Origin of the sequence: Pseudomonas neuropathica (assembly GCF_015461835.1) — a bacterium.
Lineage (GTDB): Bacteria > Pseudomonadota > Gammaproteobacteria > Pseudomonadales > Pseudomonadaceae > Aquipseudomonas > Aquipseudomonas neuropathica.
The window spans coordinates 56,744-114,414 of record NZ_JACOPX010000004.1; the positions used below are offsets into that span (position 1 = coordinate 56,744).

The window sequence follows — 57,671 nt, forward strand, 5'->3', positions numbered from 1 at the left end:
TTACCTTCACCTCCGAACAGCAGATCATCCGCCCCGCCCCCCAAAAGTGTGTCGTCTCCCGCACCACCGTCCAGCAGGTCATTTCCAAAAAAGTGGGCGGCGTCACCGGCAACGCCGTTCAGTACATCGTCATCCCCGTGGAGAGTGTCATTGCCAGAGCCACCATAAATCGCATCGGCTCCACCGTTACCAGCGAGCCAATCATCGCCACTGCCACCGTCCAATACATCGTTGCCATGGTGTTTGCTTTGCAGTCCACCTCCCCAGTCGAGGTTGTCTCCCAATAGTGTGTCGTTACCGCTTCCTCCCGCCAGCGTGTCATCCCCCCCATCCCCTCCAAGAAGATCATCTTCAGTTCCGCCATCAAGCAGATCCTCACCCCATCCGCCATTGAGAACATCGCGACCGCCCTGACCGTAGAGAACATCGTTATCGCCCTGCGTCGAACTGTTAAAGGAGGCCTTTGAAAAGACAGTTCGGTGGCTGGTGACACCACCGTCTATAAGTACGTCGACGCGTTTGAATCCCCATTTCTGCTCCAGCGCGCCGGTCGTTTCATCCCCTGATAAAACGTCATCTCCCGCACCTCCAATCAGCGTATCCCGATCGTTACCGCCCAGAAGCACGTCCTGGGATGCCGTACCGATGAGCAAATCGTGGCCTGCCCCTCCATCAAGCCAATCACCTCGAGCTGTTTTCCCTTTAACGTCGCCAGCGGCCATGGCCTTCTCGAGCGTTGTCTGTTTATCCCCAAACAGCTGATCGTTTCCGGCCTTGCCGAATAATCGATCAGAACCGCCAAGTCCGAGAATGACGTCGTCCTTGGCAGAGCCGTACAGCACATCGGCCTTGTTTCTCTGTTTTACGTTGGCCAATAGCAAGGCGTTGCCCAGCTCATCGTATGAGAACTGATCCCCGGGAACATTGGGGTCGATATCTTTCGCTTTCCAGTCGCCCTGGAGAACCAGGTCGGGAGCAGAGACCGTAGGGTCTTGGTGTTCAGGAAGTCGGATACCCAGCATCCCGGGGCGGAAGTTCTTGATAACGACGAGATCGTTCAGGCCATATTTGATGTTGAGCGTGGGTTCGCTGAGTTCTTCGATGAGAGTCAGGGTAATGGCCTGATCCTCGGTCGACCAGACATCGCTCAAAGGGGCGCGGCGTTTGAGTGAAGGAATCGGCGCGCCGTTGATCCATAGCTGCCCATTGGCGTTGGCGTCGAAGATCTCATCGATGCCATCACCGCTGGAAAACTCATAGCGGTCGCTGCCTTCGCCACCGATCAAAGAGTCGTTACCCTTTCCTCCGACCAGAACATCATCACCGGCCATTCCGTACAGCGCATCATTGCCGTCGCCTCCGAAAAGCAAGTCATTGCCGCCTCCACCCTCGATGACATCCTGACCTGCCAGCCCGTTGATCGTGTCATTGCCCGCGCCGCCAAACAGATGATCCGTGTTCGCACCGCCCGCGAAAGACCGCGCGCCGTCATCACCGAACATGACCAGCGGGTTCAACACACCGGTGGTCATCGGCACCTGTTTGGCTGAGGCGAGATCGGAGTAGGAAAACTTCTGCAGCGATTGTTCTCCAAACGAGCCCTGGGTTCGGGCAATCAACCGGGCCAACATTTGCGCACGATCGGCGAGCCATTGCGCGGTGATGAAACCTTCGCCGGTCAGCGGATCGTAGAGCTCCAGTCCGCGTCCGGAGTAACCGTCATCGCGTTCTATGACGATTTCACTGAGTTGCTTAAGCGAGTTGCGCAGTGCCAGGCCGATGGGTGTCGACTCACCCGCCAGTTTTGCCCATGAGTTCGCGTTTCCGTATTCGCCTATTGATCGGGTGACGATGCTTTGGGACTGCTCTGGTGAAAATGCCGAGAAGAATGCGTAGGCGTTGGTGGCGAAGGTTTCATCGGTGGTAGGTGGCGCTGCTGAATCGCCGTCGTAGGTGCGCTTGAACATGTCCAGGAATTCGTTCTGGCCATAGCGCAGTATCAGGTCGACCACAACGGAAACCGGCGTGCCTTGAACGACATGCTGAATCAGCGGATTGAGGCTGCCACTGGCGAGCGCGATATTGATTTGCTCTGGCACGACGGAAAGCAGACTTTGCAATGGGTTGACGCCGAAATTGCTGATCGCCGCTCGCAGGCCGACACTGTATGAATCGATGGCGAACAGAATATTTTTATAGTCATCGAGCCTGTTGGCTTTTGCTTGAGTCGGCGGGCCGCCATCTTCCCCTTGCGAATCACCAGCGGAGATCAATCTCCAGGTTTCATAGGGCGGCGCTCCACCCAACAGGCTGAATCCGACTGTCCCGGACCAGCCGGCGTTATGGCTCACGGCTGTATCCTTCTCTCCGCAAGCCTCACTAAACAGTGCCTTGCCGATCGCACTGGCATCAATCTCTGCAATCTGGCTGATGGATGGAACCGTCCAGGGTGCCAGTCGACCAGCGAGGGATCCGTCGATCAAGGTATTGATGAAATTGGCGGCGACCTGATTCGATGACAGCTGCATCAGGTCTTCACTGAAGATTTTATTCAGTCTCAATTCGCCTTGGCGCGAGGTGTAGCCGCGAATCAGGGCGGAGTAGGCACCGTTTCCCCCGTTGGCATCAATGGCCACGGCAAGCCAGAGCCTGGCGCTTTTCAGAATTTTCCCCGCTTCATTATCGACAACGGTAACCTCAGAAACTCTAAGGCCAATAATATCGAATAGCTTTTGATACAGGGGAGCGCAGCTAGCCCCTGTTAATTTCAGCGCAAGATATTCGACATCTTCAGAGTCGAACATCAGCCCCTTGCAAATATTTGCTGCATTTAAAATTTCTGATTTTTCCAGATCATTAAAAACATAACTCATCGTTACTTCCTTGTAATAACAGAGCGTGAAAGATAGCTACTGAGAAACTTAAGCATTTCAGGCGATTCGCGTAATGACGATAGACCGAGACTTACCCGACCGTGCCCGCCGGAAAAGTCAAAGCTGTGTAACTCCACGGTGCAAAAAAAATTCAAACTTCCAAAATCCAGGTTTTCCAATTCGGCCCTGCTGAGCTTTGCCAATTTCTCGTCAGTCAGTTCTTCCTCAGCAGCCGGGCGAATCAAGCCGTTACAGCTTATCAATCGAGGGGTGCCATCACGCCGCGGCCAGTCCGCAATGACAAACTTGCGAACGGAAGCCTCATTCTTGAAATGCGGCGGAGGTGCATTAAGCCAAAGCTCCAGTCCCGGATAATTTTTTAGCTTTACAATCAACTCATCCGGCCAGTTGACGTGTCGATAGCCCCGCTCATGGGGCTCGGTAGTCTCTTTTTTTGTATAAAGCCCGGCGTTCACTTTATAAAGACGCCAATTTTCAGGAGTCGGCTTTACACTCTGATCGTGGTACGACCGTATATCCGTCCCGGTCCACCAGAAATGCCCCTTGAGTGTATTGGCCAGGCACGCTTTCTTATTCGACAATTCAGGCATGCCCACATAAAACTCCGGGACCAGAGTCTTATCCACATAGCTGCCGCCCAGTATGGGCACCTGCTTCATGCTCGCCAGCTTCTTTTGGCAGGCCTCCTGATCCGCGTAATAGATTACCATCGCCGCGGCGACTTCTTCTTCACGGATATAAAAATCCACCACGCAATAACAGGCATAAATAAACAAGCCGTATTTCAACAACTTCTTAAACCATTTAATCAATTGCTTATACGACATCCGGAGCATTTCAAACCTCCCTGCCAAACTGAGGAGCAGGCTGTTTCTTGAGATACCCGGATGTCGCGTTCTCAAACACCTCAAAGTATTGTTTCGTGCCGTACTCCACATTAAATCTGCTCGCCGTCAACTTCGCAGCGCTGCGAAGGCGGTCGTACTCACCAGCGGATTCAAGAACCCTGGCAATACGTTTGGCAATAGCGTGATGATCGAAGAAGTCCACCAGCAACCCATTGTGACCATCAACGATCACCTCCCTTACCGGAGCCGTATCCGACGCTACTACCACACACTCAGACGCCATCGCCTCCAGTAACGACCACGACAAAACAAACGGATACGTCAAATAAACATGGACTTTCGAACATTCCAGAACTGCCCGGTAAGTCTGGTAAGGAAGCTTCCCTGTGAAATGCACCCTGGAGTCATCGAAACATACCTCTGCCTCCATCCTGCTGCGCCAATTTGCATAGCCAATCGGCTTACACCCATAACTGACGTCATCACCGCCCACTATGATTATCTGCGCATCGGGGCACTCAGCCTGAATATGCGGGATCGCTCGCATAAAACTGTGAAACCCGCGATAAGGCTCAAGATTCCTCGCGACATAAGTAACGATCGGCTGCCCGGTTCTCAGTTCGACGCCATTGGGCAACCTGACGGCCCCCGCTTTCGCCAAGCAAGAACTTTGAATGACGCCCTCGTGAATAACCCGAATGGCCGACTGATAAGCTGCAGGAAACAGACTGCGCTGCCACCGCGTGGGCGCAATGGCAATGTCACATTGCTCAAGATTCAAAAGATGCAGCGAATTGAGCACTCGCAGCCTTGATGACTCTCTTGTTGCTCGCGGGAATTCAGGATCGAACCCGGAATCTGCGCCCTGCGCCCGATAGTAATATTCGCAATAGTGAATAAGCGGCGCGTCAGGATAGACATCCTTGACGAAGAGCGTTTCCCCCCATCCGGGATGAGCGAGAATTACGTCCGGCCGATAACCCGAATGTTTCAGCGGGCTCAGAATTTCAAAAACCTTCTGTCCATCAGTCACCGCTTGTTCGTAACGGGTCAGGTAGGGGTGAATACCGCCCGGTGCTCGGCTGGCAGCGCGGTATCGATATATTTTCACCCCTGCGATACCCGGCGCCGTATCCCGACCTATCGCTAAAACCTCATAACGCCTGTCAATCGCCGCCAGCACCACATGACGGAACTGGCCCGGAAAGTTTTGGTGAATCACAAGAAGCTTCATAGCGGCATCGTCCTTTTATTCGCCGCTGTTGAACTGAGTTTTGCTCACCTCGATCGGCACGAACAGACGCTAACAAATGCAAGGAAATGAAACTGTAGGAAGCGTCTGGGAATGCCCTAGGAGATGGCTATGGGACGACTTTTCGACGGGCACAAAAAAGCGGCGCTAATTGCGCCGCTTTCATTTGCGTGGATCTACCAGCGGTTGCCACGTCCGTTGTGGTCGCCGCGTCCACTGTGTCGGTCGTAGTTGCCGCGACCGCGGTGATCGTTATCCCAGCCGCCACGACGGTGGCCATCCCAACGCCCACGATCATTGTCGTGCCAGCGGCGGCTTTCGTAATAACGTGGAGCCGGTTGGTAGTAACGCGGCGCCGATTGGTAATAGCGCGGTTGCTGGTAATACCGCGGGGCTGGTTGATAGTAGCGAGGCTGCGCGTAATACGTGCTGCCACCGTTGTAATACGTGCCGCCCGTGTTGTAGTAGGCCGGTGCGGGTGATGTGTAGACCTCTGAACTGTAATACGAGTCCGCGTAGGAGTACGGGACGCAACCGGCAACGGAAAACATCATCGCAGCAAGTAGAAGAATTCGTCTATACATGGCGGCCTCCTGGACCGCGGGTTGGCCACACCAGCGACGCTGGCAGGCGACAGTCATTTAATCGGTGACTGTCGAAAAATCAGACAGCGTTTTCGGCATCTGGTGCGTTCCTGCAACAAGTTGAAACAAGTGATTGATGAAATCCTGTTCATTTGGAAAACGCTGTCATTCAGCCGCTGATCAATGGTGACCACCGTGATATCCGCCGCCGTGATAACCCCGTCCGTAACCGCCTCGATAGCCGTAGCCACCGTGGTAATAACGCGCGCCGCCGTAGTAGCGCGGGCCGTAATAACCACCGTAGTAATAAGGCGAGTAGTAACCGGGATAGTAGTAGGTAGACGGATACGCATCGTAGGGACCGGCGTAGTAGTAACAACCGGACAGACCCAAACCGAGCACCGCTCCCAGCAGCGCCCTTCGCAACGTTTTCTGAATAAGCATGGCGGCCTCCTGAAAGACCCGCGACAGCAGTCGGCACAGACCGGCTGACACCTGTTTTGACTGGCAAAGCCATGCCGAGTGCCGACACCTAAAAATCATCGGATCAGCGGCAAACACGCTGCATCACGGTGCAGCCGCGCACCAACAAAAAGCGCCGAACCAGACCTGTAATCCTCCCGCGCCTATCCGCCCCCCGTGCCAGAGCGCCTGACGCAACTTGGCACGCGTCTCGCTTTAGCAAATCCGTGCAGGAGTCATCACAGGTTCGCGGCACCACAATTTGCAATGGCTGACTAGGGTTCCGGCTCGCAATCGCGAGTGGCTGGTCCGAGAGTTGGCGACCTCCAGTTGAGGTTACACGGCGGGACAAAAGCCCGGGAGACAAGCCACCGTTCGCGGTGCCGCGTTGCCTTCCTGTCCGCCCTTGATCAACTGGAGAATCCACCATGACCCGACTACGTTTGCCCGCCCTGCTCGCCGCTGCGTTCGCCGCGCTCATCAGCACGCAATCCCCCGCCGCCCAGAAAGACCATTTCAGCGTCTGCTGGACGATTTACGCCGGCTGGATGCCCTGGGAATACGCCGGCAGCCAAGGCATCGTCGACAAATGGGCGAAGAAGTACGGGATCAAGATCGACGTCGTACAGCTCAACGATTACGTCGAATCGATCAACCAGTACACCGCCGGCCAGTTCGACGGCTGCACCATGACCAACATGGACGCACTGACCATTCCAGCGGCGGGCGGCGTCGACAGTACTGCGCTGATCGTCAGCGACTTCTCCAACGGCAACGACGGCATTGTCCTCAAGGGCGAGGGCAAGACAGTCGCCGACCTCAAGGGCATGGACGTCAATCTGGTCGAACTGTCGGTCTCGCACTACCTGCTGGCTCGCGCGCTGGACTCGGTCGATCTGACCGAAAAAGACCTGAAAGTGGTCAACACTTCCGACGCCGATATCTCCGCCGCTTTCAACACCGAACAGGTCAACGCCGTCACTACCTGGAACCCGATGCTCTCGGACATCAAGGCCAAACCGGGGGTGACCGAAGTGTTCAATTCCAGTCAGATTCCCGGCGAGATCATGGACATGATGGTGGTCAACAGCGCCACCCTCAAAGACAACCCGGCGCTGGGCAAAGCACTGACCGGCGCGTGGTTCGAAGTGGTCGAGCTGATGAACGCCAAGAACGCCGCGAGCAAGACTGCGCTGGAGCACATGGCCAAGGCCTCGGGCACCGATCTGGCCGGATTCCAGGCGCAACTCGACACCACCAGACTGTTCGCCTCACCAAGCGAAGCACTGAACTTCGCCACCAGCAAGCAACTGCCGGAAACCATGCGCAAGGTCGCCGAGTTCTCCTTCCAGCACGGCTTGCTCGGCGAAGGCGCGAAAGACACCAGCGCGGTCGGCATGGCTTTCGCCAACGGCGTGACCAGTGGCGACACCGGCAACCTCAAGCTGCGTTTCGATCCGACCTACGTGCAGATGGCCGCCGACGCCAAGCTGTAAGCCACGGAGGATTTGGCCATGCGCCTGATCAATCGCCACCCGGATCGCCCGAGTCGCCTGTTGCTGGTGATCCTGCCTTTCGCCCTGCTGCTGTTCGCCTACTTCATGGGCTCGGCCGAGCGCCTGGCGGACAACCCCAACGACAAACTGCTGCCGAGCGCCGTACAGATGACCGACGCGGTCAAACGCCTGGCCTTCAATGCCGACAGTCGCACCGGTGATTACCTGTTGTGGCAGGACACGGCTTCCAGCCTGCGGCGTCTGGCCATCGGCCTCGGCATCGCCGCGCTGGCCGGGCTGTGCCTGGGCATCGCCGCCGGCACGCTGCCGCTGTTCGGTGCGCCGTTGTCGCCGCTGCTGACGGTGCTGTCGATGGTGCCACCGCTGGCGATCCTGCCAATTCTGTTCATCGTGTTCGGTCTGGGCGAGTTGTCGAAGGTCATGCTGATCGTAATCGGCATCACCCCGGCGCTCGCTCGCGACCTTGAACAGCGTGCGCGGGAAATCCCCGTCGAACTGCTGATCAAGGCGCAGACCCTCGGTGCCTCGACCTGGACACTGATGCTGCGCGTAGTGCTGCCGCAACTGCTGCCACGCTTGCTGATCTCGTTGCGATTGATGCTCGGTTCGGCGTGGCTGTTCCTGATTGCCGCCGAAGCGATCGCTTCCACCGACGGCCTCGGCTACCGGATTTTTCTGGTCCGGCGTTATCTGGCGATGGACGTGATCCTGCCGTACGTGGTGTGGATCACCCTCCTCGCCTGGCTGATGGATTGGGGCCTGAAATACCTGACCCGTCGCGCCTTCCCTTGGTATGAGGGGGCGGCCAAATGAGCTTCATCACCGTGAAAAACGTCTGGCAGCAATACGCCGACCAGGTGGTGCTGAAAGGCCTGAGCCTGAGCGTCAACGAAGGTGAATTCTGCACCTTGGTCGGCGCGTCCGGTTGCGGCAAATCGACCTTCCTGCGTCTGCTGCTCGGCCAGGAAACGGCGAGTCGCGGCGAGATTCTGCTCGACGGCCAAGCGCTCGCCAGCGAGCCGGATGCCAGCCGTGGCGTGGTGTTCCAGCGCTACTCGGTGTTCCCGCATTTGAGCGTGCTCGACAACGTCGCCCTCGGCCTCGAACTGCCGCGTGCGCCGCTGATCGGCCGGCTGTTCGGCAGCGCCAAACGTGAAGCTCGCGAACAAGCGGCAGCATTGCTGAATAAAGTTGGCCTCGGCCATGCGCTGGACAAGTACCCGGCGCAGCTGTCCGGCGGCATGCAGCAACGGCTGGCGATTGCCCAGGCACTGATCATGAAACCGCGCGTGTTGCTGCTCGACGAACCGTTCGGCGCGCTCGATCCGGGCATCCGCAAAGACATGCACGCCTTGCTGCTGGAGCTGTGGCGCGAAACCAGACTGACGGTGTTCATGGTCACCCATGACCTGTCCGAAGGCTTCAGTCTCGGCACGCGTCTGCTGGTGTTCGACAAGGTTCGCCTCGACCCGCACGCCCCCGGCGCCTATGGCGCGCGCATCACCTACGACATCCCTTTGAACAGCGACCGCCGCGCCCAACGCGCCGCCGTCGACGCCCTGCCGTTGCCACTGGCAGGCGCCCTTCGCACCGCTTGAGAGGACTGCTCCGATGAATAAGCCGATGACTGATTCGACCCAACTGTTCCCACCCTTCGCCGAAGAAATGCTTCCCGGCGGCGGCCATCGCTCTTTCGTGTTGAAGCGCGGTCAATTGCTGCGCCTGACCGACCTGCGCGGCGGCGCCAACGTCAGCCTGACCCTGCTCAACGCCAATGAAAAAACCGAACGGCTGAACCTGCCCGACAGCCTCAAATGCCAACACACCGCCAAGCTCACCAGCGGCCATTGCCTGTACTCGGACATGGGCCGTGTCCTCGCCGCGATCACCGCCGACACCTGCGGCTGGAGTGACAGCCTCGGTGGCGTGCTCTGCGCCGAAGAAGTCGCGCAGAAGTACGGTCAGGGCCGCTATCAGGAACTGCGCAACGGCTTCTTCCGCAACGGCACCGACAACCTGCTGGTGGAACTCGGCAAGTGGGGCCTGGGCCTCTCCGACCTGTTGATGACGCTCAATCTGTTCAGTCGCGTCAACGTCGACGAGGCCGGGCGTTTCCACTTCGTCGAAGGCAATTCCAAGGTCGGCGATTACATCGAACTGTACGCGCCGATGGACACGGTGGTGGTGCTCACTGCGCTGCAGCACCCGATGGATCCGACGCCGGAATACGCACCGAAACCACTGAAGCTGAGCTGGATGAACGCCGACGCCAGCGTCGCCGAACACTGCCGCACCTCGCGCCCGGAAAATGAGCGCGGCTTTATCAACACCGACCGTTTGTTCGCCTGAGGATCGCTGCCATGTCAGTTGCTATCGCCACTTCGCAAAACCAACCCGATGCAGCGGTGTACCGCGCCACGATCCCGGCCGGTGAACCCTGGCTGATGGAGGTCAAGGCCGGCCAGACCCTGCGCATCCTCGATCTGGAGGGAAATCAGGCAATCGATACCTTGTTCTACAGCCTTGCCAATCCCAAGGAGCGCTACGACGTGCAGCGCACCTTGCGTCGGCAGAACAGCGTCTACCTGAGCACCGGCAGCGTGCTGTATTCCAACCTCGGCCAACCGATGCTGACCATTGTCGCCGACACTTGCGGACGCCACGACACCCTCGGCGGCGCGTGCGCGCAGGAGAGCAACACCGTGCGCTACGCCCTGGAAAAACGCTACATGCACAGCTGCCGCGACAACTACCTGCGCGCCTGCGCCCATGACGGGCGACTGGGCAAAAGCGACATCGGGCCGAACATCAATTTCTTCATGAATGTGCCGGTGACGGCGGATGGCGGGCTGACCTTCGAGGACGGGATTTCGGCGCCGGGCAAGTACGTCGATTTGCGTGCGGAGATGGACGTGATCGTGCTGATTTCCAACTGCCCGCAGTTGAACAACCCGTGCAACGCCTATAACCCGACACCTGCGGAGCTGCTGGTATGGAACTGACTATCCGCCGTTTACGCCGTTGGCTTTTCGCACTGTGCCAGGCGCGTTCCGGGCAGTGCCTGAAAAAGTGAAACCACCACTAATCCCATTGCAGGAGTGAGCCTGCTCGCGATCGCGGTGTGTCAGACACATCAGGTTTGACTGATCCGACGCTATCGCGAGCAGGCTCACTCCTACAGGGGCTCGGTGGTGATCTGAAGTGTTTTTTTTCATCCGGGACGGCCCGGATGTCTGTCGAAAAACGGCGGGACGGCCCGCTTCCCCTTCAGGGGTTATGCCATGTTCGAAAAAGTCCTCATCGCCAACCGTGGCGCCATCGCCTGCCGCATCCTGCGCACCCTTGCTTCACTGCAGATCAAAGGCGTGGCGGTGTATTCCGAAGCCGACGCCGCCAGCCTGCACATTCTGCACGCCGATGAAGCGCACAGCCTCGGTGAAGGCGCCGCTGCCGGCACGTATCTGGCGGTCGACAAAATTCTCGCCATCGCCAAGCAAAGCGGCGCCACGGCGATCCATCCCGGTTACGGGTTTCTCTCGGAGAACGCCGCGTTCGCCGAAGCCTGCGCAGCGCACAACATCGCTTTCATCGGCCCGACGCCGGAACAACTGCGCGTATTCGGCCTCAAGCACACCGCCCGCGCGCTGGCCAAACAGCACGGCGTGCCCATGCTCGAAGGCACCGAACTGCTCGACAGCCTCGACGCCGCGCTGATTGCCGGCGAACAGGTCGGCTACCCGGTGATGCTGAAGAGCACCGCCGGCGGTGGCGGCATCGGCATGCGCGTGTGCCGCAGCGCCAGCGAATTGAGCGAATCCTTCGAAGCGGTAAAACGTCTCGGCCAGAACAACTTTAGCGACGCTGGCGTGTTCATCGAGAAGTACATCCAGCGCGCCCGCCATCTGGAGGTTCAGGTGTTCGGTGACGGTCGCGGTGAAGTCATCGCCCTGGGCGTGCGCGACTGCTCGGTGCAGCGGCGCAATCAGAAAGTCCTCGAAGAAACCCCGGCGCCGAACCTGCCGGAGGGCATGGCCGAAGCGTTGTGCGCAGCGGCGATCAAGCTGGCGAAAGCAGTGAACTATCGCAGCGCCGGAACCGTGGAATTCGTCTTCGACAGCGAGGCGCAGCGCTTTTACTTTCTCGAAGTGAACACGCGTTTGCAGGTCGAGCATGGGGTCACCGAACAGGTCTGGGGTGTCGATCTGGTGCGCTGGATGGTTGAGCTGGCGGCGGGTGAGCTGCCGCCGCTGAGCGAGTTGTATCGCCATTTGAAACCTGAAGGCCATGCGATTCAGGCGCGCTTGTATGCGGAAGATCCGGGGCGCGATTTCCAGCCGAGCCCGGGCTTGCTGACGGCAGTGGAATTCCCGCCGGCCAACGGCATTCAACTGCGCATCGATACCTGGGTCGAGGCCGGTTGCGAGATCCCGCCGTACTTCGATCCGATGGTCGCCAAGGTCATCACCTGGGCGCCGACCCGCGAACAGGCGCGCGCCGAGCTGCATAAAGCGCTGGGCGAAAGTCTGTTGTACGGTGTGGAAACCAACCGTGATTACCTGCGGCAGATTTTGCTCGACACGCCATTCGCCAGCGGTGAGCCGTGGACCCGTTGTCTGGAAGGTCTGGTGTATCGCGCCAACACTTTCGAAGTGCTCAGCGCCGGCACGCAAACCAGCGTGCAGGACTATCCCGGCCGCCTCGGTTACTGGGCGGTCGGTGTGCCGCCATCGGGGCCGATGGACAGCCGTGCATTGCGTCTGGGTAATCGTCTGCTCGGCAATCCTGAAGGCGCGGCGGCGCTGGAAATCACCATGAGCGGACCTTTGCTGCGCTTCAATTGTGTGGCGGTGGTCGCGGTGACGGGGGCGCCGATTGGCCTGACGCTTGAGGGGGAAAGCGTGCCGATGAACACCACGTTGCTGATCCCCGCTGGCGCGACGTTGCATCTGGGCAGCATCAGCGGCGCCGGGGCACGCAGTTATCTGTGTCTGCGCGGTGGCTTGCAGGTGCCGGATTACCTGGGCAGCAAAAGTACTTTCACTCTGGGTCAGTTTGGTGGGCACGGTGGTCGGGCGTTGCGTGCCGGGGATGTGTTGCATATCGCTGCGCTGAAGGACCGCAGTGCTGGTCAGCAACTGACCGAACAGCACATCACCGCGTTGCCGGCGGTGCGGCAGATCCGCGTGATCTACGGCCCGCACGCGGCACCGGAATACTTCACCGAAAACTACATCAGCAGTTTTTTTCAAACTCAGTGGGAAGTGCATTTCAACTCCAGCCGCACCGGTGTCCGGCTGATCGGGCCGAAGCCGGAATGGGTGCGGGCCGACGGTGGCGAGGCGGGGTTGCATCCGTCGAACATTCACGACAATCCGTATGCCATCGGCGCGGTGGATTTCACCGGTGACATGCCGGTGATCCTTGGCCCGGATGGTCCGAGCCTTGGCGGTTTTGTCTGCCCGGTGACGGTGATCGAAGCGGATCTGTGGCAACTGGGGCAGCTCAAGGCGGGCGATAAAATCCAGTTCATCCCCGTCGACCTCAAGACCGCCCGCGATCTCGCCCTGAAATGGGATCAATGTAGGAGTGAGCCTGCTCGCGATGAAGTTGATGCGGTGCCTGAATTGGCCTCATCGCGAGCAGGCTCACTCCTACACGGGCTTTTGTCGCCTGTGGTGTTGGCATTGGGTCAGGGCGATGTGCAGCTTGTTGCGCGAGTTTCCGGCGACACTCATTTACTCCTGGAAATCGGCGAGCCTGAACTCAATCTTGTTCTGCGCTTCCGCGCCCACGCTCTGATGCAAGCACTGGAAAGCAAAACCCTGCACGGCGTGATCGACCTCACCCCCGGCATTCGCTCGCTGCAAATCCACTACCAGCCCGAGCAACTGCCGCTGGCCGATCTGCTCGGCATCATCGCTGGCGAGTGGGACGCGGTGTGTGCCGCCAGCGACCTGCAAGTACCGTCACGCATCGTGCATTTGCCGCTGTCCTGGGACGACCCGGCTTGCCAGTTGGCCATCGAGAAATACATGACCACCGTGCGCAAGGACGCGCCGTGGTGCCCGAGCAATCTGGAGTTCATCCGCCGCATCAACGACCTGCCGAATCTCGATGAAGTACAACGCACGGTGTTCGATGCCAGCTATCTGGTGATGGGTCTTGGCGATGTTTACCTCGGTGCTCCGGTAGCCACGCCGCTGGATCCGCGCCATCGTTTGGTGACGACCAAATACAACCCGGCACGCACCTGGACCGCTGAAAACTCGGTGGGCATCGGCGGCGCCTACATGTGCGTGTACGGCATGGAAGGCCCCGGCGGTTATCAGTTTGTCGGGCGCACTCTGCAGATGTGGAATCGCTACCGCGAAGTCGCTGCGTTCGACGGCAAACCGTGGCTGCTGCGCTTCTTCGATCAGATTCGTTTCTACCCGGTCAGCGCCGAAGAACTGCTGCGCCTCCGCCGCGATTTTCCGCTGGGGCGCTTCGATCTCAACATCGAACACAGCCAGCTCAACCTCGCCGATTATCAGGCATTTCTCAGCCGCGAAGCCGAAGGCATCAGCGCCTTTCGTGCCCAACAACAGGGTGCCTTCAATGCCGAGCGCGAACGCTGGATCGCCAGCGGTCAGGCGCATTTCGACAGCGAAGAAGCCGTGCCGGAATCGACCGAGGATGCGCCACTGGCCGACGGTGAACACAGCGTCGACAGCCACATTGCCGGCAACCTCTGGCAAGTGCAGGTCGAGGCCGGCAGCCGTGTCGCGGCGGGCGATGTGCTGGTGATACTCGAGTCGATGAAGATGGAGATCCCGGTACTCGCGCCGCTGGCCGGGGTGGTGCGCGAGATTCGCGTGCAACCCGGTTCGGCGGTGCGCGCCGGACAACGCGTCGTGGTGCTGGCACTCGACTGAAGCCAATTGGATAAGGATCAACTGATGAATCTGCAACTCGATGTTCTGCGCCAGGCCTATCGCAATGGCGACACCACTCCGCGTCAACTGCTGCTGAAATTGCGCGAAAAGGCCGCCGCGCTGAACCCGGATTATCACCTGTTCATTCATCTGCTCAGCGCCGCCGAACTGGAGCCGTATCTCGCCGCCCTCGACGGTCGTGACCTCGACAACCTGCCGCTGTACGGCGTGCCGTTTGCGATCAAGGACAACATTGATCTGGCGGGTATTCCCACCACCGCTGCCTGCCCGGATTTTGCTTATGTGCCGGAACACTCGGCGACCATCGTCGAGCAGTTGATCGCCTTGGGGGCGATTCCGCTGGGCAAGACCAATCTTGATCAATTTGCCACGGGCCTCAACGGCAGCCGCTCGCCTTATGGCGCATGCCCGAACAGTGTGCTGACGGAATATCCGTCCGGCGGTTCCAGCGCCGGTTCGTCGCTGGCGGTGGCATTGGGCGTGGCGAGTTTTGCCTTGGGCACCGACACCGCTGGCTCCGGTCGGGTGCCGGCGGCGCTGAACAATCTGGTCGGGTTGAAGGCGAGCAAAGGGTTGATCTCCACGGCCGGCGTGCTGCCGGCTTGCCGCACGCTGGATTGCGTGACCACGTTCACCGCCACAGCGCGTGAGGCCAGTCAGTTGCTGGCGCTGACTGCCAAACTAGATCCGCGCGACGAATACAGCCGCCGCAATCCATCGTGGAATGACAGTTCGGCGTTTGGTGCGCCACGGGCGTTTCGTTTCGGTGTGCCGCGCGCGCAGGACCTTGAGTTTTTCGGCTGCGTCGAAGGCCCGTTGTTGTTCGGCGATGCCATCGACCGGCTCAAAGCCTTGGGTGGCGAAGCGGTCGAACTGGACCTGTCGCCATTCCTTGAAGCCGCGCGTTTGCTTTACGAAGGGCCGTGGGTCGCCGAGCGCTACAGCGTGGCGGGCGAGTTGATGGAGCAAAATCCCGAGGCCGTTTTGCCGGTGATCCGCGCCGTGCTGGCCAAGGCGCCGGCGGTGACCGGCGTGCAGACCTTCCGTGCGCAGTATCGGCTGCAAGTCCTGAAAGCCCTGTGCGATCAGGCCCTCGAAGGCCTCGACTGCGTGCTCACACCGACTATCGGCCGCCCGGTGACACTGGCCGAACTGCACGCTGAACCGGTGCTGCGCAATTCCGAACTGGGTTACTACACCAACTTCATGAACCTGCTCGACTACGCCGCCGTCGCCGTGCCGAGCGCATTCATGGCCAACGGTTTGCCGTGGGGCGTGACGCTGTTTGGCCGGGCGTTCACCGATCAATACCTGCTGAGCGTGGCCGATGCGCTGCAACGTCAGCTGGATTCCGACCTGCCGACACCGGCGAACGCAGCTCGCCATGATCGCGCACGCATCGTGGTGTGTGGCGCGCATCTGCAAGGGTTGGCGTTGAACTGGCAACTGACCCAGCGGGGTGGGCGCTTGCTGGAAACGACGTTGAGTTCGCCGGACTATCAACTGTATGCGTTGGCCGGCGGCCCACCATTGCGGCCGGGGATGGTGCGAGTCAAGGATGGCGGCGTGGCGATTGCGGTGGAAGTGTGGGAATTGCCGAGCAGTGAATTGGGCTCGTTCCTGACCGGGATTCCGGCGCCGCTGGGATTGGGCAAAGTGCAACTGGCGGACGGACGTTGGGAGAGCGGGTTTATCTGCGAGCCGTATGGTCTGGAGGGTGCGCTGGACATCAGCCATTTGGGGGGATGGCGGGCGTATCTTGAAACTCGGAGCTGATCCAGAAACCAGCCCTCACCCTGGCCCTCTCCCGCAGGGAGAGGGGACTGACCGAGGTGTATTTGAGAGAGTTGCCATTCGGTAATACCGAGCCGAACACAATATTTGAATTCACCACAATTTAGCCCCCTCTCCCTCCGGGAGAGGGTTGGGGTGAGGGAGCGATCCTCCTGACACCCCCTCTGCGTCATATCCCCCGCCATTTCAGGCATAAATCCCGCAGGCTTTTCCCGGCCATCCCACTAGAATGCATGCCATCGGGCCACTGCCAACGGAACCGCCATGCCGCTTCGTTCTCCCCTGTACTCGCAACGCTCGCTGGTCCTGACGCTGATCGCCCTGCTCGGCGCCGGTTTCCTTGCCACGTCGTTGCTCAGCTACTACGCCTCCCGCGAGTCGATCCGCGACAACATCGTCAACACTGAACTGCCGCTGACGTCCGATACGGTGTACTCGGAAATCCAGAAAGATCTGGTCCGGCCGATCCTGATTTCCTCGATGATGTCTCGCGACACCTTCATGCGCGACTGGGTGGTCAACGGCGAGCAGAATCCCGAGCAGATGACCCGCTACCTCGACGAGGTCATGACCCACTACGGCGCCTACACCGCGTTCTTCGTCTCCAACAGCACCCACACCTACTACCACGCCAAAGGCGTGCTCAAGCAGGTCAAGGTCGATGAACCGCGCGACGCCTGGTACTTCCGCGTGCGCGACATGAAGGATCCGTACGAGATCAACGTCGACCCGGATCTGGCCAACAAGGACAACCTGACCTTCTTCATCAACTACAAGGTTTACGACTACCACAACCGCTTTATCGGCGCGGCCGGGGTCGGTCTGACCGTGGACGCGGTGATCAAGCTGATCGACAAGTATCAACAGCGCTATCAACGCAGTGTGTACTTCGTCGATACCTTTGGCCGGTTGGTCCTGACCGGCGCCGAAGGCGGGCCTGAAGGCGCGCACATCGGTCAGAGCCTGAGTGAGCTGGAGAGCATGAAAAGCCTGGTCAGCCAGTTGCCCAAACCGCACAGCGGCAGCTACGAATACTCAGCCCAGGGCCAGGGGCACTTCCTCAACGTACGGTTTATCCCGGAGCTGAACTGGTACCTGTTCGTCGATAAACGCGAAGACGGCGCGCTGAGCGAAATCCGCCAGTCGCTGTATCTGAATCTGCTGATCTGCCTGCTGGTGACGCTGATTGTGTTGGCGCTGCTCAACCGCGTGATCAAACGTTATCAAAGCAAAATCCAGGCGCAGGCCATTCTCGACAGCCTCACCGAACTGCCCAACCGCCGAGGCTTCGATATTCTCGCCGCGCAGGCCCTGCACGAAGCCCGACGCGAAACCAAACCGTTAACCGCGTTGCTGCTCGACCTCGATCACTTCAAGGTGTTGAACGACACCTACGGGCACATGGCCGGCGATCAGGTGCTGATCGGTTTTGCCCGCGATCTGCAAAGTTGCCTGCGCCATGCCGACATTGTCTGCCGCTGGGGCGGTGAGGAATTTATCGTTTTACTGAAGGACACCGACGGCGATACCGGTCAGAAAATTGCCGAAAAGATCCGCCAACACGTCGAACAACAGGAATATGCCTACGACGGCCACAGCCTCAATCTGACGGTAAGCATCGGCGCCACCACCCTGCAACGCGATGACACCTTGCACAGCCTGCTGTCGCGGGCCGATCATGCGATGTACCGAGCCAAACAAACCGGCCGCAACCGCACCTGCGTGGAAATGCCTCACTCGACTTATGCCTGATTCCAACGTTAAACCCGACCACTGCCCGGCCTGCGGCGCCCGCAACGATTGCAGCCTTGCCGACCCGCGCACCGCCGACCGCGAATGCTGGTGCTATGGCGTCAGCATCGACCCGGCCGTGCTTGAAGCGTTGCCGCCAGAGTTGCGTAACCAGTCCTGCCTGTGCCCGCGTTGCGCGCAAGTCGAGGCGCAACTGCAAGCGGCCAAGCGGCCGATCCCGTAAGATGCGCGCCCCTTCATTTACTGAACTCTGAACATGCGTGTCGACCGTTTCCTCAGCAACCTGCCCCGCTACAACCGTCAGCAGGTTCGTCTGTTGCTGGTGGAAAAGCGCGTGCGGGTTGACGGAAAAGTCGTCAGCGATCCGCACAGCGAAGTGCTGGAATTCAGCCGTGTCGAAGTCGATGACGAAGTCCTGCAAAGCGGCAAACCGGCACGCTATTTCATGCTGCACAAACCGCCGGGCTGCGTCAGCGCCACCCGCGATCCGCAACATCCCACCGTGCTCGACCTGATCGATGAGCCGGACAAGGACGACCTGCACATCGCCGGACGTCTGGATTTCAACACCACCGGCCTGATGCTGATCACCAACGACGGCGCGTGGTCGCGACGCCTGACCCAGCCGCAGACCAAACTGCCGAAGGTCTATTACGTCGAGACCGAACAGGAGATTGGCGCGCACTATGCGAGCACCTTTGCCGAAGGGATCTACTTCGCTTTCGAAGACCTGACCACGCAGCCGGCGCAATTGGAGCTCCTTGGGCCACGCTCGGCGCGGCTGAGCATCGTCGAAGGTCGCTACCATCAGGTGAAGCGCATGTTTGGGTTCTTCAACAACAAAGTCCTGCGCCTGCACCGCGAATCCATGGGTCTTCTGCACCTCGATAACGCGCTAAAACCGGGCGAGTACCGCGCTTTGCGCACCGAAGAGATCCATTTGTTCTAAGCCCGCGACCGCTCAGCAGAAGTTGTCGAACAATTTACCAACGGCACTTGCGCGATCCCGACTCCCCTGCTTGAATCAGGACGTCGGCCAGATTGTGACCGATGAGTCACACCATACCTCTAAGAAACTTTTTGCCGGTCGTAAGCCCCAAGGGCTTCGCCTCAGCCGGCAGACTGCCCGCCAATAACAACACCCGTCGACCGCAGTCATGGATCGACATGGGCCAAGCAAATTCCAGGCGTATGCCTACCTGTCACAAAGCTCGTGCAATCTCTATTTGCGCGCATACCCGCTTGCTTGCCAGGAGTCTTATGACATGAGGCCAGAAATCGCTGTGCTGGATATACAGGGTCAGTATCGGGTTTACACGGAGTTCTATCGCGCAGACGCCGCAGAAAAGACCATCATCCTGGTCAACGGCTCGATGGCCACGACTGCGTCGTTTGCACAGACTGTGAAAAACCTGCACCCGCAATTCAACGTGGTCTGCTACGACCAGCCCTACGCGGGCCGGTCAAAAGCCCACAACCGCCACGAGAAACATCTGACGAAGGACGTCGAAGGGCAGATTCTGCTCGAGCTGATTGACCACTTCGCCGCCGAACACGTGCTGTCGTTCTCCTGGGGCGGCGCCGCGACCCTGGTCGCCCTCGCCCACCAGCCACGGCGCATCGAACGGGCGGTGATCAGCTCGTTTTCGCCAGTGATCAACGCGCACATGCTCGACTACCTCGAACGCGGCGTCGACTACCTCGGCCAGCGCGACGGCGACCGCGTCGGCCATCTGGTCAACAACACCATCGGCAAACACCTGCCGTCGTTGTTCAAACGCTTCAACTATCGCCACGTCAGCAGCCTGGCCGAGCACGAATACGGGCAGATGCACTTCCACATCAGCGACGTGCTGCACAGCGATCGGCAGTGCTATCTGAATGCGGCGAAAAAGATCAACGTGCCGGTGCTGTTTTTAAACGGCGAATGGGACGAATACACCGCTGCAGAAGATGCGCGCCTGTTCGGCAACCACGTGGCGCAGAGCACGTTCACCACGCTGCAAGCGACTGGGCATTTTCTCGACATGGAACACAAGGCCGCGTGCCGCGATAGCCAGAATGCCCTGCTCGGCTTTCTGAAACCGGCACAGCAGACCAGCCGAACGCGTTACTCGTTTGTTCAGGATCAACATGCACTGGCTATTTGAAAGAGTGTCGTCGCGAGCGAGGCTGTGGGGTCGGGATTTGGCTTTTCTCACCGCAGCGCTCGCCCGCGATTGACCGTTTGCAGTGATTTAAAGCGTTCATGAGTAAAAGAAAAACTTCAAATCCGTGGCCGAGTCTGGTACAAAGTCAGCCGCTCTGAGCGGGTATAGTTTAATGGTAGAACAGTAGCTTCCCAAGCTTCCGACGAGGGTTCTTATTGGACAGCCCGTTTTGGTGAGTAAAGACTGACGCAAAAAGCGGGTATAGTTTAGTGGTAAAACGAAAGCTTCCCAAGCTTTAGTTGAGGGTTCGATTCCCTCTACCCGCTCCATCTCCCTCCAGTCAAAGCCCCATATTCTTTGTCTTTCAGAGCACTTAAGCCGACGAAAGCGAATTCCTCCCCATGCTGGCTTCACAGCATCCCGTCAAACCGTTTCGGTTAGAAATCTGCCTGCAGTCACTGACCAAAGTGGTGAGTAAAGGGCTGCGACACTGGCACGCAACAAGATCGCACCTTCGTACCCACGCTCCACAAAATCCCTTCCCCATTTTCAATATTTAGCCACATATTGATCGCCTTCCAGCTAGTCTCTTCCTGTGAAGAATTCCAACCTCAAAGCCCAGCAGTAACCCACATGAGGCATCAGCCTCCAGGAATTCCAGTAATGCCCTAACAATCCGGTAGCAAGATCAGAGAGCCAGAACAGTCGAGGGCAGATCCGCCCCATCCCAATGCGGCGATTCAAAATCTGGAGTTCCACAAGGAAGTGAAAGGATAGCGATGAACACCCGCGCGAGTAGAGAACCCAGACCGCACGCTGCCCCTATAGCGGACAACGACTGTTTTGAGCAGCTCATGCACCTCGTAAGCATGAACGGTTATGCATTCACCAGAACCTTTCTTCCTAAATCATCGACCCAAGAAATCGCAATTCGCCTCGGCTCCATTCTTGATCCACAGAAAATTGCACCAGGCCATGGGATCGCAACCGTTCAGACGTTAAAGCCAAGAGAGTCAAGTGACCTCGACCTTCAAACCTACGGCGGAGTTTATGGCCGAAACGAGTTTCCTCTTCATTCCGACTACGCCCACTGGGGATCACCACCCCACTTCCTGATGCTGCGCTGCCTTGAGGGCACCCCCTCGGTGAGCACCTATCTACTGCCAGCCTCTGACATTCTTGAGCATGCAGATGGACTCGCAGAAAGAGCCGTCGTAGTGCCGCGCAGAGCCCAGCCTGGAAGGATGTTATGCCCCATGCCAGTTTGCTTCCGAGACGGGGGATATGCGGGACTGCGCTGGGACTATCTGTTTCTCAAACCACTGAATCAGGCTGCAATCAGAGTCGGCGAAAGCATCAAATCGATCCAAGACATCCGGCGTATCGATGTCTGTCTGGCCGATCCCGGAGATACGCTAATTATTGATAACTGGCGAATGCTACATGGACGATCTTCGGTTCCAAGCGCGACACACCGACGATTGGAGCGGATCTACGTTTCAAAACTTTGGGAGCAGTAATGAATACAAGCGTGGATAGCTCACCTTGGGCCAAAGACACTCTACTAAGCAAGGCTCAGCTGTACGCGGATCAGATGAGCACCTACTCACCTGATGACTGGCAGTTTGGGTTGTTTTCATCATTGGGATTGGAGTTTCTCGCTCGTGCAGCCCTCTCAAACATTTCACCGGTTCTCCTCGCGGATCAACAGAACTGGCGCAATTTGATGTACGCGATGGGGAAAGAGGCAACGAGCAAACAGTTCTCTGCCGTCTCGATCAGCACGAAAGAGGTCTTAGCCAGACTGACAGAGCTGCTTCCAACCTTCACTGCTGAGATTGCAGGCTTTTGCGCCAAGCATGTCGAGCGTAGAAACATCGAGCTGCACACTGGAGAAGCGGTATTTCTAACTGCCTCCAATTCTGAGTGGCTTCCTCGTTACTACCGAGCTTGCTCCGTGCTACTAGAGTCGATGGATAGACCGCTGAGCAGCCTCATGCCTGACGCCCAGAAAGCCAAGGAGATGATTGAGTCGCTGGAGGATGCATCCGCCAAAGCAGTGGATCAGGACATCAAAGCCCATGCGAAGGTTTGGGGCAACAAAAGTGACAAGGAGAGGCGGGTCTCTGAAGCCCAGGCAGACGCTTGGGCTACAAGGCAAGCCGGTCACCGCTGCCAATGTCCAGCTTGCAAGTCCGCAGCATTGCTACATGGCACCCCGATAGGGACGGTAGCAACAACAATTGGAGATGACGAGGTGACGCAGCGCCAAGGCATGCTTCCCTCCTCCTTCGAATGTGTTGCCTGCCTGCTCAAGATCTCCGGCTATTCGAAACTCTCCGCGTGCGGTCTCGGAAACGTCTTTACGGAGACGTCCAGATACTCAGCTGCAGAGTTCTTTGATCTCTATACCGAGGATGATCTTGAGGATGCGAAGCGCGAAGGCCACGATTACGAAAGGGACAACAACGAGTAGACCTGGTCGGCTGAAGTACTCAGCCCCAACAATGGACCACGGTCGGCGGTAATAACAGCCGACCGATCAGAATCCCTATCTCGCTAACCTTCGAAACTACGTCACTTCCCCGCACCAACACCCACGACAACGCACGAGGAAGCCCTAGCTAGACTTGCCAACTTCTAAAATGAATGTAAAATCGGGCTATATCTTATACACGAACCAGATAAGCCTGTCAATATATGCTTAAATCGTTTTTCCAAAATTCTTTCGCCACCGCCCAGAATCCCAGTTTAGCTGCCCGGAAGTCTCACTCACCCACTGCCGGCACCCTTTCACACCTTCGACTTGAGGCAGCGACCACTGCTGCCTACGCACGAAAGCCCTCACTGCTCACCAACTTGGAGACGGAGGCGCTGTCGACTGCGAAAACCCCATCCTTCAATGCGACCTTTGGTGGGACAGGTCAATGAAGAATGTACGCCTCATAAATCGGGGAATTCCACGCCTCTATGAGACCGACACCGGCAAACCTATAGACGCATTCAACGCCTATTCGGATCTACTGTTCAACAATCTGTATCACTCAAGCGGCGCGAGCACTCCCACGATCTACTGTCCCGATGTGGCCGAGTTCTTTGACTACGGGTACGAAACCGGAATCTTAGGTGCTAGGTGTCTCACCCCAGAGGCGGCACACGCGACTATGTGTCAGTACCGTAACTATCTGACTGAAGGTGCGCAGAGCAAAGACCTCGTCATCAGAAGAGCAGCCATCGCACTGAATCACCGACCTGTAAGTCCCGCGTTTGCGGCGCGCAAGATAGCAGCCGTCAACCATTTTCTACATAACAGTACGAGAGTGGCTCAAGACACTGCGGCACACCGGAGCATTCTTGCCGGAGAGAAACCTCTTCCATCCGTGATGCCGTCGGTGATCGAACCCAGGCGAAGGAACCGGGCAGAAAGAGAGCGCATCTTTGAGGAAACGCTTCAATTCGGCACACCCAGAACCGATTTCGCTTTTGCCCGAGGCGGCATCCCCGGCCCCAAGGTAAAGCGCATCAATGCGAAGCGGGACTTTCCGACCGGCCATATCTTGAACCTGCTACGCCACGCCCCCTCCGCATACTATCGCTGCCTCTGGGCACTACAAGCCGGGGGAGGCTTGCGGATTTCGGAAGCATTCTTGGTTCGCCGGGGCGACATTAACTCCGAGAATAAAACTATTAGAATTGAAGATCCGAATAATCGTCGCGACCCTTCAAAGAAAAAGGAAAAGAAAAAAGACGGCTCCAATATCGCCTACAAAGGGCGCGAGACAGCATCAGTCATTATGTTTGAGCCCTATAAAAGTATATTTTTCGAGGCGCTGTACGAATACGAAAAAGAGCGACCAACTTCGTCTAGCGATTTCCTGTTCGTGTCAGAAAAACGAGAATCGCATGGCGAATCAGTTATTCAATCAGCTCAATTTAATACCACAACCAAAACCTATAACACAGAACTCAGAAAAGCCCAAATAGCAGCGGGTATTGCAGGAGAAGGTGGAAAGTTTTTTACCTCTCATAGCCTTCGCCACTTCTATGGTAACTGGGCACGAAACTGCGTCTACATCCCTGGACGCAACCGCGTGGGCCTTGAACTTTCCGAGATTCAACTTCTAATGGGTCACAAAGACATCAAGTCAACTGAACGCTATGCCAAGCTGGACGAACTAAACGTGGCGGCTGAGATAGCGTCAGCTAATCAGCTTGTTCACGGCTGGAGCACATCCTATAGCGCTGATCTGGTTAGAGCACAAACCTACGCGCGACTTGCAGATGAACTCCTGGCGAGGGCAGCCTAATGATCAATACATCCGATTCGATCATCTGGACAAAAAAAGGGACTATCTGTCGAGCAATCGAGATTCTGAAAGACCTAGAATGCACCAGTGCTACAAATGCAAAATACAATGGGAAGCCCATAGAAGAAATCTTTAACCTTCAGACTCGCTCCCGAATAGCTCTGTGTATCTTAATTCGGAAGACAGATATCGAGCGATTCAGCAATGAGACATTTGACACTCTTTATAATATCACAACAACCCCAAAGACAGACAGGCGTCATCTGAAAGAACTCTACGAAAACGTGGTAGGAACCCCTCCTGCTTACCTAGAGGATGTTGAGGGCCTTCGCTCTCCGCTTCGGGCAATGTTTGCAATTTTGTGGTCGGAAGGCGCCCTCACCTTACCCTATACATTCAACCTAGACGGAGCCTGGCAAAAATTCCCGGAACTCAAAGAAATCAGCCACGGGTTCATTCATAATTTCACAAAGAACTCACCAACGCTATTCAAATACGCGCGCGCATTCCAGTATAGAACCACTTGGCATACGCTAGCAGACGTTTCATTTTCTGAACTATGGGAAGCCGCACCCAAAGTTATTGACATTCAAAAAGTGATAAGAGACTCTGGGCAACTTAAAAATCTGGATTTCGGCTACCTGTCTTTTATAAAGCTGATTTCAGAACACCATCCTGGAATTGTCTCTCCAGACCAGTATTTTCATTTGGAAAAATACCACCAACATCTTCAACAAAAGCCAAGGGCTTCAACCGCTCTGGAAAACCGCCAAAGCTTTGAAGCATTCAGGGATATGTGGGGAGTAGATTTGGAGTCATGGAAAAATATGACTCCCAAGCAGCGCGAGCACCTGCGCTATGAAAAGCGAACCCACCACTTACATGTCGCTTATCAGTTAGCGAATCAACAAGAGGCTACCGAAAAGCGGAAGGCCGTCATCATCGAGGCTCAGGAAAACTCTACGCCCGAGGAATTAGCTAAGGTTATAAAAAAAGCGGTTACTCGCACTTCAAAAGACTTCTCATGGTTGGCTAATGGCGCTTATATTGGACTAGAAAATGTCAACATAGACTATCTATCATCCCACTGGAAAGCTGCTATTGGCCTTCTGAGCGATCATCTTGACAAGAAGGGTATACATGGGCGAGCCAGAAACAATTATTACATCGAAGTGACATTACTGCTAGATTACATTTTTTGCTATCTGCCTCTCTGGAAGCAAAAGAACCAAAACAGCATAGTTGACTTACCTCGCTTACTCACCGATTTCCATCGTACAGTATTCTGGAGCGATGACTACGTAGATACTGAAAACACATACCCAGATTCCGAAGAATACGCCGCCAGCAACGACGAACTAAGCATCCTCAGAAAAAAGAACCTGCCACTCACGGCAATTCAATTTTATCTGCAATGCTATAGCCGGAAGACAGCCGCATCATTTGTATCAACCATCCATCTTCTATTTGACCTAGCGTGCGCAAAAGGCGTAGATCGCTATATCGATGATGAGGCGCTTAACGACGGAACTCTTGTCAACCCGGTATTTCCCAAGCTCGACTCGCCAGGGAGCGGCGGGCGGACGAAGACTGACAAAGTTATCCTTCCGCTAGCTTCAGTTCCAGTTGCAAAAGAGTACATGCTTGCAATCGACGACATAGGGACTACGATACGAGCGAAGATTCTGGCTGGCGAAGTGTCTGCCGAAATTCAAAATAAGATCAGATCAGGAGATTGGATTGATTTGGAAGAAGTTGGAATAGCTTATACTATCAAGCTAATCAACCCCAACACTCAAGCCATTGCTAAGGAGATACCGCTCCAAAGAATCGCAAATGCATACCACTGGCACCATGGTCATTACAACGGCAAATTGGCCTGGATACCATGGCTATCAGCAAACAGGATGCTCACTGTTGCGATGTATGGCGGCCTGCGTATGCAAAACTGCCAATGGCTCGATATAATATCATTCGATAAATATTATTCACCTGAAAAAACCGTACTCGGATATACCACTCTATTCGTCAATACAGATAAAAATGGGGACAGCAGGCCCGTCTCGTTACCAACAGAAGTTTTTGAGCGTTTACTGGAAGAGCGCCAATTTCAAAGTTCTTGGCGCCCTGTAACCCCGATTCACTACGAAAACAACCCTAAGGATCAAAAATATGGGGAAATTCATCCATTATTCAGAAGCCCATTTAATAAGAATGACTTGCCCTTTTCGGACAACGCATACTCTAGCAAGTGGATCAGAGTACTGAATGGAGTTGAGTCCGTATACAATTCGATTGTACCACACCATAAAAAACATAGCTTTACAACTGTCAACTCTAAAGGGTTAACGCTAGCAGTTCATACGCCGCACGCACTGCGTGCCACATGGATTACTTACATGGGGATTTATGGGCACCTTCCTCCGGCGATAATGGGAGAACAAGTGGCGCATGCCAATCCGAAATCGAGCATCTATTATACAGCCCCCACTCTTCAGCAAACGGAAGAGCATATTCGCGCAGCTGAAATCAAGGCTAGTCAAGCGAGTTGGGACTCGCTGTGGCATGAACAATCTGCACAAACACCGCAAAATGGTTTGAAAGCGGCATGGCAAGCCGATGCCGCGAGGGCCGCACAAAGCCATGGCTTAGTCAGCCTGAGCTCGCCTGTCGTTGAACTAGAGAATGCAGGACTAAAACTTATCAAGCTTCAAAATGTAACGGATATTGGATGGTACCAATTATGCGCTTGCATGGCCAATGGTAAATGCCCAAAAGAATTGTTGGCATTTACTACCTGCGCTAAGACCTGTGGAATGTGTCCACACGCCGTATTTGGTGTAAGCCACCTCCCTGCTATTAACGCGAAGATGCGCTTTCTCATCGATGAGTGCGAATCACTTCAAGAGCAGTTAACTGCAACTTCAACAGCTCAGCCTGCCTCACAGACCACACATGATCTTCACCATTTATTGACCGTATCGAAACTAGAGCTAGCAGGCCTTGAGCAGGTTCGGCAAATCCTAAATAAGCACATGGAAAGTGAAGAATATAGAACAAAGTACATTTCTCGACACGGGGATCTCCGTGACCGTTGTTTAGAATATGACAACCAGGATCCTGTTCAACGCTTTCTTGCGAACATCATTGATGGTCGCGAGTTCCCTGCTTTTACCGCTAAAAACTATCTTATTCGCCTGAAAAAAATTGCATCTCAGCCACACCTGTTGTCCATTGCTCTGGCAAAACCTGAAGAAAGGGAGATCATTGCAAATCAAATAATTTACATGCTCGACAACACAGGCATTACAATACCTGAGCTTGCTCAGCGCATGGAAGACCAAACACTTTTCAGAATTGGACACGCAGCATGAGCAAAGCAAATGCTCACCTCGAAAAACATCAAACCGACCAGCTTGATGCCACTCTAAGGCGGTTAGATGAGACTCTTTCCGAGTGGGTTTCGACCAAAAAAAAATTCAAGTCTCTTTCTAAGTTAGCTACAGAGCTAGCTAAAACTCTTGGATACGATAGGACGCTTTTCCTTGCTAAGCCCAACCCTAAAAAATCTCAGAACCATGGGATACATCGCGTATTAGTCGACAAATACGTAGGACGGCTAGTTCCCGGCAAACCTATAGTCCCCTATGAAGTACTGGAAGCTAACCTTAAGAAGACTCAGCGTCAGCTTGCCATGATTGAAGATGCCTATAAGGCTGGCTTGAGAAGGAAAAATACACTTCAGCCAGAAGCGGATTCAAACACCACTCAGTTCAATTTTTTCTATGAGTTCGAACAGACTTGTTTGGTTTTACAAAAGCTTTTGCGACACCCGAATACTGGCTTGGAGATAATTGACGGAGAACTATATGACACAGCACCTATCGTTGGTGACATCGTCCTCATCTGCAAAGCCGAGCGCTGCAAACCCTACCTCGACTGGCAGTCAGGTAAAGGGAACCTTGCTCGCAAACTTCTCAGCGCTGACAACCCAGAGTGACGACGCAGTCAAACTAAAAAAATGGGCGATTTCAGTGCTCTCTGAAGGCCATCCGCTAGTAATGCGCGCGGGCAACTTGCAATTGTCTTGGGTGGCGAGCGAAAGCGGCATCGACCGCCAGAAGTTTTACCCTGGTCGAGGGCCGAAAGACCTTCATGATCTGATAGCGGCGCTGTCGGAATACGCAAAGTCCTGCCCGCCCTCATCGACTTGCTCAAGTCGAAAACCAGGTAACGACGTATCTGCGCTTCGGGCGGCCTTGAAGGCACAACACCTAAAATCACGCGAGCTCAGAGCAGAGGTCAACCGGTTGAAGCTCATGCATGACCTGATTCACTCTGGAAAGCCCATGGTCTATTGATGAAGCAATACCTAGTGATAAGCGTCCTCCACCGACTTGATCGACGTACCGTCTTCTCCACAATCGACATCAGCAGAAATCGGCCAGAACGCATCGTCATAGACACGAATGAGATCGCCTCTCCGATCCTACCCGGTCTCGTCTTCGAAATTAAGCTCAGCTACCGATCTGGACGCCCCCAGCTTGCTTACTCCCGCCCTGTAGGTCATACGCCTGAGAGCATTCGTATGGCATTTGATCGGGGAATAATTGGGGCCCAGCTCCATCTACCACGAGCGATCAAAAAGCTCATCCATCAACGGGCCAATGCTATATCCGACTGGCTCAATCTCGCAGATATCTCCCACCTCACGGCTCCAATCAATGAGCCATACGCCACCCAAATATGGCTTGAGATTTCAAGCCAACGACAAGATCAGCAGATTCTGATGGAGCTGATTTCAGCTGGATTGAATCAACTGCAAGCTGAACGGTATCTGCAGTGCTATGGCGTTAACGCGTCCTCGCATTTGGCAGCCGTCCCCCAGACTGCATGGCCATTTGTGAACAACGGGATAGTTGCGGTGAAGGGGCAACAGGGGGATGTTGCTGAAAGCACCAATACCTCATTTGAGCTGCTGCTTTGGCTTCAAGACCAGGCGAATCGGGGTCACACTCTGTGTGCACGTAGTGAAATCCCGCCAGAGCTACGCCCTGCGTTGGACATCTGCGTGGAGAACCACTGGGTAAGGGCCGATGAAAAGAAGATTCAGTTGAGCTCGCACGCCGTACTGCAATCAAAGCTCAGGGAAAAGCTTGAAGGATTAACTGCCAATTTTTTTCCGACCTACAGCGACCCAGAGATAGAGTTTGCGTCTTCACGGCTTGCAGGGCTTTCAGGAAGGGTCACTATGGATTTTTATGCCCTCCTCCCCCTGCTGGTGAATCAACAAGTTGTGATGGTGAACTACGGCTCACTGACCGAGCTTGCACAGCTCATTGAAGAATACTCAGCTTTAGTCCAGACCCTTCACTGGAACCCTCCCCAAATTGCAACCTATTCAGAGCAGAGAACTCACGAATTGGCCAAATGGCTTCCTTATGAAGAGATCGTCCCTTTTTACCAGACAGCCCCTCATCGAGCCCGCCCTGGACAAAGCCGGATCGTGATCGACTTCGACCGATTTACACTTAGCGATCTAGTCGTTCTGCTTGAACAGGTGGGGAATGAAGATCAACTGATTCTCATCAGCCATCATGCGGCAGAACCCTGCGCCCTACGCCGTAGATTCCATTTGAGACAGCTACGAAGTTATTTCCATACCGTGGCTCTCGACTGCAGTGTACGAGCCCCAGAATTTCCTCCGGCAGCCAGTGATGCTGAAATCGATGAAGCGATTGGCCATGGGCATACGATCATCTCGGATGATATCGACGTTATTCAGCAGATCAACTCATGTCGCAAAGCTGCTGGCACTCTAAAATTGGTGACCACTGATGGCGGCTATTTCAAGCATCAACCAGTGCTGTTCCAGCCCAGAGGCGCTCGTCGCTTTGACTCTTTTATAGGTGTAATCATCTCAACGACAGACAAAGGCTTAATGGTCAACGTCGCCGGAGTGGTAAGGCAACTGACGAACGAGTTTGTCAGTGGGTGTAAGACATCGAAGGCATATGCAATCGGCGTCTTTGATGCGGTACGAATCGGTGTAAATCGCGGTGTGCTTCTCACATGTCACGACCATGGCCTAGCGGAATACTTGCGCGACTCTGGTACAGAGATAGTCCGACATTATGCTCTGCCAGCCCCACTCAGTAACGGCACAGTCTCTTCAGGTCAGCGGATTACGCCGCTGGTTGAGGGGCTAAACTAAAGACAGTTGACGGGCCTTAAACAGACGCTTTGGTGGCTAGACGGTGGCGGGGTCTAACGCAACAAGGTGCCCTGAACAATCGCTCACACGCTCATGAGTCATATGAACTCTGGGACTAGGGCCGAAATTGTTATAAAGGTGGACGACTGATGAAGCTATTAAGTGTTTGGCAGAGCCAAAACGCCCAAGCTTAAAGTTAGCAGCAAGTAACCCTCAAGATCTGCGGCTGCGCTTGAATGCGACCAGCGCCTCAAGCGCCTGAGCAACACTCCATCCCTCACGCTCCGTATCGATAACAAAATCCGCGTGAAACGCAGCAGGATCAGTCTCCGTAAAGTCTGGATAACCCACTTCGGCATGCTTTCGCGCGTTATCAATCACAGATTACAGCCCCTCACGCTCAGCCAGTGACACCGCCTTTTTTAGATTCAACGGTGTTACTCCAGTCAAAGGATAGGCGCAGATCATAAACCAGGCCGGCGGCAGCATAAGTGCCGAAGACGGTAAACCGAAAGCAAGGCGTCTTGCTTGCTCACAGCGTCGCGCAAAGCGAAACAGAACCTCTATCCGATCCCAAAATCAGTGTTTGAAAGCGAGGTTCTCAACCTGATCAACCACATCCTTGCGATCCTTCGCTTTCAAAAGATGAAAGCACTGCAGCAAATGCGCCGTCTCATCGTCCTCGCAATAAAAATACGGCACCGGCAGATTCATGACTGCAGCGATCTGCTTCACGATGCTTTCACCAGGCTGGTGAACGCCCTTTTCGTATTGAGACATCCGCGCAGAGGCCGTGGCCGGCTCAATGCCCGCCTCAATCCCCAAGCGCTCTTGTGAAAAGCCTCTTAGCTTGCGCGCCTCTTTCAAACGCTTGCCAAACGTACTCATTTTCTCTCGCCGCAAAAGGCTAAGAGATTCTTAGATTCGGTTTGACCGCATACTAAGTAATCCTTAGTATTTGGCAGAAATATCCTTTTGCCATCACTCAGCGACGCAAGGACAGGGACTCAAGATGAAGGAAATGCAGATCGTAGACGGCCGGCTCGACGAGAAATCGCGCGGCTTCGGCGGCGACATGGTGAGCTACCATTTTTGGAAAATTGACGGCAAAAAACTCGAACCGATCGAAATCCCAGATGTGCTGGATGCTCACGTCAAGGCGGGCGATCGTGTTCGAGTGACAGCACAACTGGATAAGGACAAGGTCTACAGAATCTGGGCAATGCAAGTGGCAGGAGAGCCTGTTCGCTCGGTGGTTACTATCCCCTTCATTGGCGTCTCTCTAGGGAGGCTCGGGATCCTGCCTCTGGCGGTCGCCATATTTACTATTTTTGTTGCCTACGGTTTCTGGACAAACAGCGCCAACCACCGAAGCTTTCACGGATCGTCCTACCAGCTAGCCTGGATCGCGCTGAATTTGTTCGTCAGCTATCGCTACATGGTTAAGCCAATATTGATCATCACGCGCGGCATCAAGGCGTTCCGTGAATATTGCGCCAAGACCCCTGCTTCCGCCTCTACAGCCAAATGAGATGAACCAGTCGCAATAGAGTGCCAGGAGTAAAAGTGAACAATGTCGAGCAGATCCAATACCAAGCCGAGCTTGTCTTTGGCAACAAAGCGAAAGCCGATCATTGGCTGAGCCAGCCGACAGCACAAACAGGTGATTGCTCGCGGTTGCAACTGGCTCACAATCAGATGGGATATAAAGTCGTGAAAGCAGAACTTGATAGGCTCAGTCATGGGTTCGCCTGTTAATGCCGCCTTTCGTCGAGGAACGACATGATCACCTTTGATCTCAACACAAACGACGCCGAGGCTTTGCTTCGGCATGCGCAAACATTCCAATCGGATTCGGGTGATGCTCGTGAAGATCGGCGAATGCGCGAGGCACTGCTCGATCTGAGAGACGCCCTTTTATTGCACTTGAAGGAGCAGGTAGATGACAACACCCACTCTTAGCCTGATCATCTGTAAAAACTGCCTTTGCAATGAAACCGTCAGCCAGAAGGCCGGGCGCCAATGACAGTGTCGGGTTCTTGCGCCGGGAATGATTGGGCGCTGACGCTTTAGAGTGTCTACGTGAAGGGCAGCATCTTGCAGGTAAAACGTCAGTACTGTTTTAAGCAGACCCGAAGAAAGTTGCTCTTGTGAACGGACATTATCCCCAGCTGTTGAAGGGGGTCATTCAGACGATTCCTGCAGAGCGATGGCCCAAGGATTTGCTTGAATGGAGACTGCAACTAGATCTGGCGGTGTGATGGTGAGGTACCGTCATTCTCTTTCAAGATGACGGGCATCTGAAGTGACTGCGTCCATGATGGATTGCAGTTCTTCAAGCAGTTCTGCGTAATGCCGCTTCAGGTAAGCGGAAATGGCTTCATCGCGAAGCAGGCGTGCCAGGTAGCCTTTTGCGACGACCAAGACCAGCATCGTTTCACCCAACGTGTCCTCAACTTGCTTGTAATCATGCTGCAGGTTTTCCATTTCACGCTCCATGCGAGCAATATCCACGGAGCTGACATCCGCCGCCTGTTTTTTCTTCTTCTCCACGAGCATCTCTGGGCGAGTCGCGGCCAACACCATCCGAGCATAATTTTGAGTAAAGCAGTTAGCCGAGATCATCATTTCCACAGTCTCGATTTGCCGAATGGGCTTCATCTGTCTAAGTGCGCGAAAAACGTCCTGAGCGACCATTCGAACCTTGAGCATCTCCACCACTTCAGGCGCGATGCCGTTGAGCAGGTTCTCTCTCTCATGGATTCGATCCACGTTGATCCCCAGCACTTGGGCAATGCGGGTGGCCTCAATTCCTTTCTTCAGGGCCGCAATAATCATCTTATGCTCTTGGATCGGTGTCAGCCGGTTGATCTGTCGGTTGTAGGTAAACCCCTCATCATCAGTAGAAATCAAGCACAGAGCTTCCGTACCACCTAATGTCTTCAGTGCCTCCAAGCGAAGATGCCCGTCCAAGAGCATATACATTGACACCCCACCACTCACCACTGGTTTGGGATGCACGGCCAAGGGCTCGATTATTCCTAGTTCCTTGATCGAACTGAGAATGCTGGCGTATTTTTTACTACCCTGAATGATTTTTTCGATCTTGCGAGTAGGGAGAATCCGTTCAATTGGAATGGCAATGATGCGCTGCTCGAAAGCCTGTTTTATCTCGGCCATTATTGAGTCTCCCCGAATACACGATCTGCCAATGGCTTAGGCATGTCCGAGATCTCCTCAGTGCGCAACAAAGTGACGAAGTACTCGTCTGATAGCAGCCGACGCATTGTCGTAACGATAATAAGCAGACGCTGCTCGCTGATATCCGCTTTTTTGATCATCACTCTTTGACGACGCACCTCCGCTTGATAAACGTTCAAAAGCTTTTGCGGAGTTGTCGGTTTATCACTGTGAGGCTGCTGCCCGTAACGCTTGCCCAACGCTTTACGCCTTTCAACCAGGCGTCGCACCTTCATAAGTTGCTCGCCCTTCAACACACCGGTCTCGTATGCCTCCATCATGGCATGCTGGACTTCTCCATCATCGGAGCGCGCAATTTCCGTCGCCATGGAGATTGAAACCCACCCCTTTTCTACGGCGGCGATCAACCGCTCCTCTCCTTGCCGCAGAAGCAGGAGAATTCCGTGTATGTAAGTCACATCCAGGCACGTTTTACTGGCAATCTGTTGAGGCGTATAGCCTCGATCAGAGAGGATTTGAATCGATAACAGCAGTTCTTTATTCGAGTGTTTGCGGCGGGCCAAATTCTCGACAAGACTGATGAGATAACGGTCAGTTTCGCTGGCACTCACTACGATGCACGGAATCTTTTTCTCCCCCAAAGCTTGGTAGGCTTCAAAGCGACCCTGCCCACAAACGATTTCAAATGTCTCTGCGCCAATGGCGGTAGGGGTAACAGTGATTGGACGTTTTAAACCCAATGCAGAGATATTCTCCACCAACTTTGCAAAAATCTGGCGGTTACGCATTCTAGGGTTGAGCACGCGAATATCATCCAACGGAATGAGCCGAATCAATGATTCTTCTGCGACATGCATCAACGCTTTACGATGGTTTTGAATTGCCGTCATGCCACCCTCCGATGAGCAGACCGCCGAGACAGCTGCGCAAGGATATCCAATGAGTCGAACCTATAGATTTCGAGATTGGACTGATTACTCTCGGCCAGACGCAATGAGGGGGCTTCCATTTCCACGGTCGGCAAGATGTAATAGTCCAGCGCGGCTTCTTCTTGCTCTTTCATACGCACGGCGACGGTGATGTCTGGATTCAGACCAACGTCGAATCGAATTTTCCAACGCTTATAGCCGGTGATCGATATTTGGCAGCGGCAGAGCACCAGCGATATAACTAATTCCTGGTTAACCAGCATAAGGTCTGTGTTGGGATCGATGATTACCTGCCCGCCCACCTCCGAGATTCTGTCTGTGGTTTTCCCCAGCAAGACCGGGTGCAAATGTCGAAGGCGCCTATTGGCTTCTATGTATTGATAGTCCCTTTCAGGCGTGTAACCGATCAATGAATAACACCGGAGCAAGCTCCCAAATCGGTGTTGATAGGCGCTACTGGACGGACACCCTTCTGACTCATCAATCACCAGTCCCGACAGATATCCCTTCTGTTCGTAGATAGCCTTGAGCACGCAAAGCATCTCATCATCAGGCATACGGTATGAGCGCGTCTGGATGACGGCTTGAGCGGCTTGAAAAAGGATCACACTGATAATTGGCCGGAAGACTCCGTTGGCCCTTATCCAATTTTCTGGACGATTGCGCTCACGCGTCTGCTTCAATTTGAAGGAGCTGTGGTTCCAAACGTTGTTTCCTATGTACTTTTCATTGATCAGTATCTGGTGAACGGTGCCGCGTGACCATGCTGAGCCCCGGTCGTTGACTACACCACTCGAATTGAGCCAGTCAGCGATTTCCCGTTCACTTCTACCCTCTTCTACAAACAGCTGGTAAACGCGTTGGACTATCGCGATTTCACTGGCAGGGCCAGGTATTAGAATGACCCGATCAGTTTGAATGCTTTTGTGCTCTCCAATACTCAGTTCATTTTTGGGCTGTCCACTTGCGTCCACCAATTGACGCCTAAGTCCAAATCCGGCGGGCCCACCCTGCCGAAAGCCCATTTCGATCAAACGTGATTGCCCGGCAAAGACCTTGACCGACAATTCTCGACTGTATTCTCCTGCCATCATGCGCTTGACGCTTTTGACGATATTCGACACTGGCGAGCCATCGTTGGTGAATTGCTCAGCGCAATATTGGACTGATACGCCAGCTTGGCGACATCTCACTTCATAACTTGCGCTGACATCAGGATCTTGGAATCGCCCCCACCGGCTTACGTCGTAGACCAACACCGTTGTGTATTGAGCAAGCCCGCTCTCCACGTCGGAAAATAACTGCTTGAGTGCATCCCGACCTTCCAGACGCAGGCCGCTTTTGCCGGCATCGGTATAAACCTTGGTGATCTCTAACCCATGCGTTACCGCGTATAGTCGGATGGTATCGAGCTGGTTTTCTGTTGAGTATTGCTGGTGCTCCGTGGACATGCGCACATACGCCGCAGCCAAGGCCATAGGCGAGTCAATGCCATCCGCACTCTCAATTAGCGTCCGCACGGGCGTTACCCTCGTCCTGATTTACGGCCGACCTGACTCGTCACATGCCGCGAACGGTCAACGCGTTTCTTCGAAATAGCCCTTAAGAAGGTAGAAGACCGAGGAGCGAAATATGTTCACTAAAACAGGCAATACTTTTCTGCCCCAAAAACAATATGCCGCTGAGATTGCCCTGGCCTTGCATAGAGAGCTTGGTGAAACTCATCAGGCGACAAAGACTTTGATGCGCTGGACGAATGCGGATGAGAGGACTGTGAAAAACTGGATGTCTGGGAGTAACGGCCCAAGGGGTGAACATTTGGTTGCCTTGGTTAAGCATTCCGATTTTGCTCTAGCAGCCTTCCTAAGCATGGCGAAAAGGCCTCACGCCCTGACTGCATCGCAGCTGCCTCAGCTTAGACAGAAACTCCAATCTGCAATAGATAGTATTGACTCGTGTGACTGCCGGGACGGACTTCCCTCACCTTAAGCAAATCACACCCTCTTTTTCATTTCCGACAATTCGATGTGATCGTAGCTGCACACCACGGCAAGACCAGGGTGAGTCAATCAACTGGGTATCCGGCACACCTGCACCTGGTACCCCATGGCAGTCAGCCTCTGTGAAAACTGTCGGAAGTTAACCTTAGAAAAAAATGGCATGTGCAAGACGTCATGGGGCTGCATGATGGCGAAAACAATGCGGTTACGTGGCTGGGTAGACGGATCAAAGACAAAGCGAAAGTCACCGTCCAGCGCAAGATGTGCATTCACCTGAACCGCAACGTCTGGAGAGTTAATCAACGCTTCGGCGGACACATAAGCTTGAGAAAACAGATGACTGAGTACGCTTGATGATGAGTACTTTTTCACATGGATGATGTGGTGATCTGGGGTAACCAAGTCACAGAATTCAAAGGGGCTTGAGGCCCCGTTCAGTCGCACCAGTTTCTGATCAAGCAGATGGAAATTGATGTTGTCTGCAATTCGCCTAAGGTAGGGCCCCTCAAGATCAGTGTGATAGGGAGGGAAATGCAGTTCGGATGGAGTAGCTGCTGCAAAATACCGATTGACCTGATCAGTGTACTCACGATCAATTTGGTACCAATCCCCTTCGCTTAATAGATACACCTTCTCCTGAAACCCAATTTCACCTTCAATGCATATGTATAAAGGCCAACACTCGCGTCGCTGTTCATCCCCACCGTAGAGGTAGATACGCTCCGAATGCAGCGACTGTAGCGTTACAGCGCCTAAAATGTGTTTGGAAACGAGTGCTTGTCGAAGATCCAAGTCAAAGCTTAGCGCGGGCCCATTTTTGGAGCGCGCTCCATGTCGAACGTAGCCGAAACCGCTAACGTCATCTGTTAAAAGCATGGGCGCAGCGGCACGAACCCGATCGAAATCCTCTGCGTTAATGGCATCAACCAACAACCCATCAAGCTGAGATGTAAGGGCTGCGTCTCGTACCGGAACTATATAGTCCATCCAGGGATATTTTTCCTTGCAGCGCTCGTCCTCATAGGCAACCAGTAATCTTGAGGCAATGTCCGGAAATTGTTCCAGTCTGACATCCGAATGCAAGGCCAACGAATCCGAACCGCTCACGTATTCGCTTTCATCGTTCTCACCTTCAATGACTCCCGTGAGCGACTTTAAAATTTCCGAGTCAAATTTGAAGTCGAACTCCGATATCGTCATATGTTTCGAAGATTGGGCTTTCGAGCGCAGAGGTGTCCGATCAATATTTGACTTCTCCACAGACTTTATTAACAGCGGATCTGTAAGACTTAGTGCGGTGCGAAGGCCGAAATAGCGCTCAATCCCGGCACCGTCGATAAGGTGCCGCGCATGCCCAAATGTGAAACAAAAAATGCGATCACGTACAGCCATCACCATCAGCGCCTTGAGCGACCGACCGTGGAGGTCTAGCTCCGCAACTTGTTCAATATCATTGAAAAGCTGCGTCCACTTGGGATGGGATGCGTTTGTTTGGTGATAGAAAAGGCACTCCACTCCGGGTAGTGAGAATGGAATGGGGTCTAGTCTAACTTCATCAGAGAGCGCGTCGCGAAGGCTACGACCTGCCTTAAGGAGAAAGACATTAATGGTTAGCTTCATACGCCCTCCTTGACCTTTCGCCTCAAACTCAACCTATCGTCCAGATGCCGCAGGTTAAGTCCGTATATGCTAGGTTTTGAATGTATAGCCGTCTTCTATAACAACTGCACGCAGTTTAGTCACATATATTTCAAAAGGCTCAATTTGCGCGTCATTGAATCACCGTGATGGAGAAAAACATTGAGGATGAACCTTGCCATTGTCACCCGAGAAGACAACAAAGGGATGCGCTGGCGAGTGTGCGCCTGATCTCACTTTTTCAAGGTTCTCGCCGGTTTAAGAAAAAATGAAAAACCAAGTAATCATCCAAGATGCGAAGGTAGATGACCAAGCGGATTCGATGCGAGTGAAACGCTTGGCATACAAGGTACGCCAATGAAGATCCGGCTAGGTTGAACCTCCATCGCTTCGGAGGACTCCCAAACCTAAATCCAGGAGAAACGTATGACCCAGACAGCTTTGGTCGTGGGCGCCAGCGGCATCGTCGGCAGCGCCATCACACAGTTACTAATAGACAACGAGTGGCAGGTCGCCGCACTGTCGAGGCACCCGTCGCAAGTGCAAGGCGTGATCTCTGTCGCGGCAGACCTTCAGGATCCAGCTTCGCTGGAACAGGCGCTGGCGGATTTGAAACCCACTCACGTGTTCATTACCACATGGTCACGGCAAGCAACGGAGGCCGAGAACATTCGCGTTAATGCCGCCATGGTACGTAACGTGCTCGCCGCCATTCGCCCAGCCAAGAGCGTTGTGCATGTAGCGTTGGTCACTGGCCTGAAACACTACCTCGGCCCATTCGAAGCCTATGGTAAAGGCAGCCTTCCGCAAACACCGTTCCGCGAAGAGCAGGGTCGCCTGGATGTCGAGAATTTCTATTACGCCCAAGAGGACGAACTCTTCGCCGCAGCTGAAAAGGACGGCTTCAGTTGGAGCGTTCATCGCCCGCACACCGTCACCGGTGTCGCCGTAGGCAACGCGATGAACATGGCAACCACCCTCGCCGTCTATGCCTCGATTTGCAAACAAACCAATCGCCCTTTTGTGTTTCCCGGATCAAGAGTGCAGTGGGACAGCCTTACCGATATGACGGATGCCCGTCAGTTGGCGAGACAACAACTGTGGGCGGCCACCACGCCGGCTGCAGCCAACCAAGCATTCAATGTCACTAATGGCGATGTATTTCGTTGGAAGTGGATGTGGAGCCGAATTGCCGAATACTTCGACTTGCCTGCCGCCGATTATCCCGCTTCACTCTCCCCACTTGAGAAGCAGATGTCTGACGACCAAACCGTGTGGAGGCAAATGGTTGCGGAACACGGTTTGAAAGAGTCGGATATCGGGCGCTTGATATCCCCATGGCACACCGATGCAGATCTCGGTCGCCCCATCGAAGTGGTGACGGATATGTCGAAAAGTCGCACCATGGGCTTCACTGCCTACCAGGCGAGCGATCAGGCATTTTTCGACGTGTTCAACAAACTACGCGAGATGCGCTTGATACCCTAGGTCGTGCCGCAACGGATAATGGCCAAGTAAGAGGTCGTTGAATGCCGACGCCAGCTAAAGTGAGCGGACAATCGTACTGACTTTAAATCGATAGCACTTTTCATTCTCGCCTACCTCCAATGACATGTGCGTTTCTCCTGACAACCTGGAGGTCTCCATGTCGATACGCAAGATCGTTCTGCTTTCCTGTCTGGGTGTGGCACTCGCTGGGTGCGCTGGCTCGCGCCAAGAGCCCCCTCCCTCCACCATGCAAGTCGACCTGCAAAAATACCAGGGCACCTGGTACGAGCAGGCCAGGTTGCCTATGTTCTTCCAGCGCAATTGCCAGCAGTCAGAAGCGCATTACCGTCTGCGTGATGATGGCCGCATTGACGTCACCAATCGTTGCAAGGAACAGGATGGCGAATGGAAAGAGGTACGCGGAATTGCCGAATCGCAGCAGCCAGGCAGGTGACTCAATGATGGTACTGCCATGGATGACTATCTAGACGTCTTCGCTCAATGACCCATGATCGTTTTCTGGGTGTCTCGACGAGCCGTAAACACTATGAGCAACCATCGCACGCGTAATGTAAAAATCCGTCCCCCCCACTGGGGCAACTTAATAAAGCGCACTGCGTGCCGCATCAGCACTTGTAAGACGTGAGATAAGCCAAGCGGCCAGATAGCGCTTCTGAGTCATTACTGAGTGTCCGCTTTGGCTCGCTTCTACGTCTCGCGACCGGCATCGATCGGCCAATGACAGCCGTTCGGGATCGACAGCAATCCGTACGCTTCACTCCTTCGCTTACGACCCGTAGCGGGCACGTGGACGGGTTACTCACGACGCCTTTTAAGCTTGTTTACGCTCTAGTGACGCAAAGGTGGTACCAAACACATTGACGTCCTAGTCAGTGTCGATGGAACACAGGAGCTGATAATTACGAGTTGACGTTTAAAAGACTCAGCAAAAGCCATTGCGGATTGATGCGCGATAATGGCAATCTGCCGGCAACGAGAACAGCGCTATCTGGATAATCCATAACAAGGATAGAGTATGACTACCGGATTTTTGATTAGAAATTTCGAAACGTATCAAGCCATCAATTATATAAAACTCTCGAATGGAAAACACTTTAGTGCACTATCTGGGGAAAATGGTGCTGGTAAAAGCTCTGAGCTTGAAGCCTTGAATAGTTTCTTAAACGGCGCTGAGAGCCGAAGGATTGGATATATCACCTAGTGTGGTAGAGCTAAGAATGCCTTTCGCGATCATTAGCGCCTATTCTCAAGCCACAAAGTCGTCACCACGCTTAAATTGTAAAGTTATAAAACTAAATACGAAAGAAATGGAGTTCATATGAAGCTTAATGTAAAAATCAATAAAGTAAAATCCATCAAAAACCTCGAAATTGATCTGCCTGTAGAAAAAGGTTTATATGCCATAACCGGACTAAACGGATCAGGCAAGAGCACCCTGGTTGCGTGCGCTTCTACAGTATTTTTCAATATGCCAATGAATGAGTATTTCGGATCAACTGACGACGACGCATCTATTACATTTAAGTTTGATAATGCAACCCGCTCCTGGACAAAAAATGACAAGGGAAAATGGATTAAAGAATCTAGAGGGGGCATGACCATCAAAGGATTCTATGAGGGCAGTATCATATATGGAACTAGGTTTCGCAATACAAGCATCCACATCCTCAGAAAGCTAGACAAAGTTGAGAGCGCAAAACTTAATCCAGGGGCTGAATTCATTCGTCAAAGCCTTGGAAAAATACTCCATAACAACCCAGAGTTCTATGAGAAGCTCTTCAAGATCAGTAACGCAGACGCAGGCCCTGACATTCAGTTCAGTGGCGATATTTTTTATTACGAAAAAGATGGACGCAGAGTTAGCCAGTTCCATATGTCAACCGGAGAAAATCTTCTTGTAAGCATTTTAAACTCCATCAATTTTAGGAATAATGATCGCGCAAGCCTCAACAAACCATGCATTATGTTTCTTGATGAAATAGAATTAGCCCTTCACCCTTCGTCGCTTAAGCGACTTGTGCATTTTCTCAACGAGATTGCCGATCAATACAACTATGCCATTTACTTCTCAACTCACTCCATTGAGTTGGTCGGCGCAATTCAGCCAAGCAATATTTTTTTCTTGGATCGGCACGTTGATGGCTCCCTAGAAATATTGAATCCTTGCTTTCCTGCATATGCTACCCGCATATTATATGATCACTCTGGATATGATCACGTTTTCCTGGTTGAAGATGATCTTGCTAAAGAAATCATTACGAGACTACTAAAAGTGCATGGTCTCTTATCCAGTAAGTTAGTGCATGTTCTTCCTTGCGGTGGGTACACAAATGTCATTGAGCTCGCGAGAGAGGTGGTCAACAGCAATTTATTGGGAAGAGCATCAAGCATCTCTATGATTCTAGACGGCGACATAAAATTAGATGCTCAAAAATATATTACTTCCCGCAACATACACAACAACATACCAATGAACTTTCTACCCATTGAAAGTCTCGAAAAGTATCTCAAAAGCAAACTTCATGACAGTATAGACCACAAACTTTTTCGAGCATTGAATGACTTCATTTTTCAAAAAGCAAGTCTTTCGGAATTAATTGAAAAATACCGAAACTCGATAGATATTTCAAAAGACAGCAACGGGAAAAAGTTGTACAAAATAATTGAGGGTGAATTAAAGAATCGAGGAAAATCAAGGGCCGATATAATCGAAATGGTTGTTGATCATCTTGCGAGTACGCAGAGCCAAGAACTAAGCAAAATTGTTCTCTATCTTCAAAATCATCTCGCTGCATAAGTAGGCTTTTCGCTTATCCTATATACTTATATTAAATATGAGTATATAGGATTGAAATATCAATTATACCCCCCCCTAAACTACTTCACACCTTCGAAAGAACGTAAAATATGAGAGGAAAGCAATTGCTACAAGCCAGGTGACCTTAGCCATTCATCATAAATTCGCTCAGCATTGAAGTTGGATTGACGTTTTACTAGACGCTCGCTGCGGTGACAACGTCCGCTAATGAACGAAAGCAAATGCATTCTCAGACGAGACCTAAGCTCGACGTAAGACGCAAATCGGCCCGCATCTATATCAGAACTTTCCATAACATCACGTAGCACTCTGATGCTCTCAGCACCGATCACTGAAGCGTGCAGCCGCACGATAGGATCAAGCCCCGGGATTCTCTTGAAACTGGCGACCGCCTCTTCAAGCAGTCGCGCAAACGACACCTTGCTACATGCCTGCTGCGCCGTGCGCCAAACCTGAGACTCAATCTCGTCTTCCATCTGCTCTCTCCAGTTAATCTGCGGACTGACTCGCACGAAGTTGTCCGGCACGAGTATTTTTTCAAAAAAAGACCGTGAATTTTAAATCAAACGGGTTAGCAGAGGCTTTCAGCCGCTAAGGGACGATTTTGCTGTACCCATAAGGCAGCCATACACCTGCGTCAGCCAAAAGTAGTCGCTAGAAAAAGCTATAAGCAAGAGCACAGCGGCGACGAAAAACAACATAGGTCGGCCAGGAAGCCGTTGAAGGGTGAGGTGCCAAGATCGCTGCTTTTCTGTTGTCCTAAAATATAAAGATCCGTCGCACAAAAAAATTTTCAAGGGGCGAAAAAAAATAAATTTTCATCAAGCAAAACAAGCGCCGGGCGATACAGCGCCCGTCAGGCATTCGATTGTGCTATCTCGATCATTCTTGTGAAGCCACCAGGCTCGAATGCCCCTCATTTAAATCCTTGCAAGGAACCTATACATGACCTTCAAGAGGCCTTTGACCTTCCAAGCGGCATTGAAGAAAAACATCAAACGGATTTTCACCTATTGGGCACCAATCAGTGTGATCTTGGGTGGTCTCGGTACCATTTTGGGGTTTTATACGATATCGGCCTATACGACAGCGATCGGTCGTCCAGATTTGATGGCTTCAGCGATTGAGGCTAAATCAGCACTGCTACTGTGGCTTGCAGTAATCGCACTCTTGGTAGCGGCCTATTTCTCAGTCCTCATGACGACAAGTGTACTATTCGGGCTCTCAGTATCGCTTTTCAACAAAAGTCCAGATCTCCAAGTTGACGTGATGAAGCTGCTTCTTTTAGCAGTACTATTCGGAATCGCAGTGCTGATGGTGACGATATTTACAGGTATAGAAGTCACCGATGGCTATAAGCTAATCTGGGTAGTTGCCTATGGCATTTTGACAATTCTGGCATTACAGAAAAACTCGAAATTCAGACAGGCAATAAACCTTTGTGCAACGACGACCTCACCAGGAAAATTAAAGAACAAGGCAACACGTTTCGTCTTTTTGGTCATGCTGGCATGCATCCTGATCAGCACTGTCCTATCAACCGTACTACCTGTCAGCCTCATCCTTAAATCTTACTCCGGTGAAGATACGCCCGAAGCCTTAATCAAGCTGAATCTCATATCCATTGTGTTCGCCGGTATGACATTGATCCCTGTCATCGTTTTCTATGACAGCAAAACCGATCTCTTCAAACGGGTTTCGCAGTGTCTGGCAGCGGCATTCGTAATCCTGGCCATCATCATTGGGGCTTCACCAGGAGGCCCTCTGACCATTGTGTACACGGCGTCTTCGATGATGAACGTCCGCGACCAGACCGCAGCAAAGTTTTTGCTGACCGAAAATTATGCGAAAGAGGATCTCGATCCTGAGGTTTGGGGCACTGTGGAGACGGTGCGCAAATATCCTCTAGCCTCCGCATTTCCACTCTTTTCTTTCGGTGATGTGCTACTGCTTTGCCCAGAAAAGCTGATCAAAACCGAACTCAAAGATTGGCCAGCCAAATCGGCTTACTGTGTTGTCACAAAAAACAGCAAGGCCCTCCGAATGCCGCTAAAACCCGAAAAAGCAGCGGAGGTCAAAAAGTCGATCGAAACCGATCCTCAGAAGCCTGCCACCTGATTGTCCCAGTGATAAAGGTCGATACAAGGTAAGGAAATGTGAATGGATACTGATCTAAAAGCTCTTTGGCTGCGCGAGCGAAACCGCAGAGAAGCGCTGTGGGAGCTGGAGGTTCTGCAACCCGGCGCAGCAGAAGCCAAGGTCCCTTTAGCCACCCTCGCTGAAATCGACAGGGAGGATCTAGAGAACCCTATTGGCCACTCCCACGCCATGTCGATTGATGAACTTCGTGAAGCCGTTCCCGAGACTCAAATCGAAGGCGCTGATAGCCATCCCTTTGTAATTGTTTTGGATCAGCATATTCCCCAACCTTGGCGCGCAAGATTTGAAGCCGCCAGCATGCTTTCCACCCGCTTACCTCAGGGAAGCTACGCGAGTGACTGGCGACGCTTTTTACGGGTGTGGGTAAGGGAAATGGAACACCTCAAAGCGCACCGGGAGTGGTTGGAAAATAATCGAGTTTGATTTGAATGCAAACAACTGCGAGGCATTGATCAGGCATTGCGAGAGCTTTGTGCCGACGGGAGATGATCCGCGAGAAAAGCGGCGTCTGCAGGACGCTCTGGAGAGACTGCGTCAAGCTCTGGAAAGTCATCTGAATGAGCCAACATCCTCAGCGAAGAACATGAGAGCGACCTGATTATGAAGAGCCCATGCGCGAAGTAAAAACCATGCAAATCCGCCTCAAAAGCAAGCGTTTTTTGCCTTCACCATTGTACTTTCTCAACACGTTATGACCCCGCCTTGCCGCACCAGCAATCTGCTGCGCATTGTTCACCTTGTCGACCTCTGGATCTGGCGAAGGAAAATTCAACGCCTACAACTAATGATGTCCATGCCACCCATGTACTGCTTCAGTACATCCGGTACGCGGATCGAACCGTCGGCCTGTTGGTAGTTTTCCATTACCGCTACCAACGTACGACCGACCGCCAAAGCAGAACCGTTTAGAGTGTGCACAAGTTCCGGCTTGCCGGTTTCCGGGTTACGAAAACGTGCCTGCATGCGGCGGGCCTGAAAATCGCCGCAGTTGGAGCATGAGGAAACTTTGCGGTAGTTTTCCTGGCTCGGAATCCACACTTCCATGTCGTGAGTCTTGACCGCGCTGAAAGGTAGGTCGCCGGTGCACAGCGCCATAGTTCGATAAGGCAGGCTCAGCAGTTGCAGGACTTTCTCGGCGTTGGCGGTTAAGTCTTCCAGCGCCCCCATCGAGTTAGACGGCTCGACGACCTGTACCAGTTCGACAATGTCGAACTGGTACAGGCGGAGCATGGCACGGGTGTCGCGCCCCGACACGCCGGCCTCGCTGCGGAAGCAAGGGGTATGGGCAACAAACTTGAGGGGCAGCTGTTCCGCATCGAGAATCCGCCCTGCCGCCAGGTTGGTCAACGGGACTTCGGACGTAGGGATCAGGTAAAGATCTTGCTCGCCTCCACGGGCGATCTTGAACAGATCTTCCTCGAACGTCGGCAGTTGACCGGTGCTTTGCAGCGCAGGGGCCCGCATCATGTACGGGGTGTAGGCCTCTTCGTAGCCGTGCTCGCTGGTGTGTAGGTTGATCATGAACTGCGCCAGGGCGCGGTGCAGACGGGCAATCGGGCCGCGCAGCAGAGTGAAGCGCGCACCGGACAGCCTGGCGGCGGTTTCAAAGTCTACCCAACCGAACTTCCCGCCAAGCGCGGCGTGATCTTTTATCTCAAAATCAAAGATTCGTGGAGTACCCCAGCGGCGCACTTCGACACTCCCGTCTTCGTTTTCGCCGACCGGCACGGACTCGTGCGGCAGGTTGGGAATGCCCAGTAGGATCGCTTCCAACTCAGCCTGGATCTCGTCCAATGCAGCCTTGTTCTCGCTCAGTTGGCCGCCCGTGTTCTCGACATTGGCCATCAGCGGTGCGATGTCTTCGCCGCGTTGCTTGGCCTGACCAATGCTCTTGGAAATCGCGGTACGCTCAGCCTGCAGTGCTTCGGTACGGATCTGGACGGTCTTGCGCTGTTCTTCCAGTGCTTCGATGCGCGCTATATCCAGGGCAAAGCCACGGGGAGCTAGGCGATCTGCCACGTCCTGAAGGTTGCTACGTAACAGCTGGGGATTGAGCATAGGGGTACCTCACAGTATTGGAGCACATCGCTTCGCCCGAACTGGAGTGATCGATGATTCAAACTTGATGTGAAACTGAGATCAGTTGCCCGGAAGCAATCCTAATTTGATCAAGGCATCCATCCCCCGTGGTGTTACGGACGTGCGCGTGATCCTGAGATGTCCACGTCGCAATTTCCGCCTGGAACACCTCGAATGATTTAAATAGCATGGTGGCTACTGCATCTAGCATTCCGACGCGCTTGTTGCTCCACCGATCGACGTCATCCAGGCGAACAAAGTAGGCATTGATATCTGGCGCATAAACAATTCGGCATGAGCGTTCAGGCATAAAAACTCCCGTAGCAGCTGTAGAGCTGCGCCCTGCCCTCGCACAGCCTCTACCGCTTTTATGTAGTGGCTGGCACACAAGTGGAGCTCGTTGCGTGGATCAAACATTCACGATATCCGAGTGAAATGGGGAAGATTCTGGAAGTCGGTCGCGAACCAGGAAGGCAGTAACGATCAGCGTGCCTTCCTGTATTCATTCAGCGCTTGAAAAGCCGGCATGCTCACATGCTTGCGAAAGCCTCTACCAGCAAGTACGTACATCGCATCCTCGCTTTCAAAAAAACACCCTTGGAAGTTTTTTTGAAATCCAGTTATGAAACTGTCGCGAGCTGCAGTTCGCCCTTCGCTGTCAAATACTGTCTTGTGGACAAACAGAACTGAAGGTTGCAAGCCGCGCTTTTGGACGTCCTTTTCCTGAGTGTCAGGGAGCAAGATGTCCATGAGCATCCAGTTCCGGACGATACAAAACCGCTGCTCCGCAAACTCCTCCTGAGCCAATTTGATCAGCTCTTCATCTCCTAATCGCGATCCCCCTATCATCCTTGCAGGGCCGTAAAGCACATCTTCAATCAGTTCAGTTTGCACACTGTTGCCTAATTCTTAAAAAATTCTGAATCCGCACGAAAACCTTCCAGGCAGCTGCTGGTCTTGCCTCGTGAGTACCCGGTAATCGGCACACCGAAATCGAATTTCTCTGCGTCCCGCACACATTGTGGAAACTCCATTTCCCTACCGTTTTTACCTGCAAACGCCAACGAAGGCAGCATCAATGAACCCGGTCAAAACGATCTAAAGCGCCATTTTCATGCAGCCAGTGAGCAACAACGAAAGTCCCACCATCGATTATCGTGAAAAGGTCATAGCCTGCTCTCCGACACCGATTGATGACTGGCAGAGCATGAAAGGGAAGTCCCTCCGGATACTTTTTTGCCGGGTCGAAAAACAACAGACCTGTGATTTTTGGAGGTCGCTCCAAGGCGCAGAGCAAGTACCCGGCAACATCCGGATCTGCAATGGCTTTACGTGCTCTCTCAATGACACTGGGGTATCTGTGAAAGCGAAAATCACAGTGCTTGGCTCCATAGGTTTTTATCCAGTACATCCTGGCTACCCTCATCAACTGGGTCAGATTTCAATCGTGAAATCCGGAATGAATCCTGTGTCTTCGCCGGGGTAACCGCGAGGATTTGAGATGATCCGGCCCCTGCCAATCTCCACATCAACAGCGCGATGCGTATGTCCAAAAATCCAAACGTCAGTCATCGGTAAAAGTGAACGCCACCGATTTGTTTAAGCTGCGCTGAGATGACCGTCATGATTGCCTCCCCCAACTTCCGGGATCGGATAATGGTGCGTAACAACGACCATTGAACCTTCAACGGGCTTAGCGAGTTCATCACTCAAGAATTCATACGCAAGCCGGTTTCGCTCAATCACGTCCGCTGGACGTAGCCGTGGAAAGTTCTCCTCAGCTCTGATCACCTGGAAGTCGTTCATCCACAGTCGCAGGTCACCATCGCTTCCACCGGGTCTCAGATGGATGAGAAATCCGTCCAGACTATTGAGACCAGAATGCGTGTTTGGTTGCAGATCCAAACCTGATTTCCAGGGCTTGCACATGCGGCGCAGCGGCCTCTCGCATTTTGCGAAGCGTGTGGTCGATGTGGCCTTTGTAAAATTCGTGGTTGCCGCTGCAATAAATAACGGGATAGCTGAACGACTCGCTGGCCCATTTCACACCTCGCGCCTGGAAGTCCACGTCACCGGCCACCACGACGATGTCAGCCTCTGTTTTAGGTGGTTCGAAGGTGGCGAAGCCGTTGTGCAATAGACCAACATTTTCATGACTCTGCCCCGCAGAGCTTGCTGGCAGCCCCGTTCGACGATTAAGCGATATATTGGTAGCCATTAGCTCAAGATGCTCGGTGCCCGTCCGAACACAGAGATAGCCCAAATAGTTCCTTGTTTGACTATACGACATTGAGTGGAACTGAGCAAACCGGGCATACAGTCGTATTTTAGAGAATGGCCCAAATGCTCAGGCAATCAATCGCCGCTGCGCTGAGACACGTTCGCCGGCAACATCAGGTACTGCTGACCGATCTGGAAGAAGGCGTAACTGCTTCCCACCTCAGTCGCATTGAGCGCTCAGAACGTGGCGTTACTGTCGAAAAGCTAGATGAAATTGCTCGGCAGCTGGGCGTTCATCCTCTGTCCATTCTTGCTCTGGCATACGGTGCTGAGGAAGTCGTGCGTCCTACCGAGCTCCTGAAGCGTGTATGTAAAGAAGTGTCTGCCCTTGGCGGATTGATAGCCCCGCTCGCTGTTAAACCGGAAGACAGTCATTCCAGAGTCGCAGCTGCTGCTAAACGCCGTGAAGAAGTGCAACGTTTAAAGGTTGATGGGCTATCCAAGGCCGAGGTTGCTCGGGCGTTGGCTATATCGAAACAAACGGTGGCGAGACATTGGTAAATTGCTGAACTTGGCTCATCGGTTTACTTTCTTGCAAGGTTCAAAGTTGACTTGCCCGCCAACCTCGAAGCCTTGGCAAGCCGGTACCCCAAGCCAAACTGACTCGTGCAGGAAACGCATCTCTCGCCGGAGATCCGTTGCCCCTGAGCGCACCTCCAGATCCCCCGTAGAGACAACCGGGTGAAGCCCTAGGTACTCCTGAATGGAGTTCAATAGCAACGTATAAGACACGCTCTGGTGATCAATTCAGGCATTCAGGGCCTGCGCGAGTACGGCGCCTGATCAAGCGACTGGTATCCAGATTTGGCATTGGGAAAGCGTGTGAGGGAGGGTGCAGCTACCACCTAGGTACGTTCAATTAACGGCGCGGAAGGGAGCGCATGTGCATGCACACGATCTCCCACTGCCCCAGCCGGAAACGGTTGTACTGGCGAACCAGAACAACTTTTCCATGATCGGTCATGGCGTATTCTCCATCTGATCTCAGCGGGCCGCTGATAGCCTTTACACGCCACGTGCAAAGCGAGCAGAAGAGTGCCAGGCAGGAAGGAGAATCCTTTGGTGGTAGCTGCAGGCGTAATGCTATCAGTGGATAGCCTGCGTGAAAAGGCTAGTATTTGCCTTGGTAAAATTCGCTTCTTCAGCCCTGATTGGCCTTGTGACTACCCTCCCCTGGACGACCTCACGCCATCATCTTGTCGAAATGAGCTTCGAATTTCGTCTCAACGAACACGTCCTTGAAGCGATCGATGAAGGTAGCAGGATCGATCTCGCCGAAGTCAGTGATATTGACCGAATCCGTATGGGACTCACGGTTGATGTAACGGAAAAACGCCCTAAATTCTGGCTTGTTCTCGCTGAGCTTCATCAGCGCCTGGCGTAGCGTGGGTGTCTGGTGCACGAAGCTGAAGTAATACTCCAAGATGTTGCGCATCATGTTCGGCAGTACGTTGGGTGACGTTCTCCCTTGCAGCGCGTCTTTAATCGTTTGCCAGCACGCCTGGTAGTCGTTTTGAATTTCCCGCTCCTCCATCGCCACTACCGAGCTGTATTCGGACTTAGTGATGCGAAACAGCGCAAACGCTTTCTCTCCATCCTCTTTCAACAGCTTGACCATTTCATGGAAGAAGAAGAGATTGTGCGTCAGGATGATCACCTGCTTGAAGCGCTCCTTCGGCATCAGCACCTCGCGCCTGATCAAGGACGCGATGTCGTAGACATAGTTATGGGAAAGGCTCGAAATCGGATCGTCGATGACGATGATCCGGTCACTCTTGAGCTTTCCAGCTCCAGAGCCCATCTCTCCATTGCAGACCTCAAGGAAGTAGAGGAATGAGATCAGTGTTTTCTCACCCTCGCTCAGGGTCTTGAACACCCCTTCAGTCTGGGTCGGACGCTCAAGCCGGTACTGGGGTACAGATCCCTCCTCCTTTATCAGCTCGAAGCCTTTCAGACCCAGCATACGCAACCAATACCTAATGTTCTCGACCGCTTGGTCGGTATTGGTGATGGATGCTCTGGACGTCCTCACGATCTCCTGTTGCTCTTGGATACGACTCCTAAGGGTCTGCACCTCATCCTTGGCCACTTGGCGGAAGCGACTTTGGGCCTTCTCAACTTTGTCGAATGTCACGAAGAACGCATTGCACGCCCCCCTGTACCAGCTCCAGAAGCGTCGCTTGATGCTTTCTTCATGCTGCTTGCGATTTTTTATCTTCGCGTTGATCTCGTCGATCTTCTGCTGCTCAGCCGCGATTTCGCCATTCAACTGGGCCATCAGTGGGGCACTGGAATCCAGGGTAATGATCAAGGATGGACTGGCGATTTTCTCGGTGATGACTTGCAGGTTCTTTTGGAACGCCGCCTGCAGCTTCGTGACATGCAGTTTGATCGCTTGGTGCTGGTACTCCGGGGATTCGCACCGACGTAGAAACTGCTCTACCCCGCCCCGGTACCGGGCTTCGAGTTGTCGCAGCACATCCAGGCGTTCCTCGTAGGTCTTGTCGAAAACTTTACGAACCTCAGCGTAGAAATCCGGAGGCAGGGTTTGCTGGCAAAGAGGGCATTTGTCGTGTGCCTCTGCCTCATAACGTAGAGCATGCTTGACCCAGTCCGAATTCCCCAGGTGCTGGATAAACGCAGAAAGGTAGGAGTCACCTGAACCGGTGATGACCTCTTGCAGAATCGGATCGCCCTCCAGGTTTTGCACTTGAAACGCCAGCGGCGCAATGCCCTGCAGCTCCTGATCGCTCGTCTCCTTTAACGCAGCCGCCTCAGCCAACAGCCCTTGGGCGGTATCGGTTGAGGTCACCAGCGGTACGTTGCGAACGGCCTCCAGCAATCGCTCCCTCGTGTTGAGCGACTTGAAGCAATAGGTCAGTGCAGTACCATCAAACTCGCGCTTAGGCTTCCAGACACTTTCCAGCAGTACTTCGTACGCGGCGTCATGAACCTTCTTGCTGTTAACCCCCTTCTCCATTTCAGCATCATGGGTGATCGTTAAATCCGCAATTGATGCCTCGGCTGCTGCCAACGCTTCTTTGGCCTCAATATTCCCCTCGTTGAGCGTGAATACCCCTGGCTGAGACGTCGCCTCCTGGAAATTTTTCTCCATGAAGTGATGGTTGTAGACCAGCACCTCGCGATCGGCCTTGACCGGCTCCACTCCGCAGGCGCCATAACAGGCCTCGCCAGGAGCCTGTAGGAAGTTACCGATTGTGGTCTTGCCAGTACCGTTCTGGCCATAGAACAAGCTCACGCGCCTGAGCGGAGCAATAGACACGGCAGCGTCGGACGAGTAACTGGAAACATTGCGGAGAAGTATTTTTTCGAGCATGGCACAGTCCCTGGCAGAGGCAGATCCAGCTCAAAGATAGGCAGAAAGCTTGCGATTTCATAGGGCCACCACGCACTTGAAATCAATTATTCGTTTCGCCTGGTGTGAGTTGCGGGGGAGTCCATCTGCTCTCAAAACTTGGAGCGCTTCAGTTGCAGAAATCTTGGTCGGGCAGCCACCTATCAGGTAGAAGTCGTCCTTTCCAGGGGAGTAGGCATCGTTCAACCACACACAGAACACGCCCAACAATTGCCGCATCAACCCAAGCAAACTCCTTCTCGGAAACGATGACTACAAACGAATGCCGTGGCCATTACATGGCAATGGCTTGGTAAAATCTACTTCAATGGCTCTAGCACAGTCGCTTCCGCACCAGAGATCATGTTGGGATATTGGTGAATCTGGAGACCGTCAGCCGCGCTAGTCGGACGTAAGCGGTGCGTATTCCGCAAGACCACAGCTTGGAGGTTCAGCATGCAAGACTCGGAAGAATACATGTCGGAAGAAGCCTTTACTGACATGATGCAGGGCCACGTTCATCCGGTGATTCTCAGCAGTGAGCGCTACGACGAGTATTACTCCCATGGTGGGATTGGCACTGCTTTTGTGCTGGAGTACGAAGGTGAACTCTTCGTCGTAACCGCCCTGCACGTACTCAACAACCAATGCGCAGCGCATGACGATTTGCGGATTCTGCTGCGCAACGCCCCTATCTCCATCGTGTTCGACCAACGCGCAGTCTTTCGGGATGAATCTGACCCTGATCTGGATTCAGATCTGGTCATTCTGCGGATCGTAAAATCGCAGCATGCTGATTTGTACGCGGCAGGACTCACAAGCCTGGATGCGGCCCGCTGTGTTGAGACCGAAGACTTCTGCCGCGCTGATATCTTCCACGTCTTTGGTTATCCGGACGAGGGCCGACACTACGACCACGAAGAAAGGGTCTTGGGGGCGCAATTGCACTGGCTCAAGGGGGAACTCATCGAGCCAGGGATTCCGGGCCTTTCAACCATAAAAATCGTGGGCGACCGTCCAGATGACTTCAATGGCATGAGTGGCTCGGTCGTCATCGCAGATGTCGATGACCTTTGGAAATTCGCAGGCTTGGTCACACTCGCAAGCGAGCAACACGGGCTTCTGAACTTCATTCCGGCAGAGAAGATTGCGTACTACTTGAACAAAATGGTGATGATGGAAATGATCGGCGCCGTGTTACCGGAGGATGCGGACGTCCGACGTTGAATGGATGGAGAACGCCGCCTGGCAACTGATTGCGGTCGGTTGCGTTCTGGTGAGCTCTGATGCGCTCAGGGAGCACCTGGTGCGCAACCGCCTCAAGACAATCCCCCATAGGAAGGGCATACAAGAATGAACTCACCACTTTGGATAGCCACACGCGAAGGTCAGGATTGGATCGACCAACCTTGTCTTGATGCAATTGCGTGGTTTCGCTCGCTGCTCGAACAGCGTGACTGGGACGCCCGCATGGATACCGTGCAGGCTAACTACGAAAATGCCCTGACGAAGTGGGCACATGGTGAACAGGTTCCACTGTTTGACAAGAACGACGCCGTCTTTTGGTACATCCATCAGGCCAACGCTTTCGCTCAAGATCGGCGGAATTTCTTCGCACCTGAAGGTTTCCGTATCGCTCCATTGATGCATCGAATCGGGCATCTCCTGGTGCATCTTCAGCGGGTAAAGGGAGTGAACGACAGAGTCGAAACTCTGCTCAAGAAAGGACGAAAGACCCCCGATGCTGGCCTCTACGAAATTCTGGTGGCAGGTGCATACAAAAGTCGGGATTGGGCAACCGTTCAGTTCGTTCCGGAGCAGTTGGGCGGTTCCAAGACACCCGACTTGCTCGTCAGCAGTAATCGCCGGCGCTGGGCGGTGGAGTGCAAGCGGATCAACCGTTCGGGCTACGAGCTGGAGGAACACGCATGCGCCGAGGCCTTGGCCAAACCTGTCCATGAACTGGCTCGACGCTTGGGCCGTCGACTGGTCATAGATGTGCAATTCCGTCGCGAGCTCAAGCAATACCCGCCCGATACCCTAGTCAAGCACGTGGAGCGGTATATTGAAGACCCGCGTGCGCGCCTGGTACTGGAGGATGACAACTTGGCCGCGCATATCTGGGATGCCGACTGGACGAATCTGAACATGGTCATGGCGCATGACGACGTCTACTTTGGCTCAAGCCGGATGGTCGAGCTTATCAAAGGTGAGTACGACCTCTCGTACGACCATAGTTTCAGTGGCGAATGGGTACCCTCGACACGGATGCCACTGCATGCCGATCGGGTTCTTCACGCAAGCATCGTGAGTTGGCAAAGCGCGTCGTTTGACGCTGCAATGGCGAAAGCCAAGCATTTCCGAAGCACCGTTGGGCGTGCGGCTCAGCAGCTGACTCTGGGATTACCGGGTGCGGTGCATGTGGGCTACGAAGCGTTGGGCGGCTCATCGGAAGATGCGCTCCGTCATCAACTCAACGCGATGGAAATGCGCAACTTTGAGGCCGAGGGATCCAGGCTGCGTTATGTCTACGCCAACTACTTGCGCCCCGAGAATTCGACGGCTCGCATGGAGTCCTGGGCAGTGAGTGAAACCACCGCCTTTTACCGGGTAGGGAAACATCGGACGCCTGAGCCCCTGCCTCACCACCTGCTACTTGGGGATGGTGATGGCACTCCGGGTAATCACTGGTAGAGAGCTTTCTCAAAGAGGGTTTTGAAGATACCCAAAAATTTAGCCTAAACGCGCAGCACCTACTCCCAGTGTGGGAATAGGCACGACGCACATCAAGCAATCGCGTCCGCTGGACGCTCTGCAATAAAGCCTCGTTTTCTCCAAGTTGCACGCACGAACGATTGGAAGTTAGCCTCACCTTTCAGTGTCAAATCATCCGCGTGATCGGTCACGATGATCTGCGGCATGATTCCCGTGGTATTTTGGGTTTGCTCACAAAACTCCACAAGCTTATTGAACATGTTAGTCACCGATCTTAAGTCATCATCCAGTCGATCAGTACTGGCTGTGAGCTCGGCCAAAGCTTTTGCATCAAAGGACTGGCCATGATCAATCTTGGAGGGGAAGTAGACCTGCGTGGGCTGATCGAAAAACAAAATGGGCGGAATCTTGCACCCTTCCTCATGCTTGAGTGCGAACACAGAATGCAACGCGAGGAACAACGTCAAATGGGAATAGAGCCAATTCGCCCCACTACCCATCGAGCGCAGATAAACGTTGCCCATGGTTGAACTCTCATGCCATAGGTCGAAGGTGTGAAGATCAAATTTTAAATTTATCGGCTGGTAGGCTTCCTCAAAGTCAAAACCTGCGCCAATCCGCGCCATTTCACTGTTAATTAGATCACTCAGATCGCTCATTTTTCTAGGGACGTCGTAAGCATCCAAAAGAGGCTTAATTTCGGCAATCCTAGATCTGATGTGCTGGAGAGTACCTTCAAATTCCGATTTTTGCTTATTAATGTAGTCTTCAATGACGCCCTCAAGACGATGTTTGATACGAAGTGCAATCTCGTCAACTGTTTTGCTTTTCTTCAAGTCTTCAACTTGTTTTACGAGCTGCGTAATTTTAGCCTGGATGCCAGAAAGGATCTCTTTCTGTTTTTCAAGCGACTTCGCCAGCTTGCTTTCCTCTTCTCGGAAACTTTCGCGAGCGTAAGAGGTGGTCTTCAGCTCCCTGTTCATCCATCCGATGGCAGCCGTCAGTTTATTTGCCTCATTCTCGACGTGCTCACTAGGTGCAGCGCAAAATGGACATTGCGAGTTGCTTACTTCTGCGTATTCGGGAACAGGAATCTCGCTGATATCTTTGGCGAAGTCTTCCGTGAGGCTAATTGAAGATTTTACAGCGTGGAGCTTATCCTGCAACTCACGAACCACGACAGTCTGCCTAGAGCGCTCATCTTCCAGAATTTTTTTACGCTCAGTGTAAGTGTCAGCGATACTATCGATTCGAACATTAGCATCCCTGATTCGCTTGAAAGAGGTTTTTACGCTGCCGGCGATCTGATCGCCCGTCAATGCAATGAGGTCAGTGCCACTAATAGTCTTATATTCAGCGAGCAGTTCATCAACCCTTTTAATGAACCGGGCTTTTTCCTCCTTGGTCTTGGGTATCTGAGCTTCTATTTTTTTCATTTCTGCTCTGAGCTGGTTACTTTCCTGCGACAACCAGAAATACTGTTGATCAACAAAATTCATAAAAATCTTTAAATGTTCGATCGCCTGATCACGCTTTTCCTTCTCATCGAAGCGATAGAACAGTGCGTGTTTATTCGCCACCAAATTTTGATGCTGAAGCATATACGATGCGAAACTTCTAATTGAAGGGGTCGAACTCTTCGACTTCCCGTACTCTCGGGGACTGAGATCCTCATCAATGTCGGTCATTGTCACCGCGAAATAACGGCCCAATTCTTTTTTGAAATCACGTAAAGGTAAGAACAAGCTGGGAGAGAAGAATTTCTTAGTATTCTTCATATTTAAAAAAATCTCCTCCAACGATCCGCTCACCTCACCAATGAAGAGTCGATCGACAACTTGGTCGCGTGCTAGAAGAAGAAGCTCCTCTTCAAACTCCAGAATAGTAAAATATATCTTGGATCGAGCAGTGATTACGCCTTTAGGAATTGTGTCGTCGCCATTTCCGAAGCAAAAGTCAAAAATTTCGATGATGGCGCTTTTGCCCATCGACGACTTTCCGGTAATGACATTCAACCCTGGTTTAAATGTAACCTGGTGAATCTCATTATCCCTATCGATAACACCAACAGACTTGACAAAACATTTCATAATTGGATGATCCCTAACGACTTGTATACACGCGGTGCCTCTCGATCCTCAAGAAGCTTTGCAAGATTGCGAGCGGACGTCACTTTCTGCGCCAGCCCCTGTAGCGGAGGAAACGTCTTCTTGGTGGCCCTGACAACCATCTCCTCATCCACAGTCAAGTACCCTGCACTCACCAAACTCATCAGCGT

Annotated in this window: 48 protein-coding genes, 1 tRNA gene, 1 pseudogene and 1 riboswitch (2 of these 51 running past the window's edge); of the genes and pseudogenes, 31 read left to right on the forward strand and 19 right to left on the reverse strand. The window is 53.5% G+C overall.

What is annotated here, in order from left to right:
- From H8F23_RS29030 to H8F23_RS06060, 5 genes are all read right to left on the reverse strand, one after another.
- A protein-coding gene (locus tag H8F23_RS29030) for a calcium-binding protein (RefSeq protein ID WP_194933736.1) crosses the window boundary here: on the reverse strand, positions 1–2,873 show its 5' portion. It extends 2,671 nt beyond the left edge of the window; 2,873 of the gene's 5,544 nt are visible here — the first part of the coding sequence; the start codon lies at positions 2,871–2,873; its stop codon lies off the left edge, out of view.
- Between the two features lie 2 nt (positions 2,874–2,875).
- A complete protein-coding gene (locus tag H8F23_RS06045; protein WP_194933737.1) occupies positions 2,876–3,730 on the reverse strand; it encodes a hypothetical protein in 855 nt (284 codons plus the stop codon).
- Between the two features lies 1 nt (position 3,731).
- A complete protein-coding gene (locus H8F23_RS06050; RefSeq protein ID WP_194933738.1) occupies positions 3,732–4,976 on the reverse strand; it encodes a glycosyltransferase family 4 protein in 1,245 nt (414 codons plus the stop codon).
- Positions 4,977–5,170: 194 nt separating this feature from the next.
- Positions 5,171–5,578: a hypothetical protein gene (locus H8F23_RS06055; RefSeq protein ID WP_194933739.1), complete on the reverse strand. Its 408-nt coding sequence runs from the start codon at positions 5,576–5,578 to the stop codon at positions 5,171–5,173.
- A gap of 180 nt (positions 5,579–5,758) precedes the next feature.
- A complete protein-coding gene (locus H8F23_RS06060; protein ID WP_194933740.1) occupies positions 5,759–6,022 on the reverse strand; it encodes a hypothetical protein in 264 nt (87 codons plus the stop codon).
- A 282-nt stretch (positions 6,023–6,304) separates the two neighbouring features.
- Positions 6,305–6,405: riboswitch (guanidine-I (ykkC/yxkD leader) on the forward strand.
- Positions 6,406–6,468: 63 nt separating this feature from the next.
- Between H8F23_RS06060 and H8F23_RS06065 the strand changes: the two genes are divergently transcribed.
- The 18 genes from H8F23_RS06065 (at position 6,469) to H8F23_RS06150 (ending at position 30,709) form a co-directional block, all read left to right on the forward strand.
- Complete coding sequence (locus H8F23_RS06065) at positions 6,469–7,536, forward strand: putative urea ABC transporter substrate-binding protein (protein WP_194933741.1); 1,068 nt, start codon at positions 6,469–6,471, stop codon at positions 7,534–7,536.
- A gap of 18 nt (positions 7,537–7,554) precedes the next feature.
- Positions 7,555–8,370: an ABC transporter permease gene (locus H8F23_RS06070; protein WP_077571513.1), complete on the forward strand. Its 816-nt coding sequence runs from the start codon at positions 7,555–7,557 to the stop codon at positions 8,368–8,370.
- Positions 8,367–9,155, forward strand: coding sequence for an ABC transporter ATP-binding protein (locus tag H8F23_RS06075; RefSeq protein WP_194933742.1), 789 nt, complete (start codon positions 8,367–8,369; stop codon positions 9,153–9,155). Before H8F23_RS06070 ends, H8F23_RS06075 begins: the two co-directional genes overlap by 4 nt.
- A 25-nt stretch (positions 9,156–9,180) precedes the next feature.
- On the forward strand, positions 9,181–9,906 hold the full coding sequence (locus H8F23_RS06080; protein ID WP_194933943.1) for an urea amidolyase associated protein UAAP1: 726 nt from the start codon (positions 9,181–9,183) through the stop codon (positions 9,904–9,906).
- Positions 9,907–9,917: 11 nt separating this feature from the next.
- On the forward strand, positions 9,918–10,559 hold the full coding sequence (locus tag H8F23_RS06085; RefSeq protein WP_194933743.1) for an urea amidolyase associated protein UAAP2: 642 nt from the start codon (positions 9,918–9,920) through the stop codon (positions 10,557–10,559).
- A 279-nt stretch (positions 10,560–10,838) separates the two neighbouring features.
- Positions 10,839–14,471 (forward strand): urea carboxylase, encoded by a 3,633-nt coding sequence (gene uca, locus H8F23_RS06090; protein ID WP_194933744.1) that lies wholly within the window; start codon positions 10,839–10,841, stop codon positions 14,469–14,471.
- Positions 14,472–14,495: 24 nt separating this feature from the next.
- The gene (atzF, locus tag H8F23_RS06095) at positions 14,496–16,268 is read left to right on the forward strand and encodes an allophanate hydrolase (protein ID WP_194933745.1); all 1,773 of its coding nucleotides are present in this window, start codon (positions 14,496–14,498) and stop codon (positions 16,266–16,268) included.
- 282 nt (positions 16,269–16,550) lie between these two features.
- The gene (locus tag H8F23_RS06100; RefSeq protein WP_194933746.1) at positions 16,551–18,038 is read left to right on the forward strand and encodes a sensor domain-containing diguanylate cyclase; all 1,488 of its coding nucleotides are present in this window, start codon (positions 16,551–16,553) and stop codon (positions 18,036–18,038) included.
- Positions 18,031–18,261, forward strand: a complete 231-nt coding sequence (locus tag H8F23_RS06105; protein WP_123376332.1) for a cysteine-rich CWC family protein — start codon at positions 18,031–18,033, stop codon at positions 18,259–18,261. Before H8F23_RS06100 ends, H8F23_RS06105 begins: the two co-directional genes overlap by 8 nt.
- 33 nt (positions 18,262–18,294) lie before the next feature.
- The gene (locus H8F23_RS06110; protein WP_194933747.1) at positions 18,295–18,987 is read left to right on the forward strand and encodes a pseudouridine synthase; all 693 of its coding nucleotides are present in this window, start codon (positions 18,295–18,297) and stop codon (positions 18,985–18,987) included.
- Between the two features lie 316 nt (positions 18,988–19,303).
- A complete protein-coding gene (locus H8F23_RS06115) occupies positions 19,304–20,188 on the forward strand; it encodes an alpha/beta fold hydrolase (RefSeq protein ID WP_064119706.1) in 885 nt (294 codons plus the stop codon).
- 255 nt (positions 20,189–20,443) lie between these two features.
- Positions 20,444–20,517 (forward strand) — tRNA-Gly (locus H8F23_RS06120).
- A 450-nt stretch (positions 20,518–20,967) separates the two neighbouring features.
- Positions 20,968–21,708, forward strand: coding sequence for a Fe(II)-2OG oxygenase family protein (locus H8F23_RS06125; RefSeq protein WP_194933748.1), 741 nt, complete (start codon positions 20,968–20,970; stop codon positions 21,706–21,708).
- Positions 21,708–22,664 carry a Rossmann-fold NAD(P)-binding domain-containing protein gene (locus tag H8F23_RS06130; protein WP_194933749.1) on the forward strand — a complete coding sequence of 319 codons (957 nt, stop codon included), beginning with the start codon at positions 21,708–21,710 and terminating at the stop codon, positions 22,662–22,664. The genes H8F23_RS06125 and H8F23_RS06130 overlap by 1 nt, the downstream gene beginning before the upstream one ends.
- Positions 22,665–23,115: 451 nt before the next feature.
- Complete coding sequence (locus H8F23_RS06135) at positions 23,116–24,495, forward strand: tyrosine-type recombinase/integrase (RefSeq protein ID WP_194933750.1); 1,380 nt, start codon at positions 23,116–23,118, stop codon at positions 24,493–24,495.
- The gene (locus H8F23_RS06140) at positions 24,495–27,869 is read left to right on the forward strand and encodes a hypothetical protein (protein ID WP_194933751.1); all 3,375 of its coding nucleotides are present in this window, start codon (positions 24,495–24,497) and stop codon (positions 27,867–27,869) included. The genes H8F23_RS06135 and H8F23_RS06140 overlap by 1 nt, the downstream gene beginning before the upstream one ends.
- On the forward strand, positions 27,866–28,495 hold the full coding sequence (locus H8F23_RS06145) for a hypothetical protein (RefSeq protein ID WP_194933752.1): 630 nt from the start codon (positions 27,866–27,868) through the stop codon (positions 28,493–28,495). The genes H8F23_RS06140 and H8F23_RS06145 overlap by 4 nt, the downstream gene beginning before the upstream one ends.
- Before the next feature lie 360 nt (positions 28,496–28,855).
- Entirely contained in the window at positions 28,856–30,709 is a 1,854-nt protein-coding gene (locus tag H8F23_RS06150; protein ID WP_194933753.1) for a hypothetical protein, read from the forward strand.
- A gap of 579 nt (positions 30,710–31,288) precedes the next feature.
- On the opposite strand, the gene H8F23_RS06155 is transcribed toward H8F23_RS06150, so the two are convergent.
- A complete protein-coding gene (locus tag H8F23_RS06155; protein WP_194933754.1) occupies positions 31,289–31,597 on the reverse strand; it encodes a helix-turn-helix domain-containing protein in 309 nt (102 codons plus the stop codon).
- Positions 31,598–31,721: 124 nt separating this feature from the next.
- Here H8F23_RS06155 and H8F23_RS06160 point away from each other — a divergent pair, with 124 nt between their 5' ends.
- Genes H8F23_RS06160 through H8F23_RS06170 form a run of 3 tightly spaced genes read left to right on the forward strand, consistent with a single transcriptional unit; the run spans position 31,722 to position 32,671 of the window.
- Positions 31,722–32,240, forward strand: coding sequence for a hypothetical protein (locus tag H8F23_RS06160; RefSeq protein ID WP_194933755.1), 519 nt, complete (start codon positions 31,722–31,724; stop codon positions 32,238–32,240).
- A gap of 35 nt (positions 32,241–32,275) precedes the next feature.
- Complete coding sequence (locus H8F23_RS28815; RefSeq protein WP_194933756.1) at positions 32,276–32,467, forward strand: antitoxin Xre/MbcA/ParS toxin-binding domain-containing protein; 192 nt, start codon at positions 32,276–32,278, stop codon at positions 32,465–32,467.
- 24 nt (positions 32,468–32,491) lie between these two features.
- A complete protein-coding gene (locus H8F23_RS06170) occupies positions 32,492–32,671 on the forward strand; it encodes a hypothetical protein (protein ID WP_194933757.1) in 180 nt (59 codons plus the stop codon).
- A 312-nt stretch (positions 32,672–32,983) separates the two neighbouring features.
- Here the strand turns inward: H8F23_RS06170 and H8F23_RS06175 are convergent, their stop codons facing one another.
- From H8F23_RS06175 to H8F23_RS06185, 3 genes are read right to left on the reverse strand one after another with little or no spacing between them, the layout of a single operon-like run.
- Positions 32,984–33,889, reverse strand: coding sequence for a plasmid partitioning protein RepB C-terminal domain-containing protein (locus tag H8F23_RS06175; protein ID WP_095048479.1), 906 nt, complete (start codon positions 33,887–33,889; stop codon positions 32,984–32,986).
- Positions 33,889–34,767 (reverse strand): ParB/RepB/Spo0J family partition protein, encoded by an 879-nt coding sequence (locus H8F23_RS06180; RefSeq protein ID WP_095048645.1) that lies wholly within the window; start codon positions 34,765–34,767, stop codon positions 33,889–33,891. Before H8F23_RS06180 ends, H8F23_RS06175 begins: the two co-directional genes overlap by 1 nt.
- Positions 34,768–34,796: 29 nt before the next feature.
- The gene (locus tag H8F23_RS06185) at positions 34,797–36,317 is read right to left on the reverse strand and encodes a recombinase family protein (RefSeq protein ID WP_095048480.1); all 1,521 of its coding nucleotides are present in this window, start codon (positions 36,315–36,317) and stop codon (positions 34,797–34,799) included.
- A gap of 154 nt (positions 36,318–36,471) precedes the next feature.
- Between H8F23_RS06185 and H8F23_RS06190 the strand changes: the two genes are divergently transcribed.
- Positions 36,472–36,828 carry a hypothetical protein gene (locus H8F23_RS06190; RefSeq protein ID WP_095048481.1) on the forward strand — a complete coding sequence of 119 codons (357 nt, stop codon included), beginning with the start codon at positions 36,472–36,474 and terminating at the stop codon, positions 36,826–36,828.
- An 80-nt stretch (positions 36,829–36,908) separates the two neighbouring features.
- Here H8F23_RS06190 and H8F23_RS06195 read toward each other — a convergent pair whose 3' ends face one another.
- Positions 36,909–38,459 (reverse strand): TIGR04141 family sporadically distributed protein, encoded by a 1,551-nt coding sequence (locus H8F23_RS06195; RefSeq protein ID WP_095181755.1) that lies wholly within the window; start codon positions 38,457–38,459, stop codon positions 36,909–36,911.
- A 444-nt stretch (positions 38,460–38,903) separates the two neighbouring features.
- Here H8F23_RS06195 and H8F23_RS06200 point away from each other — a divergent pair, with 444 nt between their 5' ends.
- The 4 genes and pseudogenes from H8F23_RS06200 to H8F23_RS06215 all read left to right on the forward strand — a co-directional run bounded on the left by H8F23_RS06200 (position 38,904) and on the right by H8F23_RS06215 (position 42,783).
- Positions 38,904–39,965 carry an SDR family oxidoreductase gene (locus tag H8F23_RS06200; protein ID WP_194933758.1) on the forward strand — a complete coding sequence of 354 codons (1,062 nt, stop codon included), beginning with the start codon at positions 38,904–38,906 and terminating at the stop codon, positions 39,963–39,965.
- A 157-nt stretch (positions 39,966–40,122) separates the two neighbouring features.
- Positions 40,123–40,416: pseudogene (locus tag H8F23_RS06205) on the forward strand (lipocalin family protein); the annotation flags it as partial.
- Positions 40,417–41,001: 585 nt separating this feature from the next.
- A complete protein-coding gene (locus H8F23_RS29245) occupies positions 41,002–41,187 on the forward strand; it encodes an AAA family ATPase (RefSeq protein ID WP_194933759.1) in 186 nt (61 codons plus the stop codon).
- A 117-nt stretch (positions 41,188–41,304) separates the two neighbouring features.
- Entirely contained in the window at positions 41,305–42,783 is a 1,479-nt protein-coding gene (locus tag H8F23_RS06215) for an ATP-dependent nuclease (RefSeq protein WP_194933760.1), read from the forward strand.
- A gap of 128 nt (positions 42,784–42,911) precedes the next feature.
- Here H8F23_RS06215 and H8F23_RS06220 read toward each other — a convergent pair whose 3' ends face one another.
- On the reverse strand, positions 42,912–43,280 hold the full coding sequence (locus H8F23_RS06220) for a hypothetical protein (protein WP_194933761.1): 369 nt from the start codon (positions 43,278–43,280) through the stop codon (positions 42,912–42,914).
- Between the two features lie 469 nt (positions 43,281–43,749).
- On the opposite strand from H8F23_RS06220, the gene H8F23_RS06225 reads away from it, so the two are divergent.
- Complete coding sequence (locus H8F23_RS06225; protein WP_194933762.1) at positions 43,750–44,922, forward strand: hypothetical protein; 1,173 nt, start codon at positions 43,750–43,752, stop codon at positions 44,920–44,922.
- A gap of 42 nt (positions 44,923–44,964) precedes the next feature.
- Positions 44,965–45,387, forward strand: coding sequence for a hypothetical protein (locus H8F23_RS06230; protein WP_194933763.1), 423 nt, complete (start codon positions 44,965–44,967; stop codon positions 45,385–45,387).
- A gap of 345 nt (positions 45,388–45,732) precedes the next feature.
- On the opposite strand, the gene serS is transcribed toward H8F23_RS06230, so the two are convergent.
- The 5 genes from serS to H8F23_RS29115 all read right to left on the reverse strand — a co-directional run bounded on the left by serS (position 45,733) and on the right by H8F23_RS29115 (position 49,306).
- A complete protein-coding gene (gene serS / locus H8F23_RS06235; protein WP_194933764.1) occupies positions 45,733–47,022 on the reverse strand; it encodes a serine--tRNA ligase in 1,290 nt (429 codons plus the stop codon).
- Positions 47,023–47,080: 58 nt separating this feature from the next.
- Entirely contained in the window at positions 47,081–47,353 is a 273-nt protein-coding gene (locus H8F23_RS06240; protein ID WP_228759134.1) for a hypothetical protein, read from the reverse strand.
- A 173-nt stretch (positions 47,354–47,526) separates the two neighbouring features.
- Positions 47,527–47,937, reverse strand: a complete 411-nt coding sequence (locus H8F23_RS06245; RefSeq protein WP_194933765.1) for a DUF6957 family protein — start codon at positions 47,935–47,937, stop codon at positions 47,527–47,529.
- A 181-nt stretch (positions 47,938–48,118) separates the two neighbouring features.
- Positions 48,119–48,454 carry a hypothetical protein gene (locus H8F23_RS06250; RefSeq protein ID WP_139831688.1) on the reverse strand — a complete coding sequence of 112 codons (336 nt, stop codon included), beginning with the start codon at positions 48,452–48,454 and terminating at the stop codon, positions 48,119–48,121.
- A 456-nt stretch (positions 48,455–48,910) separates the two neighbouring features.
- On the reverse strand, positions 48,911–49,306 hold the full coding sequence (locus H8F23_RS29115) for a metallophosphoesterase family protein (RefSeq protein ID WP_324187879.1): 396 nt from the start codon (positions 49,304–49,306) through the stop codon (positions 48,911–48,913).
- Positions 49,307–49,386: 80 nt separating this feature from the next.
- Between H8F23_RS29115 and H8F23_RS06260 the strand changes: the two genes are divergently transcribed.
- On the forward strand, positions 49,387–49,824 hold the full coding sequence (locus tag H8F23_RS06260) for a transcriptional regulator (RefSeq protein WP_194933944.1): 438 nt from the start codon (positions 49,387–49,389) through the stop codon (positions 49,822–49,824).
- Positions 49,825–50,506: 682 nt separating this feature from the next.
- On the opposite strand, the gene H8F23_RS06265 is transcribed toward H8F23_RS06260, so the two are convergent.
- Entirely contained in the window at positions 50,507–52,660 is a 2,154-nt protein-coding gene (locus H8F23_RS06265; RefSeq protein ID WP_194933766.1) for an AAA family ATPase, read from the reverse strand.
- A 474-nt stretch (positions 52,661–53,134) separates the two neighbouring features.
- Here H8F23_RS06265 and H8F23_RS28820 point away from each other — a divergent pair, with 474 nt between their 5' ends.
- Together H8F23_RS28820 and H8F23_RS06275 are read left to right on the forward strand one after the other, a co-directional pair.
- On the forward strand, positions 53,135–53,905 hold the full coding sequence (locus tag H8F23_RS28820; protein ID WP_228759135.1) for a hypothetical protein: 771 nt from the start codon (positions 53,135–53,137) through the stop codon (positions 53,903–53,905).
- A gap of 126 nt (positions 53,906–54,031) precedes the next feature.
- Entirely contained in the window at positions 54,032–55,372 is a 1,341-nt protein-coding gene (locus tag H8F23_RS06275; RefSeq protein ID WP_194933767.1) for a hypothetical protein, read from the forward strand.
- A 92-nt stretch (positions 55,373–55,464) separates the two neighbouring features.
- On the opposite strand, the gene H8F23_RS06280 is transcribed toward H8F23_RS06275, so the two are convergent.
- The gene (locus H8F23_RS06280) at positions 55,465–57,483 is read right to left on the reverse strand and encodes a DUF3732 domain-containing protein (protein WP_194933768.1); all 2,019 of its coding nucleotides are present in this window, start codon (positions 57,481–57,483) and stop codon (positions 55,465–55,467) included.
- A protein-coding gene (locus tag H8F23_RS06285) for a three component ABC system middle component (RefSeq protein WP_194933769.1) crosses the window boundary here: on the reverse strand, positions 57,480–57,671 show its end. The gene runs 273 nt beyond the window's last position; the window shows 192 of its 465 coding nt (coding positions 274–465); the start codon falls outside the window, past its right edge; the stop codon is at positions 57,480–57,482. The genes H8F23_RS06280 and H8F23_RS06285 overlap by 4 nt, the downstream gene beginning before the upstream one ends.

Coding starts and splice junctions, on each gene's coding strand:
- H8F23_RS06045 (WP_194933737.1), bottom strand. CDS start 3,730: ATGCTCCGGATGTCGTATAAGCAATTGATTAAATGGTTTAAGAAGTTG.
- H8F23_RS06050 (WP_194933738.1), bottom strand. CDS start 4,976: ATGAAGCTTCTTGTGATTCACCAAAACTTTCCGGGCCAGTTCCGTCAT.
- H8F23_RS06055 (WP_194933739.1), bottom strand. CDS start 5,578: ATGTATAGACGAATTCTTCTACTTGCTGCGATGATGTTTTCCGTTGCC.
- H8F23_RS06060 (WP_194933740.1), bottom strand. CDS start 6,022: ATGCTTATTCAGAAAACGTTGCGAAGGGCGCTGCTGGGAGCGGTGCTC.
- H8F23_RS06065 (WP_194933741.1), top strand. CDS start 6,469: ATGACCCGACTACGTTTGCCCGCCCTGCTCGCCGCTGCGTTCGCCGCG.
- H8F23_RS06070 (WP_077571513.1), top strand. CDS start 7,555: ATGCGCCTGATCAATCGCCACCCGGATCGCCCGAGTCGCCTGTTGCTG.
- H8F23_RS06075 (WP_194933742.1), top strand. CDS start 8,367: ATGAGCTTCATCACCGTGAAAAACGTCTGGCAGCAATACGCCGACCAG.
- H8F23_RS06080 (WP_194933943.1), top strand. CDS start 9,181: ATGACTGATTCGACCCAACTGTTCCCACCCTTCGCCGAAGAAATGCTT.
- H8F23_RS06085 (WP_194933743.1), top strand. CDS start 9,918: ATGTCAGTTGCTATCGCCACTTCGCAAAACCAACCCGATGCAGCGGTG.
- uca (WP_194933744.1), top strand. CDS start 10,839: ATGTTCGAAAAAGTCCTCATCGCCAACCGTGGCGCCATCGCCTGCCGC.
- atzF (WP_194933745.1), top strand. CDS start 14,496: ATGAATCTGCAACTCGATGTTCTGCGCCAGGCCTATCGCAATGGCGAC.
- H8F23_RS06100 (WP_194933746.1), top strand. CDS start 16,551: ATGCCGCTTCGTTCTCCCCTGTACTCGCAACGCTCGCTGGTCCTGACG.
- H8F23_RS06105 (WP_123376332.1), top strand. CDS start 18,031: ATGCCTGATTCCAACGTTAAACCCGACCACTGCCCGGCCTGCGGCGCC.
- H8F23_RS06110 (WP_194933747.1), top strand. CDS start 18,295: ATGCGTGTCGACCGTTTCCTCAGCAACCTGCCCCGCTACAACCGTCAG.
- H8F23_RS06115 (WP_064119706.1), top strand. CDS start 19,304: ATGAGGCCAGAAATCGCTGTGCTGGATATACAGGGTCAGTATCGGGTT.
- H8F23_RS06125 (WP_194933748.1), top strand. CDS start 20,968: ATGAACACCCGCGCGAGTAGAGAACCCAGACCGCACGCTGCCCCTATA.
- H8F23_RS06130 (WP_194933749.1), top strand. CDS start 21,708: ATGAATACAAGCGTGGATAGCTCACCTTGGGCCAAAGACACTCTACTA.
- H8F23_RS06135 (WP_194933750.1), top strand. CDS start 23,116: ATGAAGAATGTACGCCTCATAAATCGGGGAATTCCACGCCTCTATGAG.
- H8F23_RS06140 (WP_194933751.1), top strand. CDS start 24,495: ATGATCAATACATCCGATTCGATCATCTGGACAAAAAAAGGGACTATC.
- H8F23_RS06145 (WP_194933752.1), top strand. CDS start 27,866: ATGAGCAAAGCAAATGCTCACCTCGAAAAACATCAAACCGACCAGCTT.
- H8F23_RS06150 (WP_194933753.1), top strand. CDS start 28,856: ATGAAGCAATACCTAGTGATAAGCGTCCTCCACCGACTTGATCGACGT.
- H8F23_RS06155 (WP_194933754.1), bottom strand. CDS start 31,597: ATGAGTACGTTTGGCAAGCGTTTGAAAGAGGCGCGCAAGCTAAGAGGC.
- H8F23_RS06160 (WP_194933755.1), top strand. CDS start 31,722: ATGAAGGAAATGCAGATCGTAGACGGCCGGCTCGACGAGAAATCGCGC.
- H8F23_RS06170 (WP_194933757.1), top strand. CDS start 32,492: ATGATCACCTTTGATCTCAACACAAACGACGCCGAGGCTTTGCTTCGG.
- H8F23_RS06175 (WP_095048479.1), bottom strand. CDS start 33,889: ATGGCCGAGATAAAACAGGCTTTCGAGCAGCGCATCATTGCCATTCCA.
- H8F23_RS06180 (WP_095048645.1), bottom strand. CDS start 34,767: ATGCATGTCGCAGAAGAATCATTGATTCGGCTCATTCCGTTGGATGAT.
- H8F23_RS06185 (WP_095048480.1), bottom strand. CDS start 36,317: ATGGCCTTGGCTGCGGCGTATGTGCGCATGTCCACGGAGCACCAGCAA.
- H8F23_RS06190 (WP_095048481.1), top strand. CDS start 36,472: ATGTTCACTAAAACAGGCAATACTTTTCTGCCCCAAAAACAATATGCC.
- H8F23_RS06195 (WP_095181755.1), bottom strand. CDS start 38,459: ATGAAGCTAACCATTAATGTCTTTCTCCTTAAGGCAGGTCGTAGCCTT.
- H8F23_RS06200 (WP_194933758.1), top strand. CDS start 38,904: ATGACCCAGACAGCTTTGGTCGTGGGCGCCAGCGGCATCGTCGGCAGC.
- H8F23_RS29245 (WP_194933759.1), top strand. CDS start 41,002: ATGACTACCGGATTTTTGATTAGAAATTTCGAAACGTATCAAGCCATC.
- H8F23_RS06215 (WP_194933760.1), top strand. CDS start 41,305: ATGAAGCTTAATGTAAAAATCAATAAAGTAAAATCCATCAAAAACCTC.
- H8F23_RS06220 (WP_194933761.1), bottom strand. CDS start 43,280: ATGGAAGACGAGATTGAGTCTCAGGTTTGGCGCACGGCGCAGCAGGCA.
- H8F23_RS06225 (WP_194933762.1), top strand. CDS start 43,750: ATGACCTTCAAGAGGCCTTTGACCTTCCAAGCGGCATTGAAGAAAAAC.
- H8F23_RS06230 (WP_194933763.1), top strand. CDS start 44,965: ATGGATACTGATCTAAAAGCTCTTTGGCTGCGCGAGCGAAACCGCAGA.
- serS (WP_194933764.1), bottom strand. CDS start 47,022: ATGCTCAATCCCCAGCTGTTACGTAGCAACCTTCAGGACGTGGCAGAT.
- H8F23_RS06240 (WP_228759134.1), bottom strand. CDS start 47,353: ATGCCTGAACGCTCATGCCGAATTGTTTATGCGCCAGATATCAATGCC.
- H8F23_RS06250 (WP_139831688.1), bottom strand. CDS start 48,454: ATGTACTGGATAAAAACCTATGGAGCCAAGCACTGTGATTTTCGCTTT.
- H8F23_RS06260 (WP_194933944.1), top strand. CDS start 49,387: ATGCTCAGGCAATCAATCGCCGCTGCGCTGAGACACGTTCGCCGGCAA.
- H8F23_RS06265 (WP_194933766.1), bottom strand. CDS start 52,660: ATGCTCGAAAAAATACTTCTCCGCAATGTTTCCAGTTACTCGTCCGAC.
- H8F23_RS28820 (WP_228759135.1), top strand. CDS start 53,135: ATGCAAGACTCGGAAGAATACATGTCGGAAGAAGCCTTTACTGACATG.
- H8F23_RS06275 (WP_194933767.1), top strand. CDS start 54,032: ATGAACTCACCACTTTGGATAGCCACACGCGAAGGTCAGGATTGGATC.
- H8F23_RS06280 (WP_194933768.1), bottom strand. CDS start 57,483: ATGAAATGTTTTGTCAAGTCTGTTGGTGTTATCGATAGGGATAATGAG.